This window comes from Streptomyces sp. 8N114, from assembly GCF_052245835.1.
In the GTDB taxonomy this organism is placed as follows: domain Bacteria; phylum Actinomycetota; class Actinomycetes; order Streptomycetales; family Streptomycetaceae; genus Streptomyces.
This window is the reverse complement of record NZ_JBQQBT010000019.1, coordinates 1-57,671: the sequence shown is the minus strand read 5'-3', so window position 1 is coordinate 57,671 and position 57,671 is coordinate 1. Positions and strand designations below refer to the sequence as shown.

The 57,671-nt window shown below is 65.7% G+C and carries 44 protein-coding genes and 3 pseudogenes (1 of these 47 running past the window's edge); 28 read left to right on the top strand and 19 right to left on the bottom strand.

Translation table 11 applies throughout. From position 1 onward, the window contains the following. On the bottom strand, nt 1-245 hold the 5' portion of the coding sequence (locus ACTWQF_RS28455; protein ID WP_443282566.1) for a RecQ family ATP-dependent DNA helicase. 1,948 nt of this gene lie to the left of the window's left edge; 245 of the gene's 2,193 nt are visible here — the first part of the coding sequence; its start codon is at nt 243-245; its stop codon lies beyond the left edge, outside the window. Nucleotides 246-384: 139 nt separating this feature from the next. Here ACTWQF_RS28455 and ACTWQF_RS28450 point away from each other — a divergent pair, with 139 nt between their 5' ends. The 11 genes from ACTWQF_RS28450 (at nt 385) to ACTWQF_RS28400 (ending at nt 14,157) form a co-directional block, all read left to right on the top strand. Then, nucleotides 385-1,611 carry a DUF4192 domain-containing protein gene (locus ACTWQF_RS28450; RefSeq protein WP_443282565.1) on the top strand — a complete coding sequence of 409 codons (1,227 nt, stop codon included), beginning with the start codon at nt 385-387 and terminating at the stop codon, nt 1,609-1,611. 96 nt (nt 1,612-1,707) lie between these two features. Beyond that, a complete protein-coding gene (locus ACTWQF_RS28445; protein ID WP_443245328.1) occupies nt 1,708-2,463 on the top strand; it encodes an NUDIX hydrolase in 756 nt (251 codons plus the stop codon). 128 nt (nt 2,464-2,591) lie between these two features. Next, on the top strand, nt 2,592-5,375 hold the full coding sequence (locus tag ACTWQF_RS28440; protein WP_443282564.1) for an ATP-binding cassette domain-containing protein: 2,784 nt from the start codon (nt 2,592-2,594) through the stop codon (nt 5,373-5,375). A gap of 292 nt (nt 5,376-5,667) precedes the next feature. Continuing rightward, nucleotides 5,668-6,696 carry a FadR/GntR family transcriptional regulator gene (locus ACTWQF_RS28435; RefSeq protein WP_443282618.1) on the top strand — a complete coding sequence of 343 codons (1,029 nt, stop codon included), beginning with the start codon at nt 5,668-5,670 and terminating at the stop codon, nt 6,694-6,696. 996 nt (nt 6,697-7,692) lie between these two features. Beyond that, nucleotides 7,693-9,300 carry an RNA polymerase sigma factor gene (locus ACTWQF_RS28430; protein WP_443245330.1) on the top strand — a complete coding sequence of 536 codons (1,608 nt, stop codon included), beginning with the start codon at nt 7,693-7,695 and terminating at the stop codon, nt 9,298-9,300. A gap of 106 nt (nt 9,301-9,406) precedes the next feature. Beyond that, on the top strand, nt 9,407-10,303 hold the full coding sequence (locus ACTWQF_RS28425; protein ID WP_443282563.1) for a tyrosine-type recombinase/integrase: 897 nt from the start codon (nt 9,407-9,409) through the stop codon (nt 10,301-10,303). A gap of 391 nt (nt 10,304-10,694) precedes the next feature. Beyond that, complete coding sequence (locus ACTWQF_RS28420; RefSeq protein ID WP_443282562.1) at nt 10,695-10,979, top strand: hypothetical protein; 285 nt, start codon at nt 10,695-10,697, stop codon at nt 10,977-10,979. Next, nucleotides 10,972-11,256, top strand: a complete 285-nt coding sequence (locus ACTWQF_RS28415) for a hypothetical protein (protein ID WP_443282561.1) — start codon at nt 10,972-10,974, stop codon at nt 11,254-11,256. Before ACTWQF_RS28420 ends, ACTWQF_RS28415 begins: the two co-directional genes overlap by 8 nt. A gap of 56 nt (nt 11,257-11,312) precedes the next feature. Beyond that, on the top strand, nt 11,313-12,137 hold the full coding sequence (locus ACTWQF_RS28410) for a bifunctional DNA primase/polymerase (protein WP_443282560.1): 825 nt from the start codon (nt 11,313-11,315) through the stop codon (nt 12,135-12,137). Beyond that, the gene (locus ACTWQF_RS28405) at nt 12,134-13,465 is read left to right on the top strand and encodes a DNA primase family protein (protein WP_443282559.1); all 1,332 of its coding nucleotides are present in this window, start codon (nt 12,134-12,136) and stop codon (nt 13,463-13,465) included. The genes ACTWQF_RS28410 and ACTWQF_RS28405 overlap by 4 nt, the downstream gene beginning before the upstream one ends. A gap of 476 nt (nt 13,466-13,941) precedes the next feature. Then, complete coding sequence (locus ACTWQF_RS28400; protein WP_443282558.1) at nt 13,942-14,157, top strand: hypothetical protein; 216 nt, start codon at nt 13,942-13,944, stop codon at nt 14,155-14,157. Nucleotides 14,158-15,397: 1,240 nt separating this feature from the next. Here the strand turns inward: ACTWQF_RS28400 and ACTWQF_RS28395 are convergent. Both ACTWQF_RS28395 and ACTWQF_RS28390 read right to left on the bottom strand, forming a co-directional pair. Further along, nucleotides 15,398-16,570 (bottom strand): serine hydrolase domain-containing protein, encoded by a 1,173-nt coding sequence (locus tag ACTWQF_RS28395; RefSeq protein ID WP_443282617.1) that lies wholly within the window; start codon nt 16,568-16,570, stop codon nt 15,398-15,400. 73 nt (nt 16,571-16,643) lie between these two features. After that, nucleotides 16,644-17,966, bottom strand: coding sequence for a transcriptional regulator (locus ACTWQF_RS28390; protein ID WP_443282557.1), 1,323 nt, complete (start codon nt 17,964-17,966; stop codon nt 16,644-16,646). A 192-nt stretch (nt 17,967-18,158) separates the two neighbouring features. Here ACTWQF_RS28390 and ACTWQF_RS28385 point away from each other — a divergent pair, with 192 nt between their 5' ends. From ACTWQF_RS28385 to ACTWQF_RS28360, 6 genes are all read left to right on the top strand, one after another. Then, nucleotides 18,159-19,409: a methionine adenosyltransferase gene (locus tag ACTWQF_RS28385; protein ID WP_443282556.1), complete on the top strand. Its 1,251-nt coding sequence runs from the start codon at nt 18,159-18,161 to the stop codon at nt 19,407-19,409. Further along, nucleotides 19,409-20,332, top strand: coding sequence for an aminoglycoside phosphotransferase family protein (locus ACTWQF_RS28380; RefSeq protein WP_443282555.1), 924 nt, complete (start codon nt 19,409-19,411; stop codon nt 20,330-20,332). Before ACTWQF_RS28385 ends, ACTWQF_RS28380 begins: the two co-directional genes overlap by 1 nt. Beyond that, complete coding sequence (locus ACTWQF_RS28375) at nt 20,329-21,042, top strand: histidine phosphatase family protein (RefSeq protein WP_443282554.1); 714 nt, start codon at nt 20,329-20,331, stop codon at nt 21,040-21,042. The genes ACTWQF_RS28380 and ACTWQF_RS28375 overlap by 4 nt, the downstream gene beginning before the upstream one ends. Next, complete coding sequence (gene serS, locus ACTWQF_RS28370) at nt 21,035-22,327, top strand: serine--tRNA ligase (protein WP_443282553.1); 1,293 nt, start codon at nt 21,035-21,037, stop codon at nt 22,325-22,327. The genes ACTWQF_RS28375 and serS overlap by 8 nt, the downstream gene beginning before the upstream one ends. Nucleotides 22,328-22,452: 125 nt before the next feature. After that, entirely contained in the window at nt 22,453-23,349 is an 897-nt protein-coding gene (locus ACTWQF_RS28365) for a glycosyltransferase (RefSeq protein WP_443282552.1), read from the top strand. After that, on the top strand, nt 23,343-24,482 hold the full coding sequence (locus ACTWQF_RS28360; RefSeq protein WP_443282551.1) for a hypothetical protein: 1,140 nt from the start codon (nt 23,343-23,345) through the stop codon (nt 24,480-24,482). Before ACTWQF_RS28365 ends, ACTWQF_RS28360 begins: the two co-directional genes overlap by 7 nt. Nucleotides 24,483-24,573: 91 nt before the next feature. Here the strand turns inward: ACTWQF_RS28360 and ACTWQF_RS28355 are convergent, their stop codons facing one another. The 4 genes from ACTWQF_RS28355 to queC are packed head-to-tail and all read right to left on the bottom strand — an operon-like array spanning nt 24,574 to nt 27,041. Further along, nucleotides 24,574-25,347 carry a GTP cyclohydrolase I FolE2 gene (locus ACTWQF_RS28355; RefSeq protein ID WP_443282550.1) on the bottom strand — a complete coding sequence of 258 codons (774 nt, stop codon included), beginning with the start codon at nt 25,345-25,347 and terminating at the stop codon, nt 24,574-24,576. A gap of 4 nt (nt 25,348-25,351) precedes the next feature. After that, nucleotides 25,352-25,708, bottom strand: coding sequence for a 6-carboxytetrahydropterin synthase QueD (gene queD / locus ACTWQF_RS28350; RefSeq protein ID WP_443282549.1), 357 nt, complete (start codon nt 25,706-25,708; stop codon nt 25,352-25,354). Then, nucleotides 25,708-26,343: a 7-carboxy-7-deazaguanine synthase gene (queE, locus tag ACTWQF_RS28345; RefSeq protein ID WP_443282548.1), complete on the bottom strand. Its 636-nt coding sequence runs from the start codon at nt 26,341-26,343 to the stop codon at nt 25,708-25,710. The genes queD and queE overlap by 1 nt, the downstream gene beginning before the upstream one ends. Before the next feature lie 2 nt (nt 26,344-26,345). Further along, nucleotides 26,346-27,041, bottom strand: a complete 696-nt coding sequence (queC, locus tag ACTWQF_RS28340; protein ID WP_443282547.1) for a 7-cyano-7-deazaguanine synthase QueC — start codon at nt 27,039-27,041, stop codon at nt 26,346-26,348. 453 nt (nt 27,042-27,494) lie between these two features. Here queC and ACTWQF_RS28335 point away from each other — a divergent pair, with 453 nt between their 5' ends. The 4 genes from ACTWQF_RS28335 to dbpB (ACTWQF_RS28320) are packed head-to-tail and all read left to right on the top strand — an operon-like array spanning nt 27,495 to nt 31,547. Then, nucleotides 27,495-28,055 (top strand): hypothetical protein, encoded by a 561-nt coding sequence (locus ACTWQF_RS28335; protein WP_443282546.1) that lies wholly within the window; start codon nt 27,495-27,497, stop codon nt 28,053-28,055. After that, nucleotides 28,055-29,188: a DGQHR domain-containing protein DpdB gene (dbpB, locus tag ACTWQF_RS28330; protein ID WP_443282545.1), complete on the top strand. Its 1,134-nt coding sequence runs from the start codon at nt 28,055-28,057 to the stop codon at nt 29,186-29,188. Before ACTWQF_RS28335 ends, dbpB (ACTWQF_RS28330) begins: the two co-directional genes overlap by 1 nt. After that, entirely contained in the window at nt 29,185-30,405 is a 1,221-nt protein-coding gene (gene dpdA / locus ACTWQF_RS28325) for a tRNA-guanine transglycosylase DpdA (protein ID WP_443282544.1), read from the top strand. The genes dbpB (ACTWQF_RS28330) and dpdA overlap by 4 nt, the downstream gene beginning before the upstream one ends. 41 nt (nt 30,406-30,446) lie before the next feature. Beyond that, nucleotides 30,447-31,547, top strand: coding sequence for a DGQHR domain-containing protein DpdB (dbpB, locus tag ACTWQF_RS28320; protein ID WP_443282543.1), 1,101 nt, complete (start codon nt 30,447-30,449; stop codon nt 31,545-31,547). A gap of 66 nt (nt 31,548-31,613) precedes the next feature. Here the strand turns inward: dbpB (ACTWQF_RS28320) and ACTWQF_RS28315 are convergent, their stop codons facing one another. The 9 genes and pseudogenes from ACTWQF_RS28315 to ACTWQF_RS28275 form a co-directional block, all read right to left on the bottom strand. Further along, nucleotides 31,614-33,647 carry a hypothetical protein gene (locus tag ACTWQF_RS28315; protein WP_443282542.1) on the bottom strand — a complete coding sequence of 678 codons (2,034 nt, stop codon included), beginning with the start codon at nt 33,645-33,647 and terminating at the stop codon, nt 31,614-31,616. Further along, the gene (gene dpdK / locus ACTWQF_RS28310) at nt 33,644-34,159 is read right to left on the bottom strand and encodes a phospholipase D-like domain-containing protein DpdK (RefSeq protein ID WP_443282616.1); all 516 of its coding nucleotides are present in this window, start codon (nt 34,157-34,159) and stop codon (nt 33,644-33,646) included. The genes ACTWQF_RS28315 and dpdK overlap by 4 nt, the downstream gene beginning before the upstream one ends. Before the next feature lie 2 nt (nt 34,160-34,161). After that, the gene (dpdJ, locus tag ACTWQF_RS28305; RefSeq protein ID WP_443282541.1) at nt 34,162-38,652 is read right to left on the bottom strand and encodes a protein DpdJ; all 4,491 of its coding nucleotides are present in this window, start codon (nt 38,650-38,652) and stop codon (nt 34,162-34,164) included. Between the two features lie 6 nt (nt 38,653-38,658). Beyond that, nucleotides 38,659-39,339, bottom strand: coding sequence for a hypothetical protein (locus tag ACTWQF_RS28300; RefSeq protein WP_443282540.1), 681 nt, complete (start codon nt 39,337-39,339; stop codon nt 38,659-38,661). After that, nucleotides 39,336-42,401, bottom strand: a complete 3,066-nt coding sequence (gene dpdH / locus ACTWQF_RS28295) for a protein DpdH (protein WP_443282539.1) — start codon at nt 42,399-42,401, stop codon at nt 39,336-39,338. The genes ACTWQF_RS28300 and dpdH overlap by 4 nt, the downstream gene beginning before the upstream one ends. A gap of 1 nt (nt 42,402) precedes the next feature. Then, nucleotides 42,403-43,260 carry a protein DpdG gene (gene dpdG, locus ACTWQF_RS28290; protein ID WP_443282538.1) on the bottom strand — a complete coding sequence of 286 codons (858 nt, stop codon included), beginning with the start codon at nt 43,258-43,260 and terminating at the stop codon, nt 42,403-42,405. A 2-nt stretch (nt 43,261-43,262) separates the two neighbouring features. Then, on the bottom strand, nt 43,263-45,842 hold the full coding sequence (dpdF, locus tag ACTWQF_RS28285; RefSeq protein ID WP_443282537.1) for a protein DpdF: 2,580 nt from the start codon (nt 45,840-45,842) through the stop codon (nt 43,263-43,265). After that, nucleotides 45,839-49,168: a protein DpdE gene (gene dpdE / locus ACTWQF_RS28280; protein WP_443282615.1), complete on the bottom strand. Its 3,330-nt coding sequence runs from the start codon at nt 49,166-49,168 to the stop codon at nt 45,839-45,841. Before dpdE ends, dpdF begins: the two co-directional genes overlap by 4 nt. A 292-nt stretch (nt 49,169-49,460) precedes the next feature. Then, a pseudogene (locus ACTWQF_RS28275) lies at nt 49,461-49,973 on the bottom strand (IS630 family transposase); the annotation flags it as partial. 215 nt (nt 49,974-50,188) lie between these two features. On the opposite strand from ACTWQF_RS28275, the gene ACTWQF_RS28270 reads away from it, so the two are divergent. The 5 genes and pseudogenes from ACTWQF_RS28270 to ACTWQF_RS28250 all read left to right on the top strand — a co-directional run. Further along, a complete protein-coding gene (locus tag ACTWQF_RS28270) occupies nt 50,189-50,743 on the top strand; it encodes a hypothetical protein (protein ID WP_443282536.1) in 555 nt (184 codons plus the stop codon). Nucleotides 50,744-51,059: 316 nt separating this feature from the next. Further along, nucleotides 51,060-51,691 (top strand): annotated as a pseudogene (locus ACTWQF_RS28265) (IS110 family transposase); the annotation flags it as partial. 97 nt (nt 51,692-51,788) lie between these two features. Next, nucleotides 51,789-52,199, top strand: a complete 411-nt coding sequence (locus ACTWQF_RS28260) for a hypothetical protein (protein WP_443282535.1) — start codon at nt 51,789-51,791, stop codon at nt 52,197-52,199. Then, entirely contained in the window at nt 52,199-52,408 is a 210-nt protein-coding gene (locus ACTWQF_RS28255) for a hypothetical protein (protein WP_443282534.1), read from the top strand. Before ACTWQF_RS28260 ends, ACTWQF_RS28255 begins: the two co-directional genes overlap by 1 nt. Before the next feature lie 45 nt (nt 52,409-52,453). Beyond that, nucleotides 52,454-52,833: pseudogene (locus ACTWQF_RS28250) on the top strand (transposase); the annotation flags it as partial. 117 nt (nt 52,834-52,950) lie between these two features. On the opposite strand, the gene ACTWQF_RS28245 reads toward ACTWQF_RS28250, so the two are convergent. Together ACTWQF_RS28245 and ACTWQF_RS28240 are read right to left on the bottom strand one after the other, a co-directional pair. Further along, complete coding sequence (locus tag ACTWQF_RS28245; protein WP_443282533.1) at nt 52,951-53,520, bottom strand: GNAT family N-acetyltransferase; 570 nt, start codon at nt 53,518-53,520, stop codon at nt 52,951-52,953. Nucleotides 53,521-53,584: 64 nt separating this feature from the next. Then, complete coding sequence (locus ACTWQF_RS28240; protein WP_443282532.1) at nt 53,585-54,334, bottom strand: IS5 family transposase; 750 nt, start codon at nt 54,332-54,334, stop codon at nt 53,585-53,587. A 501-nt stretch (nt 54,335-54,835) separates the two neighbouring features. Here ACTWQF_RS28240 and ACTWQF_RS28235 point away from each other — a divergent pair. Continuing rightward, nucleotides 54,836-55,753 carry a S1 family peptidase gene (locus ACTWQF_RS28235; RefSeq protein ID WP_443282531.1) on the top strand — a complete coding sequence of 306 codons (918 nt, stop codon included), beginning with the start codon at nt 54,836-54,838 and terminating at the stop codon, nt 55,751-55,753. 340 nt (nt 55,754-56,093) lie between these two features. On the opposite strand, the gene ACTWQF_RS28230 is transcribed toward ACTWQF_RS28235, so the two are convergent. Then, entirely contained in the window at nt 56,094-56,318 is a 225-nt protein-coding gene (locus ACTWQF_RS28230) for a DUF7455 domain-containing protein (RefSeq protein WP_433098777.1), read from the bottom strand. 557 nt (nt 56,319-56,875) lie between these two features. Here ACTWQF_RS28230 and ACTWQF_RS28225 point away from each other — a divergent pair. Beyond that, nucleotides 56,876-57,671 (top strand): ATP-binding protein (locus tag ACTWQF_RS28225; protein ID WP_443282530.1); only part of this gene is annotated, 796 nt, incomplete at its 3' end.

Genomic DNA, 57,671 nt, shown 5'->3' with positions numbered 1-57,671 from the left:
GCCAGCAGCGGGGAGACGATCACCGTCGGCCCCGATCCGCGCTTGCGTAGAAGAGCGGTCGCCACGAAGTAGACCGCCGACTTCCCCCAGCCGGTGCGCTGGACGACCAGTGCCCTTCTCCGCTCCGCGACCAGCGCCTCGATGGCTCGCCACTGATCGGCGCGCAGCCGGGCCGTACCCCCGCGGTCGCCGACGAGGCCGGCGAGCACCGAGTCGGCTTCTTGCCGCAACTGTGTGTCACTCATGCGTCCATGCAACCCGATGTCTCCGACATCCGAGTACCCGGCCTGTGGAAAAGCCAGGATTAATATGACAAACATAAGAGTCAGCTCGACTGTGGATAACTGACGACCTCGAATTTGCGATGTGCGCGAACGTCGAGGCATGACACAGCACGACCGCGAACCTCGCGGCAATGAACCGACCCCTCCCTACTCCCAGGAGACAACCACCCCGCCGCAGGCAAGTGTCTCCCTGCGAGATCCGGCTGAACTCGCCGAGGCACTGCCCTATCTGCTCGGCTTCTATCCGGACGACTCCCTCGTCGTCGTAGCCCTCCACGGCGAGCGCGGACGCTTCGGTGGACGCCTCAGGATCGGAATCCCCGAGAGCGAGAGCAGCTGGCCGGCCTTCGCCCCGCAGATCGCCGAGTGCCTGGACTCCAGCTCACAAGCCCGGGGCGCCCGGCCCGACGGTGCCTTGATCTTCCTCTGCCAGGAACCTGGGGAAGGCCACACCGGCAGGGACGTCATGGAGCGGTTGCGCCCTCTCGTGCAAGAGCTTCGCCGGGCCTGCGGAAATCTGGAGATGCCCGTCTACGAGGCCCTGTGCCTCTCGGAAGGCAGGTACTACTCCTACGTCTGTCCCGATCCGCGCTGCTGCCCGCCCGAGGGCGTCCCCCTGGCTGAGGCCAGTACCTCGGCGATGGCCGTAGCAGCCGCGTATGCCGGTGTGCCGATGCATGGCTCACTGCGCGAGATGGAGAGGCGTCTTCTCCCGCTGGGGCCGCCGTTCGCCGAGGAACAGACCCGGGTCCTGGACAGCGTCAGCGCGGAACTCACTCCACGCATGCTGTCCTCCGAAGGCCGGGAGCAGGTGCGGACCGACACCTTGGCCCTCATCGGTCGGTTGATGGAACGCTTCCAGCGGTGCTCCCCCACCGCGTCGACGAGTGTCGGCCAGGATGCGCACGACGACGGACTGCTCAGCCACGACGAAGCTGCCTCAGCAATCCTCGGCCTCCAGGACCGGGAGACCCGTGACGAGGCGGCCGAATGGATGGAGGGCGCGGATGTCGGTCCGGCTCTGCGGCTCTGGCGGGCACTGGCCCGGCGCTGTGCGGGTCCCTATATCGGATACGCAGCGGCCCTGCTCACGCTGGCGGGCTGGGTCGCCTGGTCGGGAGGTGACGTTCCGACCGCCCGGGTCGCGCTCGGACTCGCCCTGCGGGCCGACCCCGACTATCTCTTCGCCCAGCTCTTGCACCACGCCTGCAACGAAGGGCTCGATCCGAAGCTGGTCCGCCGTTGCTTGAGGAGCGGACCGGGATCGGAACAGGGCGACGGAGGGGGCGAGCGACTGGGAGAGACGGAGGGGGAGTCCCCGTCGTGAGTACCCGTCCCACGTGCTCCGGCCGAGGACGAAGGAGGTGCGAGTGGTACCGCGGAACGGACTGTTTATCGTCAAGGAGACGACTATGATCACGCCATGCCCTATGATCCGTCGGCCTTCCCGCCCTTCGCTGTCACCGTCGACCTCGTGGTGCTCACCGTGCGCAAGGACGCGCTGTATGCCCTGGTCGTACGCCGCGGGGAGCCTCCGTATCAGGGCCGGTGGGCGCTGCCGGGCGGTTTCGTGCGAGGTGACGAGGATCTGGAGGCAGCGGCTGCACGCGAGCTCACCGAGGAGACCGGACTCCGCTCGCAGGCCCTGGAGGACCAGGACGCAGGTGCACATCTGGAGCAGCTCGCCACCTACGGCGCGCCCCAGCGGGATCCCAGAATGCGGGTGGTCAGCGTCGCGTACCTCGTCCTCGCGCCCGACCTGCCCTCGCCCATCGCGGGCGGAGATGCGCGCAGTGCCCGATGGGCGCCGACAGACACGCTTCTCGGCGTGGGTGACGGGGCCGGATGGGAGGCTGAGCAGCAGGTGCCGCTCGCGTTCGACCACGATCAGATCCTGCAGGACGGGGTGGAACGGGCGCGATCCAAGATCGAATACTCCTCGCTCGCCACCGCCTTCTGCCCACCCGAGTTCACGGTGGGGGAGCTGCGACGGGTCTACGAAGCCGTGTGGGGTGTGGCGCTCGATCCGCGGAATTTCCACCGCAAGGTGACGGGAACCCCCGGGTTCCTGGTGCCGACCGGTGGGACGACGACCCGCCAGGGCGGTCGGCCGGCACAGCTGTTCCGTGCTGGAGGGGCCACGCTGCTCAACCCGCCCATGCTGCGTCCGGAGGTCTGAGACCGGAAGGGCAGTCGTTCCCTGCTTCCACGGCGGACAGCGAGGCTGGCCGATCGGCTACCCGGAAAGTCGGAAATGACACGTTATCTTGCAGAGGTGCGTCCGCCACGCGTTCTGCGGGAGAAGCGATGATTCAGGCCATCGGACTGACCAGTGCGGTCCGGCGCAAGCGCCTGCCGCGTGTCGACGACCTCACTTTCGAGGCGCGCTCCGGACAGGTCACCGTGTTGCTGGGCCCGGCTGGTTCGGGTAAGAGCGAGGCGCTGCGGCTGATGCTGCAACTCGTTCCGGGGCGGGGCGTGGCACTCTTCCGGGGGCGTCCGGTGCAGCGGATCCCGCACCCAGCCCGGGAGATCGGCGTCCTGCTCGGCGATGTCCCCGGCCACCCGGCCCGCACGGCTCGGGGTCATCTGCGCATGCTGACCCCGGTGGCAGGGGTGCCGATCGAGCGGGCGGACGAGGTCCTGGACGTGGTCGGGCTCAGCGGGCTGGCGGACCAACGACTCGGTGACTTCTCGCTCGGGATGGACCGCAGGGTCGGGATGGCGGCGGCGCTGCTGGGCGACCCGCACACGCTGGTGCTGGACGAACCGACCCGCGGGCTGTCACCGCGTGAGGTCAGCTGGCTTCACGGACTGCTGCGTGGATACGCGGAGCAGGGCGGGTTGGTGCTCCTTACATCGCGGGACCCCAAAGAGGCAGCGCGGCTCGCAGATCGGGTGGTGTCGATCGACCGAGGTCGGCTCTTGGCCGATCAGAAGACGGCCGACTTCTCCCGGACCAGGCTCCGTCCCCGGGTGGCGATCAGGACACCGCACGCGGAACGGTTCGCGGCTGTGCTCTCGCAGGAGGCGCGGAGCGCTGAGCGGGCGGGCGGTGGAGGCGGGGCTTTCGAGGTGGTGTGCGAGGGAGGCAGCCGGGTCTCGGTCTACGGGAGCAACTGCGCCGCGGTGGGGGAGTCCGCCTACCGGCACGGGATTCTCGTACACAAGCTGACGGAGGAGATCGGGGACGCCGGGGACAGCTCCCGACCGAGGCCGCTGAACCGGGCGGACGGACGAACCTCCAGGCGGGAGGCGAGGGGCTCGGCGGGAGCTGCGACCGCCGGGAGCACGGGGGAAGAAGCGATGGGGGCAGACGTGGGGATCTGTTGTGTGGACGATGTGGATCAGGCGGACCGCGGGGATGCCGCAACGCGGGAGGGAGAGGGGGACGTCGCCGCGTCCGGGCACGCTTCGGTTCCGGCGCCCGGCAGCTATCAGCCGGGAAGCGGCGCACCAGCGCGGGGCGGTGCATCCGCGGCAGAAGTGGAGCCGAAGGCCGGAACCGGCGCAGGCGCAGTTTCGGCCTCCGATGCGGGTGGTGAGCGGGGCACCGAGGCGGGGCAGGGCAGGGCGGAAGCGCCCCCAGCCGTCGGGGGGCGGCCCGCGGAGGGGCAGGAGTCGACGGTCGAGGGCGGGCAGGTCCCGGAGGCACTCGTGCCGGTGGGGCACGAGAAGTCGGGAACTGTGGCAGGGGGTTGTTCCGGGGATCCGGTTGGCCAGTCACATCGGTCGCCGAGTCGCTCTTCCGGTGGGTCCGCACCGTTCGGCACTGACCCGGCTCCCGAGTCACCGGGCCCGAATTCGTCCCAAGTCTCTGGGAGCTCGGGCTCGGGCGCGGCCTCTGGCTCCGCGGCGGCTCCCGCCGTCGACGCGGCAGCGGCCAAGAAGGGGCCAGCTTCCGGCTCGCCGGCTTCGGCCTCTGCTGCCTCCAAAACCGCTGCTTCCGTCGCATCAGCTGCAGCGGCCGGGAGAAGCGCCGAGCCGACCCAGGCCCAACCCCAACCCCAGGCCCAACCCCAACCCCAACCCCAGGCCCAGTCCCAGGCCCGACTCCGGGACCGGGACAGCCGCCAGGAGAGGGCTACCGCAACGGGCGGTTCTCCGTCTCGGGGTGCTGCCTCCACCGCAGGCGCAGGCGGGGCCGAAAGTGCCAGGCGTAAGGCGGCGGGCCTGCTTCCGGAGTTTCCTGCGGTTCGCAGGCCAGGCCCTGTGGCCCCGCTCCACTACGAACTGCTGCGGCTCTTCGGTGTGCGGACGCCGTGGGTGCTGATCGTCCTGGCGCTGGTTTGCGGGCTGGGGATCTCTGTCGTGGTGGCTGGAACGGACGCAGGGGTCTCGGCCGATGCTGCGACGGGGAGCGTGTCTGGTCTGAAGCTGCTCACCGGGTGGCCGCCCGGGTCGCCGTTCTTCGTGCCGCCGGCAGCGGTAGTGGCGGGGCTGGTGGGGGCCATGGCGTTCGGAGACGAGTTCAGGTATCCGGCGCTCGTACCGGCGCAGGTGCCGGTGCCGCGCAGACTCGGGCTGCTGGTGGCCAAGCTCGTGGTGACGGCCGGTACGGCGGTGACCCTGTGCCTGGCGACCGCGCTTTGCAACGCGGGAGCGCTCACCCTGTTCTACGGTGCGGACAGTCTGGTCCTCTCGTTTTCCGACCACACGTTCGACATCGCCAGTCTGACCAGCTTCTCCGTACCCGGCGGGGCTGAGGCCGGGGGCATGGTGCCCTCGCTGGGGGTGCAGGTAATGGCGGTGCTTGCGCTCTGTGTCGGATGTGCCTGGGCAGGGCTGTTGGCCGCCGGGGTGTTCCGGTCGACCGCGTTGGGTGTGGCTGCCGTTGTGGCTGTGCCTGCACTGGTGGCACCCCTGGTACGGAAGGCTGCGGTGGGTGCCGGGGGCCAGTCGTTCGAAGGGCTGCCGGAGCGTCTGCGCTCGGTGCTGCTCTTTCCCTGGCCCTCGGCGGCGGAGCAGTCGGGCGCCGTGGCGACGGGGATTGTGTCGCAACCGGTGGGCCGGGCCCTCGCGTTGTCGGTTACCGTCCTGTTCTGTGCCTACGCCCTCATGTCCCTGCGCGGCCGGCCGAGACAGCGGTAGTCGGCGGGGAGGACGGCAGGGGGCGACCGCGGATGGCCATGCAACGGGGATGCGTTGGGCTGTGTTAGGGCGGAATCTCCCTGAATCCGCCAGGTGTTCACATGCCGCGGCGTCAATCCGGCGCTCAAAGGCGGCAGATAGCTCTGACCACCAATGATGTGGTCCGTTCTTTCCGATAAGGCGTCAATTGTAAGGAAGCCAGCGATCACCCTTTCGTGTGCTTTTCACCAAAGCCCTCAAGACCGCCCTGACCTCGGCCGACACAAGGGTCGTGACTACCCTTGCGCACTCCATGATGACCGCGGCTCGCCCCGTCGACACCGGCCTCGTAGGCCCGGGCGAGCTCGACCGCTACGCATACGCCGAGTCCACGGGAACGGCGCGTACCACAACCAACGCCTCGGCGTGGGAGGGTTCCGAGGCTGAGATGAACCGAGTGGGCCGACGTGCGTCCGGTAGCCGAGGCAGGGGCCTGCACGGCCAACTCGTCCAGCAGCTCGGCCAGATGATCGTTTCGGGGGACCTGGGCGCGGACCGCCCGCTCGTCCCGGAAGAGATCGGCCAGCGCTTCGAGGTCTCGCGTACGGTTGTACGCGAGTCCCTGCGCGTCCTCGAGGCCAAGGGGCTCGTGAGCGCGCGCCCCAACGTCGGCACCCGGGTCAGGCCCGTCAGCGACTGGAACCTGCTCGACCCCGACATCATCGAATGGCGGGCCTTCGGGCCGCAGCGGGAGGGGCAGCGGCGCGAGCTGTGCGAGCTGCGCTGGGCCATCGAGCCGCTCGCCGCCCGCCTCGCCGCCGGACAGAGCCACGACGACGTGCACCAGCGCCTCGGCGACATGGTGGAGATCATGAGCCACGCGCACGCCCAGGGCGACACCCTCACGTTCTCGCGCGCCGACGCCGAGTTCCACGGGCTGATCCTCCAGGCCGCGGGCAACAGGATGCTGGAGCACCTCTCCGGCATCGTCTCCTCCGCGCTCCAGGTCTCGGGCGGGCCGACCGCCTGCTGTGAGCACCCCACGGAGCACGCCGTCGCGCACCACCGCCGGGTCGTGGACGCGCTCGTCGCGGGCGAGGCAGCCGTCGCCGAGGCCGCCATGCGCCAGGTGCTGAGCGGGCACGCCGAGTCGGTGGCCGCCGCGCAGCCTGCGCAGGGCGCATCTGCTCCGGCCGCTTCCGGTCAGCCCACTCAGGCGACGCCGCCAGCGCAGGCCGCACAGCCGGGGACCCACGGAGTGCCCGCCGGGGCGGGTCAGCCGGGTGGTGCCGGTACGGCCGGCGGGGCGGACCATGTGGTGCCCGCCCCACGCGAACACTGACCGGCGCGGGCGCGCTCAGGGGCCGGCCGGCTGCTTTCGGGCCGCCTCGCCGATGCTCGCCCTGCGGTTTGTGCCTGCGCGGTTCCGGGTGTTGTCTCCGGCAGCTTGGTCCGCCCGGATGGGGCCGGGTTTCGGGGCGTACCGATGCGGAACCGGCTTGCCGGAGCCGGGCCGCACCCTAAGGTCGGACCCGGCTTGCGGAGTCGGCTCCGCCCCGTGGGATCGGGGCCGGCTTTCGGCTCGGTCCCGCGGCTCCGTGGTTCGTACGGCCGTGCTTCCGTCCTCCGGTGGCACGGCCGTACCTGCGAGTCCGACCCGCCTCTCGTCGGCGGATCGCCGGAGGTCGTGTCCCTGTCTGCCCGTTGCCCTTGCAGCCTGGACAGGTGCCTGGTCCGGCACCGCGGCCGAGCCCTCGGCGGAGCATGCGTACCTCGGACCCGTACCTGAGCCGACGAGCCCGAGCCGCACCGGTGAGTTCCCTGCCCGACCGTGAGTCCCCTACCCGAGCCGCATACCCGGTCCCCGCGCCCGAGCTCCACGCCTACCCAGCCCCCCGCCCGGGCCGGGGTCGCCCCTGAGTCCCGCACCCCGAGTCAGGGCGGCCTGGATCCACCCCGAATCGCGGCCCGGATCCGCAAGCCCTCGCCCGAGTCTGAGTGCGAGCCCGGGTCTGCGCTCAAGCCCAAGCCAAGCCCGAGCGAGAGTCCGAGCGTGCCCGGCTCACCCACATGAGGAGCCGCGCTCACCCACACGGGCACCCGAATCATCCGGTTATCATCGCGAAGGAGTGGGTATGCGGTGTGACTCGGGCCACGTGAATTGGGCGTAACGCTTCCCGTTCCCATGCGATGACTCAAGAGGTGACAGCGGAGGAGGGAATACGGGCGCTCCGTCCGGGGCTCTTGTTCCTACCCGTTATTTCTCCACTGCTCCGCCCGCGCCGTCGGTTCATCCCCACCGGCGGTCCGCCGTTTCCATCGTTCCGAGAGGTTGTTCGTGTCGGCCAGCACATCCCGTACTCTCCCCGCGGAGATCGCCGAATCCGAGTCCGTGATGGCGCTCATCGAGCGGGGGAAGGCTGAGGGGCAGATCGCCGGCGACGACGTACGTCGGGCCTTCGAGGCTGACCAGATTCCGCCAACCCAGTGGAAGAACGTTCTGCGCAGCCTCAACCAGATCCTCGACGAGGAGGGTGTGACGCTGATGGTGAGTGCAGCCGAGGCGCCCAAACGCACCCGTAAGAGCGTCGCAGCGAAGACCCAGGCCAAGCGCACCGCCACCAAGACGGTCGCCGCCAAGACCACCCAGGCCAAGAAGGCCGCTCCCGCGAGTGCGGCTCCCGCGGCCCCGGCCGCCCCCACCGCTTCCGCCACGGGTGCTGCTCCGGGGCAGGAGCCTGCCGGGGAGGAGGCCGCGCCCAAGCCCGCGAAGAAGGCCGCAGCCAAGAAGACCGCGGCGAAGAAGACCGCGGCCAAGAAGACGGCCGCGCCCAAGAAGACAGCAGCCAAGAAGTCCGTCGTCGACGAACTCCTCGAGGGCGACGAGGAGCTGGCGGAGGACATCGCCGCCAAGTCCGCAGGCAAGCCCGGCCCCGAGGAGGGCCCCGCGGCCGAGGTCAAGAACGAGAACGAGGGCTTCGTCATCTCCGACGATGACGAGGACGACGCGCCGGCCCAGCAGGTCGCTGCTGCCGGGGCGACGGCCGACCCGGTCAAGGACTACCTCAAGCAGATCGGCAAGGTGCCGCTCCTCAACGCCGAGCAGGAGGTCGAGCTCGCCAAGCGGATCGAGGCCGGTCTCTTCGCCGAGGACAAGCTGGCCGCTGAGGAGAAGCTGGCACCCAAGCTCCAGCGGGAGCTGGAGATCATCGCCGAGGACGGGCGCCGCGCCAAGAACCACCTGCTGGAGGCCAACCTCCGCCTCGTGGTCTCGCTGGCCAAGCGCTACACGGGCCGCGGCATGCTCTTCCTGGACCTGATCCAGGAGGGGAACCTCGGTCTGATCCGTGCGGTCGAGAAGTTCGACTACACGAAGGGCTACAAGTTCTCGACGTACGCGACGTGGTGGATCCGCCAGGCCATCACCCGTGCCATGGCCGACCAGGCCCGCACCATCCGTATCCCGGTGCACATGGTCGAGGTCATCAACAAGCTCGCCCGTGTGCAGCGCCAGATGCTCCAGGACCTGGGCCGCGAGCCCACCCCGGAGGAGCTGGCCAAGGAACTGGACATGACGCCCGAGAAGGTCGTCGAGGTCCAGAAGTACGGCCGGGAGCCGATCTCGCTGCACACTCCGCTGGGCGAGGACGGTGACAGCGAGTTCGGTGATCTGATCGAGGACTCCGAGGCGGTCGTCCCGGCGGACGCGGTCAGCTTCACGCTCCTCCAGGAGCAGCTGCACTCCGTGCTCGACACGCTCAGCGAGCGCGAGGCGGGCGTCGTCTCGATGCGTTTCGGACTGACCGACGGCCAGCCCAAGACGCTCGACGAGATCGGCAAGGTCTACGGCGTGACGCGTGAGCGCATCCGTCAGATCGAGTCGAAGACGATGTCCAAGCTGCGCCACCCCTCCCGCTCGCAGGTCCTGCGGGACTACCTGGACTGACGGGCACCCTCAAAAACGCCCCTGACCTGCTTATTCGCGGGTCCGGGGCGTTTTTCTCGCCTTGCGCAGCGCTCCCAGTCCAGATAGTGCTCTATCCTCGGGAAGCATGAACGATTCGGACATACGGGCTCTTCTGGACTCCTGGCTGCTCCACCTCAAGGCTGAGCGGAAGAGCGCGCAGACCCTTAAGACATACGGCGACGGGGTACGCGCCTTCCTCCGCTGGTGCGACCAGAACCACATCAATCCGGATCTCGACCGTCCCACGGTGAACGCCTTTGTAGCCTCCCTTCTCGACGCCGGAGCCGAGCCGTCTACCGCGCGGTCCCGCCAACTCGCGGTGCGCCGGTTCTCCACATGGCTCGCCGAGGAGGGAGAGATCGAGACAGATCAGCTCATCGCCTTGAAGCCGCCCAAGCTGGACCACAAGATCACCCCCGAGCTCTCGGAGGACGAGCTGAAGCTGCTGATCAAGGCATGCGCCGGCAAGGACCTCCGCGACCGCCGCGATGAGGCCATCGTCCGCTTCATGACGGAGACCGGCGCGCGGGCCGGTGAGGTGGTGGCCATGCGCGTGACCGATGTGGACCTGAAGACCGGCGCCGCCGTCCTCCACAAGACCAAGGGCGGGCGAGCCCGCACCGTCCCATTCGGCCCACAGACCGGCCGCTCCATCGACCGGTATCTGCGCCTGCGCCGTGCCCACCGTCTCGCCGACACCGACACCCTCTGGCTCGGCGACCGCGGCAAGAACTTCAGCTACTACGGGTTGCACAGCGCTCTCACCTACCGCGCCGAGCTCGCGGGCATCGAGAGCTTTCACCCCCACGTCCTCCGTCACACCGCCGCCGCCCGCTGGCTGGCCGCAGGGGGCTCCGAGGGCGGGCTCATGGCGGTGGCAGGATGGACCCGACGGGACATGTTGGATCGCTACACGAGGGCGAGTAGTGAGCGGCGCGCCGCCGAGGAGGCTCGCCGACTCGGGTTGGGTGATCTGTCATGAGCGAGGGAGTGCGGATCCTGACCGTCTGGTGCAAGGATTGCGAGGACGAGAAGCGTCCCGGCCGTCAGCGGCTGGGGGTCGTTGAGCGTACCCCCAAGGGCGCCGTTCGGTGGCGCGTGGAAGCGAAGCGTCTGGCACGCCTTAACCGGCCCGGTCGCTGGCGTGGCTGGAGGGGAGGCTCGACCCTAGAGCACCCCGCCTACTCGCGGCTGGTCGCGCCGGAGCGCTTGGTGGCCATCTGCCCCTACCACGGACGCGGCTACGTGCGCCGAGCGGACGTCGAGGATGCCATCGACAAACGATGTGATAGCGTATCGCTTAATATTTCTGTCGGCGGCCAAGCCGCGTGACCGGAGTCGGCAACCCGGACTAAGCCCAGGAGGGCTAATCCGTGTATGCCTTGACCCCCGAGCAGCGCAGCCTTCGTGCTTCGATCGCCGCCCACGAGATGTGGGCCAACTGTGATGACCCTGCCGCCCGCACACTCCCTGCCCGTGCGGCTTTCCTCCACAAGTTCGAGGAGGAGGCCGACCCGGACCGCACCCTGACCCCTGCGGAACGCGCACGTCGTGCCGAGCACCTCCGGAAGGCGTACTTCCAGCGCCTTGCCCTCGCATCCTCCCGCGCCCGCGCTGCCAAGGGCGCCGCCCGCAAGGCGGGTGGTTCAGATGCCTGAGCCGCTGTACGACGTCACAGTCGCCGAGATCGGCGGACAGCGGGCGCTGATTGTCCAGCCCTCCATCCCCGATGGCGCGTCCGATGCGCTGAAGAACGGCCTCGCGATCCGGCGGGCCGCGAACGTGACCGGCCACTGCCCAGGCTGCGGGGCCCGCGTGCAGATGCCGAACCGCCAGCAGCGCCGGGCCGCAGCCAGGACGGGAAAGATCATCCACCTCGCCATGGAGCATGAGCACGGCTGCGGCGCCCTGCTGGACGGGGATGAAGCGGCATGAGCATGGAAAAGGGGTCCGGCCAGACCCCAGTTCCCACAACAACAGCTAATACCAGTATGCCCCTGGCTTACGCCCTCCGCTACGCCCAGCGCGGTTGGCACGTTGCACCCGGCTACTGTTACGGCAGCCCGCGCAAGCATCCGTGCATCAACGCCTGGCAGGACGCGGCCTCCACCGACCTGCACCAAATCATCACCTGGTGGGCCGAGACACCCAAGGCCAACGTCCACATCGTCACCGGAGAGCAGTCCAACCTGTGGGTGTTGGACATCGACGACAAGGCCAACCCTGTACACGGCGTTGGCTCCGCCACCCTGGCCGCCCTGGAACGCGAGCACGGTGACCTGCCCCTGACTCTCAGGGTCCGCACCGGAAGCCAGGGCATGCACTACTTCTGGACATGGGACGGCGTCGACTTCGACCTGCGCAACAGTGCCGGAATGCTCGGCTCGGGCATCGATACCCGGGGCAACGGCGGCCAGGTCGTTGCACCCCCGTCGCGCATTGACAGCCCGGGCCACACGGGGCCCTACGTGGTGCTGGACGACCGGGCGCCGGTGGCTGCCCCGGCATGGCTACTCGGTCTCCTGCGGCCCGTGCAGCAGCCCGCACGGGGCGACGGTGAGGCGTTCACGTCGGCAGGTTCGCCCGTGCAGCGCTTTCGAGGCCTAGTCGAGAAGGTCCTCGACACAGAAGAGGGCAAGCGCAACGAGGTGCTGAACTGGGCCGCCTACCGGGCCGCCGAGATCGTCAAGGAAGGCCGCCTCACCCGCGAACAGGTCGCCAGCGCTCTGCACGCCGCTGGGGTCAGCGCCGGGCTGGACGAGCGGGAGGCCCGCGCCACTGTCAACTCCGGCCTCGCCTCCGGGGGTGCGCTGTGAGCGACAGCAAGGACGTGGCCGCCGAGATCGTCAGGGACGCTGGCGTCGAAGACCCGTCGCTGTTCTTCGACCGCGACGGGCTGCGTGCACTCGATTTGGCCAACGCCGTCGTCGAGCAAGGCCCGCTCGCCGAGGGCATCGATGAACGCGTCTGGGCCTACAAGAACGGCGTATGGCGGCCCGCGAAGCACGCCGTACGGGACCGGACCGCCAAAATGCTCAAGCAGCGCTTTCGCAGCATGCACGCTACGAATGCGGAAGCCCTTGTGCGTGCTACCGCCAGGCGGATCACCTGCGACCCCGTGCCCGAAGTCATCAACTTCCGCAACGGCTACTACTACTGGCGGGCCGAGCAGCTACTCGACCACCACCCCGATGTGATGTCGACAATGCAACTCAATGCCGAGTGGAGCCCGGAAGCGACCTGCCCGGAGTTCGACAACTTCCTGGCTCAGGTGCTTCCCGCCGACGTGATCCCCATGTTGTGGGAATTGATCGGCTACCTCATGTACTCCGGCAATCCCCTGCATAAGGCCGTCATGCTCGTCGGCCACGGCCGTAACGGCAAGGGTACCCTGCTGCGGGTCCTAGACGCCCTGCTTGGCGCGGAAAACATCACCGCTGTGTCCCTTGCCGACATGGCGGGCGACAAGTTCACTGCGGCACAACTCCTCGGTAAGATCGCCAACATTGCGGGGGATATCGACGGCAAATATTTGGAAACCACTGCACGGTTCAAAGCCATCACTGGCGAAGATCTGGTGAGCGCCGAGCACAAGTACGGCGACCGGTTCGACTTCACCCCTTGGGCGGTGCCGGTGTTCTCCGCCAACAAGATCCCCGGCTCTGCGGACGTGACCTCCGGCTACCTCGCCCGGTGGGTGGTGATCGAACTCCCCCACGATTTCACCGGACGCGAAGACCGCACGCTCACGCAACGACTGACTACGAAGGCCGAGCTATCCGGGATCGCGGTGAAGGCTGTACCGGCGCTACGTCGGCTCATGGCGCGCGGCGACTTCGAACTATCCGAATCGGCCAGGACTGCCCAGGAGGAATTCCGCCGCAAGGTCGACCAGGTGCGAACATGGATCGACGAGTGTGCCGAGATCCACCCTGACCATCCGCACATGGCCCGGACCGTCCTCTACGACTGCTATGCACGCTGGGCCAAGCGGGACGGGCACAAGCCGGTGAAGGCTCAGGAGTTCTACGAGCGCCTGGCTACGGCGGGTGCACAGCCGCTCAAGCGGGACGGCACCCGGGGGTTCACGGCCATCAAGGTCACCGACAGTGCCGAGAGTCTTCAGGATCGCTACCTTGGGTGACATATTCGGCGGCTTCAGGGCAGGCAGGGCAGGCTGAATAGGGTTTTTGCATCTTCAAACACGCACACAGGAAAAAGTTTGAAGGAGCTGCCCTACCTGCCCTGAGTGGTAGGCGGTCACCATGTTGTCCAGCAGCGCAGCGGCGTGACCTCCCCTATGCGTACTCTTGCACGGCACGCGCCCATCTCCACCGACGCCTGGAACAGCGTCAACCCGGCAGGTGTCACCGCACATGGGGACCGGAGGCGACCGGGACGACCAACGACTCGCCGGCCTTCACCGCCGTGCGTTCCCACCCACAAGCGGGTCGCGTTCCTGGCCGCCTTCATCGAAGCCGCGATGGACACCAAAATTCAGCAACTTGTCACGATGCTCATCGCGGACGCGTTCACCCGCCTCGACGGAACGGCGTTCACCACCGGCTCCGGCACTGACGAGTCGATCGGGATCATCACCTTGCTGACCGGGGCAGCTCTATGGAGGACACCGCAGGTGCGGTCACCCATGCCCGGGCTGACATTCTCGCCCTTCAGGAGGCGGTTCCGGCACGGTGGCGCAACTGGTCCAACTTCATAGCGAGCCTTGAGGTCATTAACAAGACGCGCGCTTTCCCCCACCTGCCGGGGGTGTCGACCTCCCTCGTGGACGACGCGACGCAGCCCTCCGACGCCGCGGGGCTGGCGGCTGTATGAGAACTCGGAGATGTCCGTCGACAGCGCAACAACCGGGTAGAAGATCCCCTCGCGGGGACTTCTCCAGCGACCTGGTCGTCGATCGTTTGGGGGCCACCGTCGAGTACATCCCATAGCTGTTTAGGCTAACAACCGGCCAAATGGCCAGCGCGGCTGGTACGCCTGTGGCCGTGTGGGCGGTGACGGGCTGGTTCCCGAGCGTTTCCGGCTCCTGACATGCAGTACCCACCACGAGGCCCTCAGTAGCCCTTTGGTATTCCTGCTCGGGCACCGGGGGGACGAGCCCCCGCTGTTAAGCCCCTTCAGTTCAGGGGGTGAAGGGTGCCCAGATGAAGGCGTACCTGCGGCGTGGGCTCCTTCTGTGTCTCGCAGGGCTCCGTACGGTCTTGTGCGCCCCTGTGCGAGGCCCGACGTGGGCTAGCTGGAAAGTGCTCGAGGCAGGCACGCAGGGCTTCATGGTATTCAGCATGTGATGCCTGGGCACATGAATCTGGGGCGCTTTTCATGTAAGCCCCATATATGGGTGCGCCCTCCACGGGTTGTCCCTATATCGCTTGCTCCATCATTGCGCATCATCCAATGCAGAGGTGCAACGCCTTGTGTACAGCGACGCGATGGCAAGAAATTGAACTGCAGTACGTAACGCAATACCACATCAGGTGTAAGCTGATTCCCATTGGGAAGGAAGGAAACATCTTAAGAATCGCTAAGCATATTTTTGGCGACATCGTCAAGGATGCAAGTAGGCTAAGGTGGACCCGCAAGAATGCCTAGGGTTCCTAGTGTCGATACCAATTAAGTGATTGCGTATGCGATGTTTCTCGTGATACTTAGAAGCCCCTTAGGGATGGGAACTCCTGCAATGGTGGCCGGTCCATATCGGGTCTCATGGGTGGGTCTATCGTCACAGGCCAGCAGGGGGTGCTGCCCCTTGGGTGTGACAGATTGTCCCTAAAAGGACCCTCAGGCGTCGGCCAAGCACGTGTAACGGCCCCTCAAGTGCGCATGTAGGGAGGTGGGGGGCGGGTCCGTCACGTAACAAAATAGAAAATTCCGGACCCCGCAGTCCTTCCATTTCTCTCTGATGTAAATCCCTGTCACGTGGCGGCTGGAAGATCGACAAGGACATAGTGAGTCGTGCGACGGTGGCCGCTCCGAGAAGCGGTCGTGCGTTTCTCGTGTCACTTGCGGATTCCGAATCGCGGTGGCAGCCTCTCGATCGAGCGGTCTTCAAACTCAATTACGCCAGAGAGTTCCGCACTGCATCGACGAGCGCCGTCGCACGCATGTCGTCGGGGCCGCCGATGATGTGGTTCATGGCGTACCCGAAGGCAATGCTGTGCTCCGGGTCGGCGAAGCCGAGTGAGCCGCCTCGGCCGGTGTGGCCGAAGGAGTTCGGCCCGGTCATGGGGTTGGTATCGATGGGCAGCATGTAGCCGGCGCTGAAGCGGCTGGGCGCCACCATCACCTGGTCCGCACCGCTGGCCTGCTCCTGGGTCGCCGATGCGAGGGTCTCCGGAGTGAGGAGGCGTACGCCATCCACCTCGCCGATCAGAGCGGCGTACATGCGCGCCAGTCCGCGTGCGGTGGCGATGCCGTTGGAGGCTGGGAGTTCCGCAGCCTGGACGTCGGGAGAGTTGAAATCGATCTCGGGAGGGTCGGTGACCTGGAACGCCCTGTTGCTGAATGAATTCGGGTCGCGCCAGGCTGCGACCAGTTCGCGGAGCTCTTCGGGGATCGACTCCGGCGGCGCGGTGGTGAAATCGACCTCGGGCTGCTGGTACACCATCCGGCTTACCCGGTCGCGTTCACTCGCCGGCAGTCCAATGAAGAAGTCCAGCCCCAGGGGGGTGGCGATGTCGTCGGCGAAGAAGCGGCCAGGCGTGCGGCCGGATACCCGACGGATCACCTCGCCGACCAGCCAGCCCCAAGTCCTGCCGTGATACCCGTGCGCGGTGCCCGGAGCCCATAGGGGACGCTGAGCGGCCAGTGCGGTCGCCATCGGATGCCAGGCCAGCGCCTCTGCCAGTGGCACCGGGTGGTCCAGCGCGACCAAGCCAGCCTGGTGGGACAACAGCCAGCGCACCGGGATGTCCGCCTTGCCGTTCGCGGCGAACTCCGGCCAGTACTTGGCCACCGGGGCGTCCAGGTCCAGCGCGCCTCGCTGGACCAGTAGATGTGCCGCGGTCGCGGTTGCTCCCTTGGTCGCCGAGTAGACCAGTTGCAGCGTGTCCCGCGTCCACGGACGATCGGCTTCAGGGTCGGCGGTCCCGCCCCACAGGTCCACCACCGGTCGGCCATCGTGGTACACGCACACCGCGGCGCCGATGTCCCCGTGCCGGTCGAAGTTCGCAGCGAACGCCTCGCGCACCGGTTCGAACCCGGCCGCGACCTCACCGTCGATCATCGTCATGTCGCCCATCCTGGCATTCTGGTGGCCTGCTCCGAGGGGTCGGGCCTACGTCGGCGCGCAACTGCGGCACCGATCACGCCGCGACGGGCAGCGCCTGCAGACGCTCGCGGAACTCACGGACGGCCGGAACGGACTTGTGCGGATGGAGCTGCTCGGAGAACTCCTTCAGCCGGTCCAGGGCCCGCACGGAGCTGACCTTGTCTTCGAGGAGCTCCGCGCCGTAGTTCGCGGCGTCGAGGGCTCCCTCCAGGTCGTTGCCGGTGAGGCGGGCTTCGGCCAGACGGCTGGACCGTACGGCCTTGTCCCGTGGGGCGGCATTCTTCACGGAGGTCTCCAGCGAACTCGTCGCGCGCTCCACCTGACCCGCGCGCAACAGGACCTTGCCCTCGGTCGACTTCAGTTGCGCCTCGCCGAACCAGTCGAGCCATTCCGGGTTTTCCTCCACCGTGTGGCGTTCCCAGAGGGACGCTGCACGGTTCAGCGCCGTACCGGCCCTCTGGTGATCGCCGTCTCGGGACAGCGCTTCGGCCTTGTGCAGGTAGAGGAAGGACTGGGTGTAAGGCGACAGCGTCCGAGGAGCGTTGTCAATGGCGGTCGTGATGAGGTCGACCCGCTCGGCGGTTCGTCCGGCCTCGGAGACGTGGACTCCCATCTCCGCCAGGGTGAAGGCGCCGAAGGCGTCGTCCGCGGCGGTACGGGCGCTGCGCAGCGCCCCGACGTAGTAGCGCTGTCCTGCGGATCGCAGCCCTGCGTCGTACGCCATCCAGCCGGTCAGGTGGGATACCCGTGCTGCCAGCGCGTACAGGCGGATGCGGATCTTGTCCGTGTACCGGCCAGCGTTCAGGAGGTTGGTGATCAGGGCGAGGTCGCCGCGTGCTTGCTCCAGGAGCCGGGCGCCCCCGAGTTGGTCGTCGAGTGTGCGGAGTGTGCTGATGCGCTGCTCGATCGTCGAGACCATTGTGTCGGTGACGCGATCGCCGTTGAGGGCGGAGGCGAAGGTAGAGGGTGCCTCGGCCCAGCTCGCTGCAAGCCCCGTCAGAGCGGCGCCGGTGATGGTCAGGAACCCCCGACGGTCCATGCGGCCACTCCCTACCAGATCAGCCAGTGCCTCAACGGTACCGGCCTCTGTCCAGGGAGCAGTGAGCCCAGTGACCTCCCATACGGGGAGCCACCGCGGCCACCCTTCCGCCTGCACCCGTTCGTGCGGAACCCGCAGCAGGTCGGCGAGGACACGCTGAGCGTCGGCGTCCGGCTCCTGTCCCTGTTCCCACTTCCACATGGTGGTGCGGTTGGTGGCCAGGGGGATGCCCAGTTCCTTCCCCCGCGACTGCATGAGCCGGGCGAGCTCGGCCTTCCCCCATCCGCTCGACTGGCGGACGAAGGTCAGTGGGTGCATTGCCAACGGCTCACCAGTCACGCCGTGCCTCCCGTCAACTCCTTTTGATCTCGGGGAGATTACCCATGCTGACGTGCGCATGAGAGTCCTCAGCGTCGAGAGAAACTCCCTAGAAACGTTCCCGCTCGGTCGCCGGATGGCTTCACTGATCACCAACCGCTCAGCCGTCGACCATGAGATGGGAGCACACCCATGCCCCGCACGAGCACGACCTTTGGCAACAGCCACTTGGTGATCGAGACCAGCACGCACCAGGCGGATGGCACAACCATCGTCGAGCGCAAGGGGCTTGGACACCCCGATACCCTTGCCGACCACCTCGCCGAAAGGCTGTCGCGGGCGTACAGCCGGTACACCGTGGAGCAGTTCGGTGCCGTGCTGCACCACAATTTCGACAAGCTCGCGCTCCTGGGCGGCGCAAGTGAAGTCCGCTACGGCGGCGGCAAGATGACGGCCCCAGTGCGGGTCCTGGTCAACGGGAGGGCGGCCTCGGGCTGCGGTGGCGAGCGCATACCCGTCCTGGAGATCGTCGAGGCGGAGGTCCGGGATTTCTTCGCCGAGCGCCTTCCCGAGGTCTTGGGGCACCTTGACATCTCGTTCAACATCACGAGCAATTCGAGCCCCGGCGCCGTGCTGACCGGTGACGCGGTTCCCGACCGGACCCGTTGGTTCAACCCCCGGTCTGTCGAGGACCTTCGGGAGCGCCGAGTGCGGTTCTCGAACGACACGTCTCTTGGTACGGGCTGGGCGCCGGAGAACACCTTCGAGTCGTTCGTACGCGAACTGGTGAATCACTTCTCCGGACGGAGCGGCTTCACTCGGTCCCACGCCTGGTGCGGCTCGGACGTCAAGCTCATGGGCTACTGGGATGGAGAGAGCGCCGACATCGTGCTGTGCGTGCCGCAGAAGTCCCTGCACGTCGGCAGTCGGGCGGACTACATCCGCAACACTGAGGCCGTCCTCGCCGAGTGCCATCGGCTCGCCGGGCTGCGGCTGCCCGGCGCCGAGGCCCGATTCCGGCTCAACGCCCGCGACATGCCGGAGAAGGACGAGCTCTACCTGACCTACACGGGCAGCTCGATCGAGTCGGGTGACGAAGGAGTCGTGGGCCGGGGCAACCGCGTCAACGGTCTCATCACCCCCCTGCGGCCGATGAACCTGGAGGGCGCCAACGGGAAAAACCCCGTCTACCACGTCGGAAAGCTCTACAACATCGCCGCACAGCGTCTCGCGGATCGCCTGTACGAGACGACCGACGGGCACGCGGAGGTCCACCTCGTCAGCACCACGGGGCAGCGGCTCGACCGGCCCTGGCGCATTCTGGTCCGGCTGTCCTCGTCGGACGTGGAGGTCGACAAGGTTCGGGCGCTCGTCTCCGAGGCCCTCGACGGGTTCCCGGCTCTCACGGACGAGTTGGTCTCGGACGGGATCGTGCTGAGCTGATGACCGCGCAGACGCTCGGAGAGGTGCCGCCGGGTTGCAGGCGGCGTCTTCTCGATCACTACGGCTCGTCGGTGGAACCGTGGCTTCGGGCTGCCCCATCCCTCCTTGCCGAGGCAGCGGAGCGCTGGAAGCTCTCGCTGGAGTGCTACCACGACGCGGGACATGCGTCCGCCGTCGCGCTGGCTACCGCGCTCGACGGGACCTCGGTGATCCTCAAGGCGTGGTTCGAGCCGCTCCGCTACCGCCACGAGATCGCCGCGCTGACCATGTGGGCCGGTGGTCCGACCGTAGACGTCATCGAAGCGGCGGATGACCTGTCGGTGGCGGCCCTGGAACTGGTGGGCGGCCGGCCCGGCGGCGCCGCACCTCTCGGGCGCGAGAGGCAGATGGTGGCCGCTGCGATACAGGAGTTGCATTCTCTCGGTCGACGGAGGCCTCGGCGCGAATTGCCGGACCTGGCGGACTTTCGCCAAGACGTGGTTGTGCCTCGTATCCGCCAGCGACTGCAGAGTCTCGATCTCGGCTCCAGGCGGACGGTCGTGGCGGAGGCATGTGAGGGTTTGCCCGCCCTGCGGGAAGACCCCACCCGCACGACGGTCCTCCATGCCGATCTGTACCGAGCGAACGTGATCTCCGATGGCGGAGGGCACCCGCGTCTGATCGATCCGCTTCCCTTGGTGGGAGATGCGGCGTTCGACTGGGCCTTCTGGACGGTCTACTACGACCTTGAGCGAGAAGCGGCCGACCGCTTGGCCACAGCTGCTCGGATCTCCCGTATCCCCGTGCAGGAGATCACACCATGGTGCAGGGCGCTCGCTGTCGACGGCTTCCTCTATTACTGGGAGGTTGACGACCCTGCGCTGCCGAAGATCGAGAAGGTGCTGTCCTCGTTGATGGCCTCCGCCCCGGAGAGCGAGCGATGACGACGACGTACATCCTCCGTCACGGTCAAACCGACTACAGCAAGCAGTACCTGCTCAACGGAGATCCCGTTCGTGCCGTCCGGCTCAACGACGAGGGTGTGCGCTCGTGCCGGGTGCCATGGTCCGTGCTCCCGCTCCACAGCGTGCGCACGTGGATGGCGAGCGAGTTCCCCAGGGCCCAGCAGACGGCTTCTCTGCTGGTGGGGGCGTCGGCGCCGGAGCTGATCGTGGACGCCCGGCTCAACGAGTTGGACTACGGGACGTTTGAAGGCGGCCCCTTCCTGGAGTACGGCACATGGCTCGACCGGCACGGCGGGTCACAGCGTCCGCCGACTGCGCGAGAGTCCCAACGAGAAGGCATCCGGAGGATGCTCACCGGAGTGCAGACGGCCCTGGAGCACCCAGGACCCCGCGCTCTCGTCTGTCACGGCTTGCTGGTGTCGGTCCTGCTCTGGCGCCGGGACCGCTCTCCGGACGAGGCCATGCCGTTGTTCTTCCCGGAGGCCCCTTACGTTGACCCACTCGCTGTCGACGATGAAGCCCTGGTCGATTGGACCGTGACCCTTCTGACCGATCTCGACGCAGAGGAACCACAAGATCCAGACGTGGGTGGCAGGCCCGCGAAATTGCGGATCGAAGGAGGTTCGGCGGTTGCTACCTTCGAGGCTGTAGTCCACCCGCCGGAGAAAGAGGACCCTCCTCATGCATGATGCCCGCGCCCTTCTCGAAATGGGTGCCGACGCGGTTCGTCGCCTCGCGCGCCGCGGATACTCGCTGGACCTGTCCGCGCTGGAGAGTCTCCAATCGCGGCGCAACCAGAACATCCGCTCGGCTGACGAGCTGCGGGCAGAGTCCAAGCGGGTGGCGAGCGAGGTCCAGCAGACCGCGAAACAGGGCGGGGACATCTCCAAGCTGAAGGAGCGAGCCCGCGAGATCAAGGAACAGATCCGCGAGATCGAGTCCGATCAGGAACAGGTCCAGGAGGAGCTCCGCACGCTCCTCCTCACCATCCCGAACCTCCCCGACGACCGCTCGCCCGATGGCGACTCCGAGGAGTTCGCGGTCGAGATCCGCCGGGTCGGTAATCCGCCGTCGTTCTCGTTCACGCCCAAGGACCATGTCGATCTCGGCGAGGCCAGCGGCATCCTCGACTTCGCTCGGGCCACGAAGTTGTCAGGCCCTCGCTTCGCCGTCTCGCGAGGAACCGGGGCTGCCCTGGAGCGGGCGCTCACCACGCTCTTCCTCGACCTTCACACGCGTCGGCACGACTACGTCGAGCACTCAGTGCCGTTCCTGGTCACACGCAAGACCATGACTGGCACGGGCCAACTGCCGAAGTTCGAGGAGGACCTGTTCAAGACCGGTGTCGCGGACCGTGAGCTGTTCCTGATCCCGACGGCCGAGGTCCCACTGACCAACCTCCACGCCGACGAGGTCATTCCGCCCTCGGAGTTGCCGCTCGCGATGACCGCGGAGACTCCGTGCTTCCGCTCGGAAGCCGGCTCCTACGGCCGCGACACCCGGGGCCTGATCCGCCAGCACCAGTTCACCAAGGTGGAAATGGTGCGGATCTGTGACCCCGAGGAAGCCGACGCCGAGCTGGAGAAGATGCTCGGCCACGCCGAAGCCTGTCTGAAGGAACTGGGCCTCGCCTATCGCGTGGTCACGCTCGCCGCAGGTGACACGGGCTTCTCTGCCCAGCTCACCTACGACCTGGAGGTCTGGATCCCAAGCCAGAACACCTACCGTGAGATCTCCTCGGTCTCGAACTTCGGCACCTTCCAGGCACGGCGCGCGAACATCCGCACCCGCGGTGCGGGCGGAAAGCCCAAGCTGGTCGCCACACTCAATGGCTCGGGGCTCCCGATCGGCCGCACCCTGGCCGCGCTGCTCGAACAGGGCCAGCAAGAGGACGGCTCGATCGTCCTGCCCGAATCACTCTTCCCATATCTCGGCTTCCGCCGTATCTCGGCGGACGGAACACCGGAGGCATAGTGCTCGTCGGCGTCTGCGACTTTCCCGGCAGCTACGCATTTCCCCCTGCCGGATACGGCGGGATCGAACGATGGCTATGGGCGGTCGCGGTAGGTGCCCGAGCCGCAGGCGCCGACGTACACCTCTTGGGTCCGGGATGGCTCCCGGACCTGGAACCCGAATGGGTCCACAAGCCGGTCCGTCTCGAAGACGTCACCGCGGGCTCGCTGGCCGAGCGCGAGATCAAAGCCACCGGCTACGACCTCTTGGTCGTCGGCCACGAGTACCCATCCCGGCCCGCCTGGATACGCACCTGGAACCAACTGGAGTGCGACGTGGCCACGTTCCAGCACTCCCCGGTGTTCCAGCACACCGACTCAGCCTTCGACGGCAAACGGTCACGGCTCTACTGCTACTCGCCCGAGATGATCGAGCGATACGCAGTCCACCAGCCCATCCCGGAACTGGCTGTTCACCTTGGCCTCAACGAGGAAGAGCCACCGGCCATCCCGGGGCGAGACCTCTTGTGGCTGGGCCGAATAGATGAAGAGAAGGCTCCTCACCTCGCGGTACGAGCGGCTCAGCTCCTTGGTCGTCGCATTCGCATCGTCGGCCCCGTCTTCAGCGAGGACTACATACGGAACCACGAAAGGCTCTTCTCCGCGGACCATGTGGAGTGGGTCGGTGAACTCGGCGGCCCGGCCAAGACGGCCGCCATTCGGGACGCCTCGGTGTTCGTCTACACCTACGCGCGTACCTACGTGGAAGCCGGTGCTGCCGTCTTCGGCGAGTCCGTGCGGGCGGGCACGCCCATGGCCGCGCTGACCTGGCGTGACGGCACCTGTGCGCAGGCTGCGCTCTGTGACCGTACGGGCGTGATAGTCGTCGTGCCACCCGAGGCGGACGACGAGACCGCAGCACAGGCCCTCGCGCAAGCGATCGAGCGAGCCGCTGACCTGGATCACACCGAGGTCCAAGCCATTGGCCAGCGTCGCTTCGACCCAACGCGGCACTTCGAAGCCATGGCGGCTCCCTCATGCTGACCGCATCGCCCATGCTTCAGGCAACAACTGCGCTTCGCCAAGTGCTCGGGCACAACTGGGAGTTCACGATCGACGGCACGAACCTGGAGATCCGCCACCGTCACCGAGGTTCGCCGTATGCACCGCCGCGTCGGCCGCCTTCCTGGGCAGAGCTCCTGAGGACGTTGGAGGACGCCTTCGCCGCTCGCGGTGTTCCTCGGGACTCGTGTATTCCGCTGCGGTGGGGCCGTGAAACCGAGCTTGCTATCTCGGCAGTTCAGGCTCTCGATCCGCTGCTCAAGGACGGTCGCCCCGTGACGTACCGCAGCGGGTTCCTAACCCAGCCGGTGGTCCGGTTCACCGGCGAGCGGGACCAGAATGGGGAGCTCCTCGACGGCTACCTGACGTCCTTTGTCAATGTGTCACGCGTCCAGTCGATCCAGAGTATCGACGAGTACGCCGGCGTGCTGGATGACTGGCTTTATGTCCTCTCCAGACTCGGCTTCCACGCACGACACATAAGCCTCTACGGGCAGTTGAAGGTCTGGCACCGTCGGCAGGTGGCCGGGATGACCCTGATGTTCCGCCACCTGGATCTCACGCTCGGCGACATCGTGCTCCTGTGGAACGTCGAGAACCCCCAGCGCATGGCCGTTGATCTCGGCACGGGACTTGAGCGCCTGGCTTGGGCCCGGACGCTCGGGCGCTGGGACGAACTGATCTTTGGCTCTCTCGCCGGATCTGCGCCCACTCCAACATTGGACGCCCTCCGCACAGCAACGCTTCTCCTGGGCAACGGCATCATGCCTGCCGCGCGTGGCGCCGGCGGTGTGACCCGAAGGATCCTCAGCAGGATACCGCCTGAATCAGTACGCCTTGGAGTAAGTGCTGCTGTCCGGTCGTCGTATCAGTATTGGACAGCGATTGCGGGGCTCTCTGTCCCGTGGCCCGCTGTTGCATCATCCATCGAGCAGGAAATAGGCGCAGCGAGACGCATACCTCTCCAAGCCGACAAGCCTGCCATCCAGGCGCTGAGCACATCACCCGCGCACTCTCCAACGCCCCCGAACGCCACGGGCGAAGGATTGGCTACGCCATCATGTGTGTCGCCATCATCTGGAACAGCGCGCGCGTGTTGTGCTCGACCGTATTGAGCGCCGCGAAGTGCACAGACCATCCGGCTCGGCGCACGCCGTCCCGGCAACGGGGACAGCGATCCCGTGCTTCGCGCGTTGAGGACTCGTTTCAGCGGGTGTAGTGGAGGGCGGCGACGGCGTCGTGACTGTGGATGCTTTCCATATTCCTTGCCTTGACGGTGTGGGAGAGCCCTTTCTTTCTACAGGTGAGGCTTATATCGCGGATGATGTCCTCGACGAAGACGGGGTGGTCGTAGGCCTGCATAGTGACCACGCGTTCATCGGGCCGCTTGATGAGGGGAATGACGGGAGCCGAGCCGGCGGCGCGCAGCAGGTGGACCATCTCGTGGACGGGCAGAGGGTAAGGGGTGTCGGCGCTGCCGGTGACCTGGAGAGTGATCTCGCTCCGCTGATTGTGTGCGCCATAGTCGGAGATGGCCTTGGAACACGGGCACAGACTGGTGACATCAGTGGTCACTGCGGTGCTGACAGTGCAGCCGTCTGTGTCGATGCGGCCTGTGACGGTGACGTCGTGGGTCTGCCACGATTCCTGCTGGCTGGCGGGAGCGGTGACGGCTGTGGCGAGGGGCAGAGAGAGGGTAAGCGTCAGTGCCGGAGCGTCCAGCAGGGTAAGGCCTCGCTTGAGAGCGATGGGCAATTCCTGCGGGGAGAGGGTGGCTACCTCTTCATGCACGAGCGAAATCATGCGGCTCATATGGGTGCCGCGCCGGTCGGCCTGCAGTGCGACGGTGACGCTGACGTCGGCGATGCCTTGTTGGTGGGTGTGGCCGTCGTCGAAGGTGAGCGGGTAGCGCAGGCTGGTTACGCCCACCTCGTCAATGGCGATGCCGCGACTGTCGGGCTCGTTTTGGATGTCGTGCATGCCTCTATTCGCCTCGGTAGGTGCAGCCGGAGGTGCAGGTTTCGCGCACGGTGATCGCGGACAAGTGGGGGAGTTCAGTGATCATCCGGTCCCAGATCCAGCGGGCCAGGTTCTCGCTGGTGGGGTTTTCAAGACCCTCGATGTCGTTGAGGTAGTAGTGGTCCAACCGTGCATCGATGGGACGAAAAGCTCGCTTGATGTCACCGAAGTCCATGACCCAACCCAGTTCCTCATCCACAGGCGCGTCGACGTGCACGGAAACCTTGTAGGAGTGGCCGTGCAGGCGTGCGCACTTGTGCCCGTCGGGCACGCGCGGCAGGCGATGGGCTGCTTCGAACGTGAACTCGCGAAAGATTTCCATTACTGAATCCCCAGATACTTGTGCGTCTGGAGGGAAAGTGTCCAGCGCGGGTTCTTCATGCAGTACTCGACAGCGGCGCGAGTGTGGTCTTCGCGGCGGGCGTCATCCAGTGGTTGCAGTCTGAAGTGACGGAAGTCGAGGCCTTCAAACTGCGCCGGGTCGCCGCCGGTCTGGGGGTAGACCAGTTTCAGTTCGTCGCCGTGGGTGAGGACCAAAGTGGATCCGATCTTCGGGCTTACGCACAGCCAGTCGATGCCGCGGGGAGCTGGCCGGGTGCCGTTAGTCTCCACGGCGATCGCGAAGCCGCGGTCGTGGAGGGCGTCGATGGCGTCCTCGTCCAACTGAAGCAGGGGTTCTCCGCCGGTGCACACCACGAACCGGTGGGCACGGTCGGCGGTGGGCCAGGCAGCCTCAACCGCGTCGGCCAGGTCGCTGGCAGAGGGGAAGCGGCCGCCTCCTTCGCCATCGGTGCCGACGAAATCGGTGTCGCAGAACTGGCAGATGGCGCGGGAGCGGTCCCGCTCTCGACCCGTCCATAGGTTGCATCGGGAGAAGCGGCAAAAGACTGCCGGACGCCCGACATGGCCGCCTTCCCCTTGCAGCGTGTAGAAGATTTCCTTGATCAGGTAGGTCATGCTCAGGCGCTCTGGTACGGGATGGGATCTTTCACGTCGGCTTCGGCGAAGCCCTTCAAGCGCAGCAAGCAGGTGTCGCACGTGCCACAGGCCTGTCCCTGCTCGTTGGGGTCGTAGCAGGAGGAGGTGAGGGAGTAGTCCACGCCCAGGCGCAGGCCCTCGCGGACGATGTCAGCCTTGGATAGCGCGATTAGCGGAGAGTGCAGCGTGATCTTGGAGGTTCCTTCGACTCCGGCCCTGGTCGCCAGGTTGGCCATGGCGGCGAAGGCCTCCATGTACTCGGGACGGCAGTCGGGGTAGCCGCTGTAGTCAACGGCCGTCACCCCGGTGAAGATGTCGCTGGCGCCGACGGTCTCGGCGAAAGCCAGCGCGAACGACAAAAAGATCGTGTTGCGGGCGGGCACGTAGGTGATTGGCACCCCCGAACCTTCCGCATCCTCGAGCGTCTCGTGCTTGGGCACATCGATGTCAGCCGTGAGGGCAGAACCGCCGAAGACCCGCAGATCGATGTCAGCGATGACGTGCCGGGCCACGCCCTGAGCTGTGGCGACACGCTGCGCGGCCTCCAACTCGATGCTGTGCCGCTGGCCGTAGCGGAAGCTGAGCGCATAGGGAGTAAACCCCTGGTCCTTCGCGATGGCCAGCACCGTGGTCGAGTCCAGGCCGCCGCTCAGCAATACGATCGCAGGACGGTCCATGCAGTCGCTCCCTTCTCTGAAGTCTAGTTGCCTCAGTTGAGACAGGTGGAGCCTACCCTGCTAACTACCGGCTACAGTAACCACAACAACAAACGAGTTACGGAAGCCAGGGGTCGAGCCGCAGTGAACGAGTTGCCCATCGTGGTCACGTGCACGGACCGGAAAGCCTCACCGCCCATGGTGGACCTACACGCCCGCGCGCTGCCGACGGGGGACCTGCCGCAACGAGCCGCGGAATGGGCGCGCCGTCTACGCACGGCGCAGGGCCAGCGACGGTTGGAAGGGCTGTACCAGGGAGATCAGTGGAGGCGTGCTCTTGCGCTCACCACCAGTGCCTCCCAAGCAGGGTTCGTCCCCTCCTTGTACGTGGCCTCGGCCGGCCTGGGCCTGCGGCCAGTCTCCAGTCTCGCGCCTTCCTATGCCGCGACTTTCATGCCACGACACACAGATTCCGTGGTTTCCTCCACCGCCCAGGCCCCCCACTGGTGGGATCATCTGCAGCGCATGGACGGTAGCCGCGACCTGTCCCAGATTGCGGCGACCGCGGGGCGGGCGCTGGTGGTGTTGTCGGAGACCTACGCCCAGGCCATGCATCGTGACCTGCTCGCCCTTGGCGCCACTGGTGCCGACGTGGTGCTGATAGGGGGCGCCCGTGAACTGGACGGAGTGGTGCGTGTGCCTGCCAATGCCGCCCTGCGGCAGGTTCTTGGGGGCACCCTCACTAGTTTGAACGTCCGCACGGCGGCTTCCTGGCTGGAGCATTGCACGCCCGGCCGTCTCATCACCCGGGCCGGTCAGGCACGTTGGGCTGTCTGGGCTGCCCAGGCGGCTCAACGCGAACGCTATGCCCGCACGCCGGTGTCGGACGAGGCAGTGATCTCTTTCATCAAAGAGATGAAGAACCGACACCCTCATTCCTCCCGCACCCGTCTACTGCGCCTGCTCAGAGACAAGGGGATGGCCTGCGAACAAAAACGCTTCGCGGACCTGTACGCAGCAACGATTGGTCGCTGATGACTTCCACTGTGCTTAAGCGCCGGGCCCTGAGGATTGAGCAGCACCCCACGATCCCGCTATATGTCTTCACTTTGGCGGCAGATGAGGTCTATCAGGTCGCCGACGTCGCGCGGATCTCCCGCAACGAGGCTGGCAAGCTCATCGGATATCAGCGTCCCGAAAAGAAGCAGCACGTTCGGCAGATCTTGGAGTACCTCGACAGTGACGAAGTACTCTTCCCCAACGGTCTGATCCTGGCGCTGCCCTCCACAGTGCGATTCAAGTCCAGCCCAGGCCCGGGCAGCAGCGATGGTCTCTGCACCTCCGGGACGCTGGAAATCTTGCTGCCCGATTCACCCGATGCCCCTCGGCCAGCCTTGATCGTAGACGGCCAGCAGCGCAGCCTGGCTCTGGCCCGCACCCGCAACACCCGTCTGGCTGTCACAATTGCCGGTTTTGTTGCCGAAGACCTGGAAACTCAAAGAGACCAGTTCCTGCGCGTGAACACGGTCTCCCCTCTGCCTACGAACCTCGTCACGGAACTTCTCCCGGAGGTCGGCACGGTCCTGCCGACCAAACTGTCCGCCCGCAAACTCCCTTCCGTCCTGGTCGAAGCCCTCAACCAGGACAAGGACTCACCGTTTCGCGGACTGGTGCGCCGCCCCTCCACCACCGCCGAACAAAAAGCGGACGCTGTCGTTACAGACAACAGCCTCACCACGGCTATCCAGGAATCCCTCAACTCTCCGTCGGGAGCTTTCTTTCCTTACAAGAACCTGTCCAACGGCACCGTTGACACGGCCACTATCCGCCAGATCCTCGTCATCTACTGGACCGCCGTGCGCGACACCTTCCCCGACGCGTGGGGACTGCCTGCCACTCGGAGCCGATTGATGCACGGTGTGGGCATTCGTTCCATGGGACGTTTGATGGACCGCGTGATGATGGCCATCGACCCCGCCTCCCCCCATGCCCTCGAACAGGCGCGAGCCGAACTCTCCCTGATCGCGCCTCACTGCCGCTGGACCAAAGGACGCTGGCCCGATCTGAACCTTCCCTGGAACGAACTCCAAAACAACCCCCGCCACATCAGTACTCTGTCGAACTACCTCCTCCGTATCTATGTGCAGGAAAAGGCAAAGACCGCGTGAAATTCTATTTCCCTGACAGTCAGGATCTGGTGAGTCCCACCTACGACTTCATCAACGACGAGTACTCCCCCTACCGAGTACGGCAACGCGATGACGTCTATGCTCACCAGGCCGTGACACCGATCCCCTATGACGGGATTCTGGTCAGCAAGGCGGTGGTCGACGGGTCCGCTAAGGGCGCGGGAAAATATTCCTCCCCACAGCGCGCGCGCTTCTACCGCCTGGGGGTGAGGAACTTCTTCCGCCTGCCTGACGCATGCTCCACCATCGGCGACTGCGGTGCCTTCAACTATATCGACGAAGAGCACCCGCCCTATGAAGTCGAAGAAGCCCTTGACTTCTACGGCCGATGCGCTTTTGACGCGGGTATCAGCATCGACCACATCATCTTCGGCTACATTCCTGAGGAATCCGACGCGGAACCCGAAGCCGCATGGATCAATCGCCAGCAGATCTCGCTTGAACTCGCCGAAGACTTCATCAACACAGCAAAAAAAATAGGTGTACGGTTCGAACCAGTCGGCGCAGCCCAGGGATGGGGCCCGCAAAGCTACGCGTTCAGCGTTCAGGAACTGCAGAAAATGGGGTACCGGCGGATCGCGTTGGGCGGCATGGTCCCCCTTAAGTCACACGAAATTCTCGCATGCCTGCGCGCCATCGACGACATCCGTGACCCTGACACTGATCTGCACTTGCTCGGCATCAACCGAGTGGACAGCATGGAGCAGTTCGCCCGTCACGGCGTGACCAGTTTCGACAGCACCTCGGTCTTCCGCCAGGCCTTCATGGACGACCGTAACAACTACCACACCGCCAACGATTCCTATACGGCTATCAGAGTCCCCCAGGTCGACGGCAACCCTGCACTCAAGCGGCTCATCCTGTCCGGAAGTGTGTCTCAGGCCCAGGCCATCGCTGCCGAGCGAGTCTGTCTGCGAGCCCTGCGAGAATTCGACCGCGAGGAAGCGCCTCTCGAGGAAGTACTGACCGCTCTCGAAGCCTACGAATCCCTCGTCCTCGGACCGAAGAAGAAAAGCTACCTCAAATATTATGAACGCACGCTGAGTGACGCGCCCTGGCGCACTTGCCCCTGCGCCCTGTGCGACAAGCACGGCATCGAGATTGTGATATTCCGGGGAACCGAGCGCAACAAGCGCCGCGGATTCCATAACCTGACAGTTCTCGAGGCCAAAATGCGCTCCCTCACCTTCGGATGAAGCGTACTCCCACTGTTCTTTTCGCCATGTCAGGAGATGCGATGGCCGACCGATATGAACTCAGGCTCCCGGCACTCGAAGTGCGTCAGGGTGACCGAAAAATCTACTGCTTTGCCGTCGACGGGAAGAAACTACACAGCTTTGCCGCCGTCTCCCGCGTACGCCGGGACGACCAGAGCAACCTCGAGGGCTACCAGCGCCCGGAAGTTCTCAGTCACATCCGGGGTATCCGCCGCTACCTCGAGTCCGACAACGCCATGCTCCCCAACGCTCTGGTCCTGGCCTTCGACGACGCCATCAGGTTCGAGACCGGAGCACACCGCGCCGGCGTCGACTATTCCGTCCCAGGAGAGTTGGTCATCCCTGTCGATGAATCCCTTCCAGATGAGGATAAGCCCGCCTTGATCGTGGACGGCCAGCAGCGCAGCGCTGCCATCCGCGACGCGGACCTGGGGGAATTCCCCGTTGCCGCAGTTGGATTCATCGCCGACAACCACGAAGACCAGCGTTCCCAGTTCATCCTCGTCAACTCAACCAAGCCGCTGCCCAAGGGCCTCATCCACGAGCTGCTGCCGGAAACCAGCGGCCACCTCCCGCCCGCCTACGCCCGCAAGCGACTGCCAGCGCAGTTGATGACCCGCCTCAACACCGACGGCCAGGGCCCCTTCTACGGCCGTGTGGCCAGCCCCACCTCGCCGCACGGCAACATTAAGGACACCAGCCTGCTGCGCATGCTGGAGCACAGCCTCTTCGAGGGGGCCCTCTACCAGTACCGCAACCCCGAAGACGGCTCCGGCGACGTCGAGCGCATGCTGCTGCACCTGCGCTCTTTTTGGACCATCGTCCAGCAAACCTTCAGCGACGCCTGGAAACTCCCGCCCCGCCAGTCTCGCCTCACCCACGGTGTAGGCATCCAGGCCATGGGTTTCGTCATGGACACCCTCACTGAGGGCATGTACGCCGAAGACGTCGACTGCGATCACATCCGCAACGCCGTCTTGGGGCTGATGCCAGTCACCGCGTGGACCTCAGGCATGTGGCGTTTCCCCGACGGTGAGCAGCGCCGCTGGAACGGCCTGCAAAACACCCCCAACGACGTCCGGCTGCTCACGGATCTGTTGGTGCGCATCGTCAGAGGCTGACCTGGTAGTCACCGTGTCCGGAGGGGGACACGGTGAACAACACGGCCTGCCACCGGCGCGTTTACCTTACCGGGCCCGCCGTTTTCCGCTGAGGGCTGCGGGCGGTGGGGTCGACCTTGCGCGATGCTGCAATTCATCGACGATGGCGCGTACCACCGATACCGACCCGGCCCCCTTCGGATACACAATCGCTTGGGCGTGCTGGCTGATGAAGTTCGTGGCGGCATGGGTGGCGCACTGAGTGATCAGCACACTGAGGTCCGCATGGCGTGCCACCTCGCGCAGTCGGCTGGAGCCCACCCTGTCTGCCGACAGCGACACCTTCACTTGGGAGTACTGTTGTGCCATCCACTGCTGCACCCGGTCCAGGACTCCCTCGTCCATTCCATACACAAGCACGTGAGCGGGTCCGATGGCGACGGCTTCTTCGCCGCTGTCCGGCTGCTGCCAGACTGGCCAGTCAAGGTCCAACTCCAACTCGTGCGTCAAAGAACGCGCCGACGCCAGGCAGGCCTCATCCAGGCGCTGGGCATGCCGATACAGCGGCGTCAGCAACTCCAGCGCTGCCTGCGCCCGCATTTGAGGATCGGGAGTGGCGAAGGCCGCCAATCGATCGATGAAGTCCAACGCCTGGCTGGCTGTCTCCGAGGCGACCCACTCCTGCACCCGCATGGTCAGATGCTCGAGGAATTCGTCATAGTCGTCTGCGGACGGAGAGGTCCGCAAGAACAACTCCAGCAGCAGATCCAACACGGCCAGGTTCGCTGGATCGCGCCGCTGGCCAATACTGCTCGCCGTGATCTGGGCAAGCGTCAGCGGCAGAGAAAGCCCCCTGCGGGAGACTTCCTGCAGGAAGGGCGACAGCGCATACCGCCACACATTCTCGTAGCCAGTGTCCGCCATACCGGCCAGCAGCCCGGCCAAGGCGCCATCCGCATCCGTATCCGCCGCCAAAGGCAGTTCGGCTGCGCCGTCAACCTCCATCTCCCGGCAGATCCGCAAGGCAGCCTTATCGCCCTCGGCTACAGCGGCCAGCAGTGCTTGCCACGTAGCGGGCTGCCAGGTCCCGACAGCGTCGGCTGCCGGGCTGACTGGGCCTGCGTCGTCCGCCCGCGGACCCACGGACAGGGCCCGGTATTGGTCCAGCACCGCCGGGACTGCCGCGGAGCGCTGCACCTCATCCAGGGCCACGATCGCGCCAGCCAAGTCCGTTTCCTGCCCGCGTGCCAGCAGCCCGATGAGAAGGGCAGCACTTGCGGCATCGCTGAAGCGCACCGGATTCTCTTCGGCCAGCAACGCGATCGGCACCCACGGCTGCGCCAGCGCCGCGCAGGCCTGGTCCAAGGAATCCTCGGCCAACGCGGGCTCGATGCAGGTGGCGTAGATGGCGCTGAGCACCATGTCCTTCACTGCTTGTGGAGGATCTTGCAGGAGCACCTCGCGCAGCCCAGGGAGCGTGAGCAACTCGCGAGCCTTCCCCATCACCGCCAGCCGCTTGATCTGCAGATGCTTGAGGTTGGCCACCGACAGTCCACCCTGTCGACCCATCTGGTCCAGGAGTTCGGCGGCCACCTGAGAAGCACCGCCTACCAGGGCAGCCTCGAAGTCCGTCAGCAGCCGACCCAACGGCTTAGGAGCCGACCAGGCTCGCTGAGGGCTGCTTTCCACCAAGCCCAGCATCCGCGTCAGCGCCGCGTGCAACTCCTTGCGCTTCTCGCGCGGTGCACGCAGCTTGAACGTGCTGGATGTTCCGAAGCGGGCCGCGATGGCTGTCTCAAGCACATCCCCGACATCCAACACGAGGGGAACGTCATAGCCGACTTTCACCAAGGACGGGCCGGCGAAAGCGACCAGCAGATCACGCACCACGCCCGCCTCGTTCGGCCGACGAGCGATCACGTAGTACGCGGACTCACCTGCCGCCTCCCACAGGCGCGGCAACACCACGGGGGCGCGTCGGGAGCGCAGGGCGCTGTCACGAAACGGCGCGCACCACTCGGGATACTTCCCAGCAGCATTGTGCCGCGGGTCGAGAAACAGGTCGACGAAGGTCTCCAACGGTTCGGCCTGACTTGGCTGGGGTTGGTGCGCGCTCGTCACGCCTGCTCCCACTCGTGCTGAAATTCCGCCAGAGCCTGCGCGGCGCTGCGCTCGTCCATGGCGTACGTGATCTGCTCCTTGTTGCGGGCCAGGCCATTACGGGTGAAGTTCATCGAGCCCTGGAAGATCCATCCCGGGCCGACCAAGCACTTTTCGTGAACGGCATTGTCTTCGACGATCCGTAGGTCACAGGTGGCGTTCGTGCCCGACCGCAAGCGTTGCACGAACGCCTCATTCGCCGCCGCAGAGCGGGTCACCACACGCACTTTCGTGTCGGCTCGCGCCAGTAGCAACAGCAGGTCCGACAACCGGCAGCGCTCTGGTGGGTCCTCTCCGAGTAAATAGTCGAAGGAGCCGTCGCCGTTATCCACCAACTCCACGTCACTGATCCACGCTGACACTAGCCAAACCTCACCGCCGCCCGCGGCCAACTGCGCCAACAGTGCGGTTCGAATCAGTGAGTCCGCGCGCAATGCACTGCGCGCATTGGTGCGCAGCGTCCGGCTCGGCATGTTCACTGCTCTGACTCCTTGACGACAACCCGTACCAGGACCTGCTGGTGATCGCGGCTTACTTGGACGACCTCGCCAAACAGGCGCATCACTTCTCGGTCGACGAGGATGAGAGGCACCCGCAGCAGCACTGTCCGCAGCAGTTCCGGTTGATTGAGGGGCAGTACCAACTCCACTTCTCGCTCGTGGGTCAGCACTTCCTGATATTCCGTAACCCAGTCGTCGGCCGTTGCGTCGATGCGTGGGATGTCCTGCGCATGCACGATCGCCCCGAGCAGCCGATCCAGTACTGCGGGCTGTTCGCTGTCTCGGTAGGGCTGATACGACTCCAGGTGGTGATTGCGGGCCTGATCACCTCGAGGCCACAGCACGCTGAATGCCTGGTCCGACGTCAGCGACCGTGTCAGCGGCAACTCGCCGGCGCCGGCTGCATAAGCCAGCACCCGGGCGTCCACCTCGATGCCGAGGGCCTCCTCCAACTTGTCCCACGCTGTGATCAGCGTCCATGCGGCTGCGTCCGTCGTCCGGTCTGAGCCTGGACGCAGCAGCCGCGTCGCCAACGCCGCGACATCAGCACGCCGGGGAGCGCCATCCAACGCCGCCCATGCCGCGCGTACCTGCCCCAGTGCCGTGGTGGCTTCACCAGCTGACGCGGCAGCCCGTACCTGTGCCATCGCCTGCGCCAACTCCCCGCCTGGCTCCTCATCGACGACGTGTCGCAGGAGATCCGTCAGCCTTCGATCGGTGTACTCGTAGGCATTGGGGCGCAACGCAGCAGCTACCAGCGACCAAAAACGGGCGGGGTCCTCGCCGTAGCGGTAGGCCAGTGCCTCGACAATTCCTAGGCCGCCTTCCGACGTTTCACTGATCCAGATGGTGTCGCTGCTGCCGGTGCCGGCCGCGACATCGATGGTCAGGTCGCCGTCCTGTGCATCCGGACAGGAACGCAAAACCGCCTCGAGGATCGCCGCGGCCAACGTGTCGCGGTAGGCCCGACGGGCCAGATCGGCGGTGGCCGATTCGACGTCTGCGGAAAAGAGCAGCGTGCCCGCCTCGTCGAGGGCCTTGACTACATCGTTCTGCTGGCTCAGTGCCACCAAGTCGGCCGTTACCCGTTCGGCAGCCCCCGCCTGCGTACTACCGGTGACCGGGTCTTGCCGATACAGCATCTGGATCACTTGCGGGACGTCCTGGCTCCACGCCCCGTCCGCCAAGGCGGCGTGGATGGTCTCCGGTGAGTCGTTCTGCAGGCCGCGCACTGCGAACGCGGCCAGGTAGACCAGGGCCAACCAGCCTCGTTGGAACACGTTGGCGTGCGCCGCGATACGCGAATCCTCGGCGACCGAGCGAGTGAACGCCTTCGTACGCCACTGCCGTGAGCGAAGGTGTTCCACCACCCGCGGAGCGGTGACGTCCAAGGCAGCGACCTGTACCTGCAAAGCGTCGACGGAGGAGGCAAACCCCATGGCGGCGGCTTCACCGTCCAACGTGTAGCGCACCGACACCTGCTCCCGCGATACCGGGGTGCCACGCGCGATGTCGCACTCGGCGCCGTAGGTCATGCGGCGCACTTCAATGGGGTTGCCCGCCGCGTGGGTGGCAAAGCCCACCTCCATGATTTGGCCTTGCCATGCAGTCAGGTCCGGCACGGCGGCCTCGGTGGGGCCACCCGACCAGTTGGGCACGAATTCGCTCGCCCACAGCGGACGCCCCTGGGAGTGGCTGGCCACATCATCGGGCGGCGCGGCCAGGCGGATCACCTGAGGCCGCGTGACCAGGACCCGCCCTACCTCCACTCGGCCGCTGTCCCACCGGCCCTGCGGAAAATCACGCTCGACGATGTCTTTGAGGTCAATCATGACGTTTGTCGCGCCTGCCGGCACAGCCAGCCAGGTGCGGTGACGGTCGCTTTGATAGCCGTAGCGCCGACTGACTCGCCCGGGAACGGCTTCTGCCAGCGCCCTGCCCACTGGGAGCCGTTCCTCGCTGCCAGTGGCGAAGGGGAGTGTGAAGTCCACCTCTGGCAGATTCAGCGGATCGAACAGCGAGCGAGTGATGAACTCCGGCAAGAACGCAGACGAGCCTGCCCCGGCATCATTGTGCACGGCGTCACGGCCCGCTTGGAGACGCCGCAAAATGGTCGGCACCACGGCTAGCATCATCGACCGCGGCTGCTCCCACAGCAGCGCCAATACACCGTCGTCATCCAATGCCAAGGACCGCTGAAGATGCATGGACAGATCGGCAAACAACCCGTCGTCACCGTCCAGCAATGCAGCAAGATCAGCACAGACTTGCTGCCGCGCGCGGACGTACTTGTCACCGGAATCAGGATTGGCTGTCCCGGTCAGGAGGTGACGGGCATCCACCCAGAGGCGGCGCTGACGCAATCGGATGCCCAGCCAGTCCACCAGCGCCTGTGCGCCTTGGATCTTGAGGATATGGCGGTTGCCCAGCGGCAGAGTGCGTGCGGCGATTTCCGGTGAGAACAAGGCATCGTAGCCTTGATACGCCAACCGGTCCCGTCCGAAGTCGGACAGGGTGACCACCGTAAAGGGGCGCGTGCCACGTTCACGCCCGGCTCGGCCACGCCTCTGCAAAAAGGATGCAGAATCGTGCGGGGCCTTGTGCTGCAGCACCAATCCGACACGGGGATCGTTGAAACCCACTTCGAGCGATGCAGTTGCTACGACCAGGTCGGCGCCCGCATCCACCCCGGCATCCTGCGAGGAGGTTCGTCCGATCAGCAGCGGCCGTTGCGAGAGGTCTTCGCTGAGGTGATGCCCGATGCGCTCAGGGAGGTTCCATGACTGGCCCGCCTCATAGCGCGTATCCTGCGCCGGAAGATCTGGACTGCGCAGCGCCGCCAGCACCGGTTTGCCACGCTTACGTCGTCCGTGACGGCCTACCTGGCCGCCTTCAGCGTCCCGCAAGTCGTCGTACAACCGGTTCGTGACGTCCAGGTCATCCGTGAACAAGAAGCCGCGACTGCCGAAGAGGGACTGCCGCAGGGGGACGCTGTGGTCGAGGAGGCGTCCGTGCAGCATGGCTGTCTGGATGGCCACCGATAGCAGGCTCACGCCCGAGACGGGATCGCCCCGCAGCGCCAGTGCGTACTCGCGCCCCTCGCTCTCCAAGTCCGCCTGATGCGGTTCGATCAAGGTGACCTTGTCCGTCTCCAGACCGGTCAACTGCGCCATAAACCGATCGGCATGGCGCAGTGTTGCGCTGAGCCCAACGAACGTCACCGGAGTGCGTCGGGCGTGGCGCCAGCGCCGTAGCAACAACCCGGTCTGAGCACCTGTCGAACCAGTGTGCGTGTGCACCTCATCCAGCAGGACCACCCGCGGGCCTGCCCCCGGTGCCCAGCCCAGCACTCGGCCCAATGCAGATCCGGCACTTGCACGGTTGAGCATTTCAGTGGTGGTGAAGAGCAGTTTTGGAGGGTCATTGCACAGAGACTGCCGTGTCAGTGCCACCATCCCGGCAGGCAATTGGTGCCGACACTGCGCACACCGGAGTACTTCTTGCTGCTGTGCGATGTCGCGCCGTGACCATACCAACTGGCCGCCATCGCATGAGGGGCACGTCAGGTAGGGGCAGAGGAAACCGTCTCCCAATTCAGGCCAGGCCACCCCCGCGCGCTGGGGATCGGGATCAGAAAGGTTCTTTCCTTCCCAGGGAGTGCTTGCATACAGTACCCCGATGCGGGGCGCGCTCAAGCCTCGTTCTCGCAGTCGTAGATTTCCTGCTATTGCGTCGCGCAATTGGTCCCGCAGCAGTTCTACTCGCGGATACAGGGCCAGCGTGTGCACAGCTTTGGGGCGCCGGTCGTCGGCCAGCGCGGCGAAGTCGGGCAGATAGAACGCCAGAGTCTTACCACTGCCGGTTCCAGCGCTGACCACGATGCCGCCGGAGTCGTCGGCCTGCAGGCCTCGCAGGACCGCTTTGGTGGCGTCGACTTGGAATCGAGACAGAGAATAGGTACCGATCTGGCTGTGCGCTACCTCGGTGTGCAGGTCCGTCCACCCGGGCGTCTGTGCCAACTCTGTGATCGCCTCAGCTGCGGGAATGTTCCGCTTCGGGTAGCGGCGTTCGGTTACGTGCAGGCGATAGTCCGCCACCAGACGCCGACCTTGTTCCCACCACCGGTCGGGGAGCTGCCCTCCGGGCTGGTAGTTCCTGGGAGCGAAGGACTGTCGCAATGTTGCGGTCAGTCGCACGCCTTCAGCCAGACGCGTGCGGTAGCGTTCGGGACCGCCTGGCAGGCGGAAGAGCAGATGACGCTGCACTAGGCTGGCGAGTAGCCCCTCGCCCCCTATTTCGGCGGCCTCAGGCTCGTCCTCGGCCAGTTTCCACAGCGCACGCAGGACCTCCTCGCGGGCCAGCGCTCCCTCGGTCACCCCCCAGGACAGCAACGGCAACTCAAGATCTTCCAGTGCCGTCAGTGCACGTCCAAGCAGATTGCGGCTGGGAGCCGTCTGCGAAGTCACCGAGCCTCAGTCCGCCTTTCGAGTGACAGAGATCCAAGCGTCCTGATCGTATGCGCGGAGCAACTCGATGTCATCCGCCGTCAAGTCACGCAGCGTCAGCCCGCCAGCGTCTATGCGCTCGATCAACTGAGCAAGTGCTGGGGGCACGTCGCTGGGCGCATGCTCGACCAGGCGCTGCACTTCTGCGTAAGCGGTACAAAAGGAGCGGATCACGGTGCCGTCGACGTTTCTGCGCTCGGCGTATGCGCGGATGTCCCGCAGCAGCGTCTCTGCCTCCCGGCGCTCCGCCGGAGCCAGGGCCGCAAATCGCGCCGATGACACACCGCTCACCCGGGTGCGAGCCCACTCGCCCCAGACATCCCGGATCTCGGCGGCGATGTCCTTGGCGCAGAGTTGCAGCGTCCTTTGCGCCTCCGTGAACACCCGGTCGGCCGGAAGGCCACCACGCGACTTGGTCTCGAAACGCTCGTACGCGTGTACCAGCGCCGCCATGTCCACCGAATGTCCTGTGCGCTCCCTGAGTAGCTCGGCAATGCTCACCTGACCGGTGGCCTTCTCCAACGCGCTGCGGACCTCATCGATACGCCGCACCACACGCTCTTGCTGCACCGCGTCCTTTTGTGCCTCAGCGATGTGCCGCGCCTTATTTTGCAGTTCGCGAGCCTTCTCCAACACCGACGTGCTCACGCTTCATCCCCCGAAGCCGCTTGGGCGACGACCTGCTGCCAGGTATCCATCAAGGCTCCCATTTGCTGACTGGCGGTACTGGCTGCTGTCTGCCCGCGCGCCTCGGCGGCCTGCAGCGCATCGGTGAGGAACGTATCTGCTGACCGCAGCAGTCGATGCATGCCAGCAAGGTGCGGATCCCTCAAGGGGACAACGCCCTGCAGAGCTGCAGCCAACGCGGCGGGCCCCTCGAGGTCGTCCGTGAGCTTGGCCAGGTCTCGTTCCAGCACCGTCAAACTGGCCCAGTCCGCGTCCTCAATCTCCTTTATCAGAGTCCGAATTGCCGGAATGTGGTTGCCGCCTTCCAGCCCCAACTCGGTCGCAACCTGCAGCGAAGTGTTCAACTGGCTGAGCAGGTCTGCTGAGCGTTCGCCTCGCGGGAAACACTGCCGAATCTCGTGTAGCAGCGACACCAACTGTGCATGCTGTGCTGGCACCAGCACTCGCCAGCCTGCGAGTGGCTGTGCCGCATCCTGCGCCCACCGGGGCAGTTGAGCGGCGTCCAATTCCCACTGCTCGGCGGCACGACGCAGCAAGGGCAACGCCCGTGCAGCGTCGATGACCTGCACCGTGCCCGTACCCTGCCCCACACCGAGAGCTCCGCGTAGCGTGTCGATCAACGCCTCACGCTTGGCCAGGTGCGTGTTCAAACTCCGCTGCCACATCTCGGTACGGGAAGAGCCGTCGCTGCGCTGCCAGGACTGACCGTGATCGAAGGCGGCAGCGTGCAACTGTTCCACCGGCATGTGGGGGTGGGCGTGGCCGGCGAGTGCCGCTCCCATCAATGACACGCGCAAACCCGATACAAGGTTGTCGTCACTCAGTTGAGCTTGAGCAGTGACCCGTTTGCGCAAGACACCGGCGTAGCTGTCCGCCATGCTTGCCAAACGTACGACGTCCTGCGAGCGTACAGCCGTGAGGGTTTCAGCATTGAGCAGTATCAGACTCTTGAAGAACTCAGAATTCGCGGCGGTGCGTTTGAAGATGACAGGTGAGTCGTCCCCTGCAAGCGCCTGAGCGGCAGCTCCTTCGATGGAGACGGTGTTGGCGCGGTTACCCCAACCTGCCTGCCCAGCGTCTGATACTCCGAGCGGCTTCACCGGCGGGTTGAGCCAGTCCTGACGGTAGACGGCAGCCCGTGATACCACCGAACGCACAGTCGAGGCTTCCGTTGTGGGCAGGCCATCGCCAGCGCTCCAACTCTCCACCGCGTCCAAGTGTTTCTGCAGGCTTCGCGATAGAGTCGGCTCCCCACGCACTTGAGTGCCGCCGTTCCCCACAGGCTCTGGCGGGGATGCCGTTCTGGGCGTCTGGGAGAGTGGTTTGGTTGGGCTGGCGTCGATAGCAAGTTCAGGCAGGGAGAACGCGGCGGCGATACCCGGTTCGAGGTTGACGAGTTCAGTGGGGCTGTCGGCCCAGAATTCCAGAAGTTTTTCACGGCGGGCACCATCGGCCTGGTCGAGGTCATCGATCTGTTCGCGTACTCGGCCAGCGAGAGGGACGTCGCCGGCATCTCGATTGCTTTTGAAGCGGCTGCGGAACTCCTCGTCGGGGAACGAGCCTTCTTGAATGCTGTCGTAGCCCTCGGTCAGGACCGGAATTAGAGCCCGGCTGAGAATGGTCCGCGGCACGAAGGCGTGCGGTTGATCGGCCGGAGCGACCGCGTGGACGGTCCTGCGGAGTGCAGGCCGGTTAAACGGATACAGTCCGTGCCCTTCGGCGGACTTGCCGAACGCGTCGTGGCATGCGGTTCGAACCGGGCAATGGTCGCATTGGTTGGGGACCGACTTCCCGGCGTGAGCCTCCAACTGTTTGCGGCCCACTCGGGCTGCGTTGAGGTAGCGGCCAGCGAAGGAAGTAATCGCTTCGATGCCATCGGCCTCGTTGTTCAGGACGAGATCCAGATTGTAGACGTGGCCTCCGGTGGAGGCCTCGATTCGCGTGATTGCTGTTTCCGGCAGGTCGTGGAAGTAACCGCTGGTGATCGCCATGAGGGTGCGCATGGGGGCGAGTGCGGTGCGGCCTTCGCGCTGCGATGTCTCGGTGATGGCGTCCAGCAGATCGCGTTGGACTCCCTGGATCAGAGCAAAGTCCTCGACTAGCAAGACAATTTCTTTTCCCTGCCGTGCATAGATCTCACGAACTTTCTTCATCGCATCCAGGACGCGTCCGCCGCCGAGCGAAGACGTGGCCTGGACGGACTTTTCCCAGGATTCGTTGAGCATATCCACGGCTGCATCGCGCATCTCCGGCTTCGACAGCAACAACCGCAGCATGACCCTGGTGGGTGCGGCCACTCCCTCCATGGCGGACGTAACATTCAAGGGCAGATGATCGACGGTGAAGTGGGCAGGTCGTTCATCATCAGAATCGGAATCGGAATCGCGGTCGCTGAGCATGTGCTCGGCGAAGCGGGGGATAAACTCCCCTTCTTCCAGCATCTGATCTTGCAGGACGGGGTCTTGCAGAATTAGAGCCAGCCCCTTGGGTCCGGCCAGTTGCCGCTGTCTGCCCCGCAGTTCGGCAGACGTGGTCCCTGCCAGGGCGATCACGAGTTCATTAATGAGTCGCAGAGCCAAGGCGGAGGCATCGGTACTCTTGGTGGACGCGCGTACGTCTGCGCGGACTTGGGCGACCTCCTCGTCGTCGACACCTTCCAGCAGGGACTCGATTACATGCCGCAGGCTAGTCTTGGACTTCTCAAGGTAGATCACCTTGCGTTTGTCCGAGGCCGGGAGCTTTTCTCGAACCCAGCGCACCAGATGGGACTTTCCGGACCCGGACTCGCCAACGACCGGCATCAGCACGGTCCCCGTCGCGGTCTTGCGTCCCAGAAAATTTTTCAGTACGTCCCTCTCACTGACCATCTGGCCGGTGTTGTTGAATGATCTGCCATCAATCTTGGCACGCTGAATCTGGAGACGCGTGTGCGTGGCCAGGAACACTGCGGAAGAGGCCACGACAGCTTCGGTCTGGATTGTTGAGATGACGCGCTCGATGTCCCAGCAGACGTAGTTGCGCATCTCAGGCATCGTCGCCCTCCAGCAGGGTGATGGATGAACAAATACGTGCGGAAGATCGCTCCGGGTCGTGCAGATTGATGACTACGGAGGCGTCCGAGTCCTGCCCCAGCAACAGCCACCCCTCGTGCTCCCCACGCATCAGGGCAAAGGAGAGCGCAGTGCCTACCGCCTTGGGCATATCAAGGGTGTAGCCCAGCGAGGTGGCGAGTCCCCCGCCGGCCACCACGGGCAGGTTCTGGCGTAGCAGTTGCAGAACGCTCATGGAGTCGGTGGAGCGCCCACGCTCGAGCCCGTCGGAGAGCACTTGATGTACGGCGCGTGTGCAGTCCGGCACATGCCGGTTGGGGGCATGCGGCGTCGGTGCGAGCAGACCCAGAGCCGTGCCCCAGGCAGCAAAAGAGGGCCACCGGGTGTCGTTGGTCAGCACCAGTTCGCCGTCCGGCGCGGAGCGGTTGTGCAGTTGATCGACCGTGGCCCAGTTAAATGACTCCGTGAACGGGTCCCTCGTCAGTATCCAGGAAAGAGCACGGCGCATGTCCTCCGGCGGATCCGGAACCTCGCCGTGCACCCCCAAGATCGCTGCCCGGGTCGCGCGTTGGAACCCGGCGTAGTCGTCAACGTTGATCTTTTCCAACCCACCGGTCAGCGACCAGGCACCATCCTCGGACGCGACAGCCAACCCCAGGTCCCCCAGCGTGTTCAGCGCATGATGGACAGGACCAGAATTCCTCGCCACCTCTCCAGGCTCCAAATACACAGTGATCGTATTCTTGGCGAGGGGCTTCCCTGTTGAAGCGAGAAAACGTACTACCGCCCAAATGATGGCCGGAGATGGAGTGGGAGTGTTCAGCAACTGCATAATCAGAGCCCTTTTCTCGCATGCTGCAGAGGAAGCGCGGTCACGTGCGTGTCGAGAAGGAGTCGGCCGGGCCGTTCAGGGTCTTCTGCCTGCTCGGGATGCAGTAGATACACGGGCTCGCCCTCCGACAGGCGCATCCACGCTTCAGCGTCCACAGCGGCTGCGTGTTCCTTCTCCACCCACACCATCAGTCCGCGGACCTCGTGCACGAGGCTGCCGTCAGAGTCGAACACGACAGCTGTCGATCCGGCCTCGTCCTGAATCTCATTCGCCTTGGTCCGGCTCAGACCGGGACCGCCGAAGTAGGACACACCGGCCCGCGCCAGGCGCGCCAACAAAGGCATCAGTTCCGTGCCTCGCTCCTCGTCATTGCGCCAGTACAGGCACAGGCTCGGGCTGTAGGGGTGAAGTGCATGCAGCGGGGCGTCGCCGTGCGCCCACTCGGCGATGTCCGGGTCGGGGGACAGGGGGGTGCGATACAGCGTCCCGGGGCCTGTGGGGGGCACACCCTGGCGGCGGCAGGAAGGGCAGCCGCGACATACTGGCATCGTGAAATAGCCGTGGACGGTGTAGTACTCCACTAGATCATCGGCCAGGCACCGTCGACGCAAGAGCAGGTGCTCCATCAGTTGCAACGCGCTGTCCTGCGCCGCCTTGATGTCTTCACGAACCTGGTTGATGGCGTCGGCGAAGTAGTCGGGATTGTTCGTCTGCCCGTCCTTGAGATCAACGTCGACGAGATCGAGCGCCTGTTCGTAGAATGTATTCAGCCGTTGATCCCACGTATGGTCGTCCTCACCCGTCGTGCGCTGCGGTGGTGCGGGGGGCTTGATCTCAATCAGGCCGGCCCTCACCATGAAATTGAGGATCTGTTCGTTCCAGCTGCGGTGGCGCTTGTAGCCCTCGGCCAAGCGAGTTGGCCGGTGCGTCATGTTTAGCCGATACAGGGTGCTGTCTGTGTGGGGGCGCTGGAGGAACATGCCCTCCCACCAGCGCTCCCATGCTGTGGGTGCTGAGATGAGCTTTTGCCGATTCAGGCTCTGGGCGATGCCCCGGTCCGCCGGAGCGGTAGCGAGGTAGGCCAAAGAGGGACTGCCGTCCCGCCCGCCGCGTCCGATTTCCTGGTAGTAGCGGTCCACGGTTTCCGGCAGGCAAGCGTGGATGACTGTGCGTACATCGGTGAGATCGATTCCGAGGCCGAAGGCTGAGGTGCCGACGATGATGTCGAACTGCGTCGCGCGGGGGGTGTCGTGGCTGTGACCTGACCACCCGGTCATAGCGGTGCGTCGTTCGTCTTCGGTGGAATCACCGTGCACGGTGGCTACCCGGTGCAGTCCGGCTGCTCGCAGGCGCTTGAGCCATAGCGTGGCGTCCTCACGCCGGGTCACATACAGGGCCATGGGCTTGGGTAGCCGAGTGACTGCTTCGAGTACGGCCTCGGCACGTTCCTCCTCACTCGGAAAGGAGTCGAGGAAGTAGGCGGGCTCCTGCCGCAACTCCGATGCCCACACCAATTTGGCCTGCCGGGGCCGGGCGAAAAGGCTCTCCAGCGTGTTGACCTGCTGCTGCGTGAGAGTGGCACTCATGGCTACGGTGCGCGGAGCCCGCCGGTGGCCGGCTGCGCTGATCCAGTTGCGCCGCTGCGCGGCCAGAGACTGAAAGGCTGTGCGGAAGTCGTTGCCCCACTGTTCGACCAGGTGAGCCTCGTCCAGAACGAGGTAGTGCAGATGCCCTGCGTTGGCAGCCTCCAGAAGGGCCGCCTGGAGTCCCATGGTCACCGCTTCGGGGGAGGCCACTACCAGACCTTGGCGTCCGGAGACGATGTCGTCGCGGATCCGCTGCTTGGCAGCGGCATCAAGCGAGCCGACATAGGCATACCGGCGCTTGTCGGCGTTGGGATCACTGCGGCTGAGCAGGCTGCGGATCCTGCGTTCCATGTCGATGGCCAACACCACGGTAGGAACCACGAGCACGGATACGCCGCCATGGGCGCCGGCCAGCAAGCACGCGGCGAGAGCCACCGGCGTCTTGCCGTGCCCGGTGGGAAGGCAGACGATCGCCGTTTCCCCTGGCGGCATCATCGCCAGCGAACGCGCAGCCTGCTGCTGTCCTCTGGAGAGGTAGTGACGGTAGCCGCTCACGCGGGTCCAAAACGGGTCGGCTGTCGTGTAGTCCAACGTTCGCCGCATCGGAGAGTCAGCCCCCAAGACGGCATTGCGAACCTGGTCGAGCGCTGCCTCTGCTGCTGCCGGGGACTCCTGCGTCGGGGCCCACGGGACGCCGCGCAACAAGACCCGCTCACCGTCGAAGAGCACATCCAACCCGCCCTCCTGCCACTGCTCACGCGTTGGCAGGCCTGCCCGCAAGGGAACCGGAAGCGGGTTACTGTCTCCTAAGGCGTGAGCGCGCAGCAGGATTTGGTGTGTCAAGGAGACGACATCACGCCATCCGCTGTCGCGGCTGCTCAGTCCGGCCAGGGCATCGGCCAAGCGGCGCACCGTGCCCGCCGGGGCCACGTCTGTACCTGCTGTTGGCCACGCCGCGAACAGGCGCCGGGCCTGTCCCCACTCGTCCATGCTCATGCTTGCACGTACTCCAAGCCGCGACGCACGACACAGACGGCCGCGACGATACGGATCACCGGACGGGACAGCCCCTCGGCCAAGGCCTGCAAAATGGCTGCGTCGGTGACCAAGCCTTCGGTATCTCCCACCAGGTGTCCGGCTGCGCGTCGCGCACCGCACTGTGCGCTGAGGACGGCTGCTACTTCCAACGCCTGTTGTTTCGCCTCTTCGCACGTGGCCGCCAGATTCGTGTGCTGGTGCAAGAACCCCAGGGCTGCTTGCGAAGCCTCGCGGGCAAAAAGGGCGGTAGCCTCCTGACCGCCGAAGAGGGCGAAGTACTCATCAGCGCGTGCGCTGTTGTAATTACGGTCACCGTTGTTCTTGTTGTACGGCTCATTCAGCCACGCCAGTTGCGCCGGATCGGTCACCGCCTGGTTTGTGCCCCCTTCCACCCAGACTCGGTGCATGAACGGAGCCAGGATGCGGTCCGCCTGCCGGCGCAGTGCCCGTCCAGCGTCCGAGCTGTTCTCCACGCAGGATAGGGCGGTTGCAACGTCGGCTTCCACGAGGAAGTCGAAACCGTAGTACGGCTGAGGCTCCTCACCACGAGGCATGTAATGGTCGACGCGGCGGAAAACGGCGCTCTGTCCCAGGTCGTCGTTGCGGACGGCTTCACTGAGTAGATCCACTAGCGGATTGCCCAACCGAAACAACCGCACGCCGGGGTGGCGCAGCGCGGTGGAACGGTTGAATACGCCCGATGCCAGAGCATCGTCGGTGATCCGCTGCTGCACTCGCTGCCAATGCCGTGGCGCCAGCAAGGGGCGTGCCGAGCGCACTGCGAAATCCACCGTTGGCGCGCCATCGACCGAACGTGTCACAGGGGGCAGACGGATCCCTCCGCCGTCCTTCCCGGTGTAGCGCAACAGCGCCGACTGGATCTGCGCCCAATCCGTTTCCATGTCGATCAAGGACGTGGGCACACTGCGCAGCCCCTGGCCCGCGGTGTGGATGGACTCCAGAAGATCCATCTTGGCGATCTCCTGTTGCTCTGCCTGCAACTGATGTCGTACCTGGTCCCGTTGGCCCAAGAGCCCTTCGGGCCCTGCGGCAAAGGCCCGTGCCCACACACCGTCAAGAGACTGGGCGATGGCATCCTGCAGAGTGGAGGTGGAGTCGTCGAAGACCTGATAGCCCTCGGTCAGCAACGTCGCCCATGCCTCGCTGAACGAGGCATCGCACCCATTTTCATCTGCCAGACGGAACTGTGGTGCTGGTGTTTGCTGCCCGCTACCCGGCGCGCCGGGGTAGCGGTCGACGCGCCCCAGTCGCTGCTCCAACTGATTGGCGGACCAGGGCAGCCGCAGATGAAAGACGCCGTCCGCCACCTGGAGGTTCAAACCGTCCTCTGCGGAGTCGTCTGCGACAAGTACCGCCTGTCCCGTGGCGCCCGACCACGCCATGAGCCCATCCGCCGCATGCCCAGATTCTCGGCGCCGGGAATGCTCGACCACTGTCAGGCGGCCAAAGCGGCCTTGAAGATACTCGGCCAGGTGAGCGGCCAACTGTCCCGGACCGCAGAAGATGACCGACTTCTTCAACCGCCGCATATGCGGAAGCAAGGCATCGACGAGGACCCGCATGTCCTCGCGCGTAGGAGAGTGCTCTCCTACGTCCCCGCTGTTCAGGAGGCTGGCTTCGACGGTCAGCACCGGGGCCGCGGTCAGTAGAGCCGCCTCGTGTGCGCTCAAACCGGCTCGTTCTGCAGCCGAAGGGTCAGCGTGCACGCGCCACCGCAGCACATCCATAACATCCTGCGGCAGCACCGTAGCGCGGGCCGCCAGGACCGCCAGGACCATGCTGTAGGCGCCGCTGCTGTCCGTGGCTGCCTCGTTGTCCAGGTGGTCGCGTACCTGATTCCACCACTGCAGGACCAATTCCGCTCCCGTTTCGCCTGCGCCGGCGGGCGCGGTGATGAGCGTAGGACGGGTTCGGCCGCGTACCGCATACGACAGCCCCACCGCATCGGGGTCGCTGCTCTCCTGCAGTACCGCCTCGCGCCGATGGCGGATCACACGTCGGTGGATACGGTAGGTCTCGCTGAGATGGGCACGTACCTGTGCGACCCGATAGCTGAACTCGCCCTGCAACGCGGAGTCAACCAACTCTTCTTCATCGTCAAGCAACGCCAGGACATCTTGGGCGAGTTGGTGGAAGCGCGTGTCGGTCTCCGGGAGCAGTTTGGCGATGTCCTCGAGACTGTCCCGGATCACGTAGTTCAAATCCGGATCCAGCGATTGGATACTGTCTGCTAGCGCCGAGCGCATCGCGTAGCGCTGCTCGAACTCGGCTTGCTGGTCCCACCGGTACAGCTCAGGATCCAGCAGGTGCAGCAGTCCAAGATTGGTCAGGTAGTGCGATGTCACGGGCGTTGCAGACAACAGCAGCAACCGCTCCGCCGAGTGCGCAAGCACACACAGTTCCCGATACGGCGACTGCTGCGGGCCCGACTGCACCAATGAGTGCGCCTCATCCACGACCACAAGTGCGAACCCTGTGTAGGCGTCCCACTTGTGCGGAGTCTCATGTGAGGTGATGACCAGACGTTCGGCCGGAAAGTCCCCGATATGGAACTTCTCCTGAAGCTCCCTCAGCCACTGTCGGCGGAGTGCAGCGGGGCAGACAACCGCGACCCGCGCAGCCGGATCATCCAGCAGTACCTGCCGGATCACAAAGCCCGCCTCGATGGTCTTCCCCAGGCCTACCTCGTCGGCCAACAGATAACGCTGGACGGGATCGGACAACACTGCCAGCGCTGCCTCTACTTGGTGCGGGTAGACCTCCACCGAAGAGGACAAGAACGTGCTCATCCCGGCGCATGCGCCACGTTGCCGCACCAGACTGTGCAACATCGGCAAGCGGGCGTCCCGGAAGGGCGCCGTACTGCCCCCACGCACGGCGAGATTGGCCACGGGATCCTGCACCGGGCGATCCCAACGGACGTAGAGATCGTCCACGGGAACCGGGAGATCGTAGTCCGAGTTGGGGAACCGCACGATGTACTCATGCACGCTGGCATGAACAACGCGTCCAGCGTTCCATGCCCCGTTGCGGCTCTTCCACCAGATGTGCTCCTCGCGGTCGAGGAGCACCCGCTGCGCCGCTGAAGCCGCAACCCATTCCGAGTGCACAACCGTCGTGATCGGCGATTCGAAGTAATCGACGCGGATGCGTCCCCCCTCTTCCCTCCCGATCTTGCCGATGCCCGGTCCGCCCTGTACCCGGACGAAAGTCCCGCACAGGGAACCGTCCGCACGACCGTTGTTCATGCTCTTGTCCCCCATGTACAGCACGGCTCGCCCCTCCCCAGGCGCAACGCCCCCTGAGCGCTATAGCCGCATATCCTCCACCGTCTGAGCACATGCCTAAGGTGGTTGAACCTTTAAGGGTGCGCTGATTCCGGCAGGGAGGCGCTAGGCACGCCAAGGGTGTAGCGCGCACAACGGATGATAGGGGATGGGAACGTCCTCTCGTCAGCGTTCCCGCAGGTTGGCGCCTTAGGAAGTGATGGGCCGCATGTCGCCGGGGAGGCAGTCCCTCCTGGGGTCACACGGCCCGCGGACTGTGACCCGGCCCCACCTCCGGCTCGCCTTCTTCGGGTATGACCTCACCGACGGCGATCGCGTACAGGTACTCGACACGCGCCTGTTAGGCGCATAGCCCGGATCGCGGGCTTCATGCGTTGAAAGGAGCGTCTTCCTCGCGGAGCCGGATGCGCAGGTCCTCGTGGCTGATGTCGTCGACCACCCCCTCAGCGACCAGTGAGTCGGCCAGCTGGCCAGGCTCCCGGTGGAAAACGGCAGGACGTGCTCGGCTGGCCGGGACTTGGCGATCTTCTTGATCTTGCGGCGCTCGGGAAGGGTGAAGGTACTTCGGTCGGACGCCCTTGTACTTCGGGCACAGCGAGTCACAGCCGTCGGTGTTGGAGTTGTGGATGACGTCCCGGATCCTGTCGTCACTGGGAAGGTCACCTCGGCGACCTTCGCCACGGTCATGCCCTGGGCGGACAGCAGCACCATCTGGGCCGGCCGCCAGGTCACCACTGACCCCGTGCCGGCGGCGGATGTTCAGCAGCAGCCGTCCGCACAGCTTGGGGAAGGACTGGCTACTGTGTCCGTCTATTTCCGTGCCGGGACTGCGCTACATCGCCGACTGGATCAGTTCGGAGGCCAGAGACACTTTGCTCTCGGACATTGACGTTCCATTTGTAGATCGTGATCTCGACGGTGGGGCGGAGCTTCGGTCATGTGTACGGAGCGAAATCGGATCGCGTGACGCGGTCAGGGGCGGGCACGCTGCTTCCCATGGATCAACCGGAAGTGCTGCTCATCGGAGGGCGTGCCGGTGTCGGCAAGACGACGGTGGGGTGGAAGGTGTCGGCGAGACTCCGCGCTGCGGCGGTCGCGCACGCGATTGTCGAGGGTGACTTCATGGGCCAAGTGCATCCGGCGCCGGAAGGGGATCCCCACCGCTCGGAGATCACTGAGAGCAATCTGACGGCGGTCTGGGCGAATTTCGCCCGGCTCGGCTACCGCCGCCTGATCTATACGAACACCGTGAGTGTGCTGCCCGGGGCGGCAGGCATGTTCGAGCGCGCCATGGGAGCGGGCGTGGGGATCGTGCGAGTGCTGCTCACGGCCTCCGACACCACTACCGGCGAGCGGCTGGCAGGCCGGGAACTCGGCTCGGAGTTGGAGCAGGAGCTGAAGGGCAGCGCCCGCAAGGCGCGGCTCCTGGATGAGCGGGCACCCGCGGACACGGTGCGGGTGGTGACCGACGGGCGGCCTGTCGTGGACATCGCGAGTGAAGTGGTGGCCGCCACCGGCTGGATCGGGCGGCACTCAACTGGGCGATCCTGATCTTGCTGGCCGGAGCCCATACGGGAACCGGTGCGACCACGCTGATCATCAGTGTGGGAAGACGGAAGATCAGTCGGTCCTACCTTGTTGCTCGGGGTGATTAGGGCCAGTCGTTAGGTCTTGGAGGCCCAGAGCCGCCGGGTATGGCTTTCAGTCGGTTGCCCACAATGGTTCCCGCCACCTGGCCGCCCGGCGTCTCGCAAGAACTCGGCCGCTGATTAGGAGCTGCGGGCACACGCACGGTGGATCGCTGAGTAGGACCACGCCGGCGAGGTCGTCCAGGAGAACAGCGCACGCTGAACGAGTGGAGGACCAGGTGGCCCGGATCTGGGCGGGGACGGACATCGGCAAGACGCACCACCACGCCGTGGTGCTGGATACCGAGGACAAGCGGCTGTTGTCGGGGCGGGTGCTGAACGACGAGCCGGAACTGCTGGCCCTGCTTGCCGACGTAATGGCCATCGACGAAGACGTGGTCTGGGCGGTTGACGTAGCCGACAGCATGGCCGCCCTGTGAATCAACATCCTGCTCAACCACGGTCAGCAGCTCGTCTACATACCCGGCCTCGCGGTTAACCGTGCGTCCGCCGGCTACCGGGGGCACCGGCAAAACCGACGCAAGGACGCCACCGTCATCGCCAGCCAAACCCGGATGCGCCGGGACCTGACCGCGCTGCGACCGGACGACGAACACGCGCCATCGAGCTGCGAGTCCTCACCGGCCGCCGAGCCGACATCAATGCCGATCGCCCCCGCCGGATCAACCGCTTGCGCGGCCAGCTGACCAGCACCTTCCCAGCCCTGGAGCGGGCACTCGACCGGGATAACGTCGGCCCTCTGATCCTGCTGAGCGGCTACCAGACCCCAGCCTCCCTGCGGCGTACGGGCCGCAGGCGGCTGGAGACCTGGTTGCGCAACCGCAAGGTCAGCGGCGTCGAAGCCTTGGCCGCCGGGACACCCATACCGTCGGCGTGGACCCGAAACGCGCACTCGCCTCCCGCAAAATCGGCCGAGCACTGGATGCCGGTGTACCCCCGCTTCCTGGGTGGCCGGGGATGAAGTCCATGGAGGCAACCTGCACCTGCGGACAGAGCTGGAGAGACGCGAGATCGGCTACGTACTCGCCGTCGCCCATGACCACCAGGTCACCACCAGCGCGGGCAAACTCCGCGCCGACGCCCTGATCAAGAAGCTGCCGAAACCGGCCTGGCAGAAACTCTCAGGCGGCGCCGGAGCCAGGGGCCACCGCTTCTACGGCCGGGCCCTGGCCGACATCGTCGACGACCGGCCACCACCACTGCTCTTCACCGCAACCGGCGCACTCGCCCCTTCTACCTCTCCTACTCAGCAACTCATGTGCCGCTGTCTACCCTGGTGCAGGTGCCGGACGCAGATGGATGTCGAGGAGACTTCCAGTCTGGCAAAGGGCTGGCCGGACTGGACGAACAAGGTCTGATGCTGGACGTCCTGGCACAGCTGGGGTCACCTTCGCGCTGCTCGCCCAGGCCCTTCCTCGCCGTCGTCCGTGCCGACGAGCCTTCCTGCCACCCCGGGCCGGACGACCTGATACCGCTCACCTGCAATGAGATCCGGCGCCTGTTCATCGCGCTCGTCGTCCGGCTCGTCCACGACGCGGCCCACCATCTTGACACCACCCACTGGTGACGCCCCCGCCAGGCCCGATCCCAGGCCAGCCACTATTGGAAGTTCCGGTACTCCACCAACCACCAGATCGTCATCGACGCCGACCCGGCTGGTCGCCGCGGTCGATCGCCCGGTGGCGGGCAACCGCAACGACTGCAAGGCGTGGGAGATGTCCTGGGCGTCGGCGGCAACACCACGGTGATCGGGGACGGCGGCTACCGGGGGCACCGGCCTGGTCATCCCGCACCGCCGAAGAGCGGGGCCAGGCCGAGAAGCAGGGCTGGAAGGAGATGGGGCAACACCTCGCACTGCAGGGTCCGCGCGTTAAACAAGCCTTTGCCCGGCTGAAGGGCTGGAAGATCCTCCGCGCCTGCCGTCTGAGAGGCGACTGCATTCACCACGCCATGCTCGGCATCGCCCGCCTGCACAACCTCACCCTCGCCGGGCGGCCACGGATCCACCGGGACAGCAAGCACGTCCGATCGATTTACGGGGACAGCCACAAGAAGCGTCTCGTTTGGTGTGCTGAAGCGACTGGAGTTGAGCTCGATCGGTTCAGGTATTCAGGGGTGGACAGTGCTGTTAAGGGGCGATGTAGGGCGGTTCAGCCGCCAGACCACGTCGATCCCGCTGTCTGAGGGAGCTGCGGGCGGCGATACCTGCTCACGCCTGACTTCGGTGAAGCCCAATCGCGGCGGTATGGCGCCGCTGGAGACGTTGGCCAGGTCGTGCGCGATTTCCAGGTACTTCACGTCCGGAAGGGTAAATGCCTCGGTCACCATGGCCGCAGCCGCTCTCGTGGCGATGCCCTGGCCGGTGGCGGCAGGGTGCAGCCAGTACCCCATGCTCCAGCCCTGCGGTTCGGCCGCACGGTGGGTCGAGCACATGCCGATCAGCGTGCCGTCCCTGGTGATGGCGTAGTTGAACGCGTCACCGCTGTCCCACTTCGACTCGGACTTCGCGAGGAAGTTGCGAGTGCTCTCCTCGCTGTGACTGGCGACCCACGGCATCCACGGCCGCAGGTGGTCCAGCGACTCCGTGATCAACCTGAACGCCAGCTCAAAGTCGCTCTGTCCCCGCCAGCGTCGCAGGGCGAAATCTCCGCACTCGATGCTCTGCCTCGGCCGCTTCATAGCGGCCATGATTATTTCGCGGAGCAGTTCACCGCAATGGGATATCGAAGCACCGGTAGGCCATCTACCTGGCAAGACGGCGGTAGCAGATCAGAGCGGCAGCGATGCCGGCGAAGGCCAGGAAGTGTGCCGCCTCGCGCTCGCAGCGGCGGTGAAGGCGGCGGCATCCGGCCAACCACGCCATGGTTCGTTCCACGGTCCAGCGGTGGCGGCCCAGCCGCTGGGATGACTCGATGCACTTGCGGGCGATGCGCGGGGTGATGTTCCGCGAGCGCAGCCACCGTCGCAGGCGGTCGTAGTCGTACCCCTTGTCGGCATGGAGCTTGATGGCCCGGCGCCGACGTGGTCCGCGGCGGGAGCGGATGGGTGTGATGCCGCGCACGAGGGGTTCCAGGCCCTGGCTGTCATGCACGTTCGCGGCGGAGGTGCCGATGGAGAGAGGCAGACCTGTTCGCTCGGTGACCAAGTGGATCTTTGATCCCTTCTTGCCGCGACCTACGGGATTCGGACCCGTCAGGTCCCCCCTTTTAGGGACCGCACGTTCACCGAGTCGATCGCGCAACCGAGACCAATCCAGATCCCCACAGGCGCCGAGCTCGTCCAGGACCAGGCGGTGGAGCTTGCCCCACACCCGGGCCCGGCTCCACTCGGTGAACCGCCGGTGCGCGGTCGGCCCGGACGGGCCGAAGCCCGGCGGCAGCTGCCGCCACGTACAGCCCGTCGTGGCAACGAACAGGATCGCCGCGAGGACCTGCCGGTCCCCATACCGGCGGCGGCCACCGCCTTGCGGACGCACCGGCGCCAACGGCACCACCCGCTAGAACAACTCCCACAACCCGTCCGGAACCAGACGCTCCACCATCGCCAGGCAATGAGCCTAGTGATCAAGCCAGTTGAGATGACCTCCTAAGACGGACCTCGACTCTCCGGGAAGCGCCTTCCTTCTGCGGGTCGAGATGCTCAACCCAAGATATTTCCACGCTTACGCTTACGAGCGACCTGCGAATATGCAGGTCAAGCACAGCGCTCACCCGTCCATACTGCGGGACTACCTGGACTGACCGGCACAGCAGCAGAGGCAGCACTGGCATACGCGGAGGCCGGTGAACCCGAACCATGGGTTCACCGGCCTCCGCATTGCTGTTTCAGCTGGGCCCTGGTTGCGGGACCGGGACGCGACCCTCGCATGGGCCCCCGATGTCCGTTCGGGTGAACGACCTTCGGGCGGCATTCCGGGCGGCCCGGGATGCGACCTGCGTCGATACGGAACACCCTGGGTAGTCACACAGTTCCGTATGGTCAGGAGGTCGGTCTCATGCTGTCGATGCGCTGTAAGCGAACACGGGCCAGCCGCACCCCGGGGCTCCCCGGAAATCGTCTTCTCGTCCTAGGGACGGCGCTGATAGCGGCGCTGCTCGCTCAGGCGGCCCCACAGGTCGCCACGCAGAGCGCCGCGCACGACAAGGGCCCTGAAGACCGTGTTGTCATCGGCGGCGGCGCTGTGAGTGCCGAGGCGCACCCGTGGGCCGTGGCGCTCTCCAGCCGTGTCCGGTTCGGCCCGCAGCGCTCGGGCCAGTTCTGCGGGGGTGCCGTTGTCGGTCCGCGTACGGCGATCACGGCTGCGCACTGCCTCAGCCGGGAGGTGCTGGGGACCGATCCGTCCCAGGTCGACGACCTGCGGGTGATCACAGGGCGCGGGGATCTGACGAGTACGACGGGCAAGGAGATCGCCGTCGAGTCGACGAAGGTCAACCCCGATTACGACTCCAGGAGCAACAAGGGCGATGTCGCCGTACTGCGGCTGGCGTCCGCCGTGCCGCAGCAGTCCGTCATTCCGATGGCCCACCAGGGAGATCCGGCTTACCGGCCGGGTACTCCGGCCTCGGTCTACGGCTGGGGTGACACCACGGGGCGCGGGGATTACGCGACCACGCTGCACTCCGCGCGGGTGAACGTGCTGCCGGACGCGAATTGCCGGCGCGCGTTTCCGGGCTCGGCGAACGGTACCTACGACCCGGCCACCATGATGTGCGCAGGGCTGAAGCATGGCGGCAAGGACGCCTGTCAGGGGGACAGCGGCGGCCCGCTGGTCGCCCACGGCAAGCTCGTGGGGCTGGTCTCGTGGGGCATCGGCTGCGGCGAACCGGGCCGTCCGGGTGTCTATACGCGGATCTCCGCGGTCGAATCGGTGATCCGGGCCCAGGGAGTCGCCGCCGGGCCCATAGGGACCTGAGAGGGCTGCCGAGTGCCCTCCTGGCGCCGCGGGACGGCCCTGGCAGCTGAGCGGCGGGCCCGGCACGCCACCAGCTGTGCGGGTCAACGCCGCGTCGACCGCCAGCCGTGCCGGTCAACGCCGTGCCAGCCAACGCCATACCGGGTCAGCGTGCCGCGCTGGTCAGTGCGGGGCGGCACGGAGACGGTGAAGTGCGCCGTATGGGCGGGGAAGAAATCCGGATCGGCCGGGAAATGACGAGGGCGGGCGGTTCTCCCGGTGTCGGGAGGACCGCCCGCCGGTTCCGGCCTGTGCCGGGATAGCTCGTCGGACGTGGACGCGAAGGCGTCGAATCAGCAGGTCATCGTTCGTCTTCGGTGGCGGGAGTCGCGGTGAGCTTCTCCGTCTCGTCCTGTATCTCCGCGGCGATCTTCTTGAGTTCCGGCTCGAACTTGCGGCCGTGGTGGGCGCAGAACAGCAGCTCTCCGCCGCTCGTAAGGACAACGCGCAGGTACGCCTGTGCGTTGCACCGGTCACAGCGGTCTGCTGCCGTCAGCGGAGTCGCGGGGGTCAGAACTGTAGTCACGTCGCCTCTTCTCTAGCTCGACGAGCTGTCGTACCAGGGTCAACATCCAACCAGGCCGAAAACGTTCCCGCACTGGCCTTCATTCCCGGACTTTTTTGCCCGGGAGGCCGGATTGTTGCCGGGTGGCGGCGAATGGGCCGTATTGCAGGGGTTGGGAGCTTTCCGTCGGTGGCCGTCGGTTGTGGTCCGTCGGTGTGTTCGGTCTTTTGTTGGATCTGTGACGGTGGGTGGTGGCGGGCTCTGCCAGTGGCGCTGACAGGTCCTCGTCGTGCCGTTGTGTTGTCTTCCGGCTCCGGGCCGTTCCAACCCTTCGTTGTGGAGGACGTGCCCGGAGCCTAAATGGTTCATGCCTGGATGGGAACGTGATGTGTGCGGCACCCGGACCCGTTATCGAACAGAATATCGAAGGTGAGCTAGCATGGCAGTTCTCCTGATCCGTCTCCTGGGTCGCACACGTCCGTCTCCTGGGTCGCGCACCACGTGCCGTCCTGGGCCTCGGTACCCTCTGACGCGGCAACCCAGCCGTCTCAAGCAGAATTCAGCGAGGAGCGAACCGCGTGACCGCCGATATGTCCGTGACGTCCACCGCACTGCTGACCGGGGCAGACCGCGAGGGCGGCTCCAATTACACCGCGCGGCATCTGCTCGTCCTGGAAGGGCTGGAGGCTGTCCGCAAGCGGCCGGGCATGTACATCGGCTCGACCGACAGTCGCGGCCTGATGCACTGCCTTTGGGAGATTATCGACAACTCGGTTGACGAAGCCCTGGGCGGGTACTGCGACCGGATCGAGGTCACCCTGCACGAGGACGGCTCGGTCGAGGTCTGCGACAACGGCCGGGGCATCCCGGTCGACGTGGAGCCCAAGACGGGGCTCTCCGGCGTCGAGGTCGTGATGACAAAGCTGCATGCGGGCGGCAAGTTCGGCGGCGGCTCCTATGCGGCCTCCGGCGGTCTGCACGGCGTGGGCGCCTCGGTCGTCAACGCCCTCTCCTCCCGGCTGGACGTCGAGGTCGACCGCAGCAGCAGGACGCACACCATCAGTTTCCGCCGCGGTGTGCCCGGCATCTTCACCGAGTCCGGGCCCGACGCACCGTTCGACCCCTCCAGCGGGCTGCTCAAGGGCAAGAAGATCCCCAAGAACCGCACGGGCACCCGGGTGCGTTATTGGGCGGATCGGCAGATCTTCCTGAAGGACGCCAGGCTCTCTTTGGAGACGTTGCATGCGCGTGCCCGTCAGACGGCGTTTCTGGTGCCTGGGCTGACGATTGTCGTGCGGGACGAGCGCGGGCTGGAGGGGGAGGGTGTCGCGGAGGAGACGTTCCGTTTCGACGGTGGTATCAGCGAGTTCTGTG

Bases quoted from the DNA above. Each gene is read 5' to 3' on its own strand.
- ACTWQF_RS28425 (WP_443282563.1), top strand. From the start codon at position 9,407: ATGAACGATTCGGACATACGGGCTCTTCTGGACTCCTGGCTGCTCCAC.
- ACTWQF_RS28380 (WP_443282555.1), top strand. From the start codon at position 19,409: ATGACCGCGCAGACGCTCGGAGAGGTGCCGCCGGGTTGCAGGCGGCGT.
- dpdE (WP_443282615.1), bottom strand. From the start codon at position 49,168: ATGGGGGACAAGAGCATGAACAACGGTCGTGCGGACGGTTCCCTGTGC.
- ACTWQF_RS28390 (WP_443282557.1), bottom strand. From the start codon at position 17,966: ATGCACCCACTGACCTTCGTCCGCCAGTCGAGCGGATGGGGGAAGGCC.
- queD (WP_443282549.1), bottom strand. From the start codon at position 25,708: ATGGAAATCTTTCGCGAGTTCACGTTCGAAGCAGCCCATCGCCTGCCG.
- dpdK (WP_443282616.1), bottom strand. From the start codon at position 34,159: ATGCCGAGCCGGACGCTGCGCACCAATGCGCGCAGTGCATTGCGCGCG.
- ACTWQF_RS28360 (WP_443282551.1), top strand. From the start codon at position 23,343: ATGCTGACCGCATCGCCCATGCTTCAGGCAACAACTGCGCTTCGCCAA.
- ACTWQF_RS28410 (WP_443282560.1), top strand. From the start codon at position 11,313: ATGCCCCTGGCTTACGCCCTCCGCTACGCCCAGCGCGGTTGGCACGTT.
- ACTWQF_RS28450 (WP_443282565.1), top strand. From the start codon at position 385: ATGACACAGCACGACCGCGAACCTCGCGGCAATGAACCGACCCCTCCC.
- ACTWQF_RS28235 (WP_443282531.1), top strand. From the start codon at position 54,836: ATGCTGTCGATGCGCTGTAAGCGAACACGGGCCAGCCGCACCCCGGGG.
- ACTWQF_RS28395 (WP_443282617.1), bottom strand. From the start codon at position 16,570: ATGACGATGATCGACGGTGAGGTCGCGGCCGGGTTCGAACCGGTGCGC.
- ACTWQF_RS28270 (WP_443282536.1), top strand. From the start codon at position 50,189: ATGGATCAACCGGAAGTGCTGCTCATCGGAGGGCGTGCCGGTGTCGGC.
- ACTWQF_RS28245 (WP_443282533.1), bottom strand. From the start codon at position 53,520: ATGAAGCGGCCGAGGCAGAGCATCGAGTGCGGAGATTTCGCCCTGCGA.
- ACTWQF_RS28400 (WP_443282558.1), top strand. From the start codon at position 13,942: ATGGAGGACACCGCAGGTGCGGTCACCCATGCCCGGGCTGACATTCTC.
- dbpB (WP_443282543.1), top strand. From the start codon at position 30,447: ATGGCCGACCGATATGAACTCAGGCTCCCGGCACTCGAAGTGCGTCAG.
- ACTWQF_RS28435 (WP_443282618.1), top strand. From the start codon at position 5,668: ATGATGACCGCGGCTCGCCCCGTCGACACCGGCCTCGTAGGCCCGGGC.
- ACTWQF_RS28375 (WP_443282554.1), top strand. From the start codon at position 20,329: ATGACGACGACGTACATCCTCCGTCACGGTCAAACCGACTACAGCAAG.
- ACTWQF_RS28445 (WP_443245328.1), top strand. From the start codon at position 1,708: ATGCCCTATGATCCGTCGGCCTTCCCGCCCTTCGCTGTCACCGTCGAC.
- queC (WP_443282547.1), bottom strand. From the start codon at position 27,041: ATGGACCGTCCTGCGATCGTATTGCTGAGCGGCGGCCTGGACTCGACC.
- dpdG (WP_443282538.1), bottom strand. From the start codon at position 43,260: ATGCAGTTGCTGAACACTCCCACTCCATCTCCGGCCATCATTTGGGCG.
- ACTWQF_RS28355 (WP_443282550.1), bottom strand. From the start codon at position 25,347: ATGCACGACATCCAAAACGAGCCCGACAGTCGCGGCATCGCCATTGAC.
- ACTWQF_RS28440 (WP_443282564.1), top strand. From the start codon at position 2,592: ATGATTCAGGCCATCGGACTGACCAGTGCGGTCCGGCGCAAGCGCCTG.
- serS (WP_443282553.1), top strand. From the start codon at position 21,035: ATGCATGATGCCCGCGCCCTTCTCGAAATGGGTGCCGACGCGGTTCGT.
- ACTWQF_RS28385 (WP_443282556.1), top strand. From the start codon at position 18,159: ATGCCCCGCACGAGCACGACCTTTGGCAACAGCCACTTGGTGATCGAG.
- dpdH (WP_443282539.1), bottom strand. From the start codon at position 42,401: ATGCGCAACTACGTCTGCTGGGACATCGAGCGCGTCATCTCAACAATC.
- ACTWQF_RS28415 (WP_443282561.1), top strand. From the start codon at position 10,972: ATGCCTGAGCCGCTGTACGACGTCACAGTCGCCGAGATCGGCGGACAG.
- dpdF (WP_443282537.1), bottom strand. From the start codon at position 45,842: ATGAGCATGGACGAGTGGGGACAGGCCCGGCGCCTGTTCGCGGCGTGG.
- queE (WP_443282548.1), bottom strand. From the start codon at position 26,343: ATGACCTACCTGATCAAGGAAATCTTCTACACGCTGCAAGGGGAAGGC.
- dbpB (WP_443282545.1), top strand. From the start codon at position 28,055: ATGACTTCCACTGTGCTTAAGCGCCGGGCCCTGAGGATTGAGCAGCAC.
- ACTWQF_RS28255 (WP_443282534.1), top strand. From the start codon at position 52,199: ATGCTGGACGTCCTGGCACAGCTGGGGTCACCTTCGCGCTGCTCGCCC.